Annotated in this window: 37 protein-coding genes and 3 pseudogenes; 20 read left to right on the top strand and 20 right to left on the bottom strand. The window is 69.8% G+C overall.

Annotation, left to right across the window (positions count from 1 at the left end):
- Positions 1–4 precede the first annotated feature (4 nt).
- The gene (locus ABZV31_RS01105; protein ID WP_355886399.1) at positions 5–787 is read right to left on the bottom strand and encodes a hypothetical protein; all 783 of its coding nucleotides are present in this window, start codon (positions 785–787) and stop codon (positions 5–7) included.
- 201 nt (positions 788–988) lie between these two features.
- Here ABZV31_RS01105 and ABZV31_RS01100 point away from each other — a divergent pair, with 201 nt between their 5' ends.
- The 8 genes from ABZV31_RS01100 (at position 989) to ABZV31_RS01065 (ending at position 11,324) form a co-directional block, all read left to right on the top strand.
- Positions 989–2,146: a mandelate racemase/muconate lactonizing enzyme family protein gene (locus ABZV31_RS01100; protein WP_355886396.1), complete on the top strand. Its 1,158-nt coding sequence runs from the start codon at positions 989–991 to the stop codon at positions 2,144–2,146.
- A complete protein-coding gene (locus ABZV31_RS01095; protein ID WP_355886393.1) occupies positions 2,143–3,147 on the top strand; it encodes an alcohol dehydrogenase catalytic domain-containing protein in 1,005 nt (334 codons plus the stop codon). Before ABZV31_RS01100 ends, ABZV31_RS01095 begins: the two co-directional genes overlap by 4 nt.
- Before the next feature lie 113 nt (positions 3,148–3,260).
- The gene (locus tag ABZV31_RS01090) at positions 3,261–4,229 is read left to right on the top strand and encodes a hypothetical protein (protein WP_355886391.1); all 969 of its coding nucleotides are present in this window, start codon (positions 3,261–3,263) and stop codon (positions 4,227–4,229) included.
- A 140-nt stretch (positions 4,230–4,369) separates the two neighbouring features.
- Positions 4,370–5,479 (top strand): multiple monosaccharide ABC transporter substrate-binding protein, encoded by a 1,110-nt coding sequence (chvE, locus tag ABZV31_RS01085; RefSeq protein ID WP_355886388.1) that lies wholly within the window; start codon positions 4,370–4,372, stop codon positions 5,477–5,479.
- Between the two features lie 31 nt (positions 5,480–5,510).
- Positions 5,511–7,070, top strand: coding sequence for a multiple monosaccharide ABC transporter ATP-binding protein (gene mmsA / locus ABZV31_RS01080; protein ID WP_355886385.1), 1,560 nt, complete (start codon positions 5,511–5,513; stop codon positions 7,068–7,070).
- A complete protein-coding gene (gene mmsB / locus ABZV31_RS01075) occupies positions 7,067–8,311 on the top strand; it encodes a multiple monosaccharide ABC transporter permease (RefSeq protein ID WP_355886382.1) in 1,245 nt (414 codons plus the stop codon). Before mmsA ends, mmsB begins: the two co-directional genes overlap by 4 nt.
- Before the next feature lie 55 nt (positions 8,312–8,366).
- Complete coding sequence (locus ABZV31_RS01070; RefSeq protein WP_355886379.1) at positions 8,367–9,515, top strand: aldose epimerase family protein; 1,149 nt, start codon at positions 8,367–8,369, stop codon at positions 9,513–9,515.
- 102 nt (positions 9,516–9,617) lie between these two features.
- Positions 9,618–11,324, top strand: coding sequence for an aminotransferase class I/II-fold pyridoxal phosphate-dependent enzyme (locus ABZV31_RS01065; protein WP_355886377.1), 1,707 nt, complete (start codon positions 9,618–9,620; stop codon positions 11,322–11,324).
- 307 nt (positions 11,325–11,631) lie between these two features.
- On the opposite strand, the pseudogene ABZV31_RS01060 reads toward ABZV31_RS01065, so the two are convergent.
- From ABZV31_RS01060 to ABZV31_RS01050, 3 genes and pseudogenes are all read right to left on the bottom strand, one after another.
- A pseudogene (locus ABZV31_RS01060) lies at positions 11,632–12,241 on the bottom strand (SurA N-terminal domain-containing protein); the annotation flags it as partial.
- Between the two features lie 191 nt (positions 12,242–12,432).
- Positions 12,433–13,059: a hypothetical protein gene (locus ABZV31_RS01055; RefSeq protein WP_355886374.1), complete on the bottom strand. Its 627-nt coding sequence runs from the start codon at positions 13,057–13,059 to the stop codon at positions 12,433–12,435.
- A gap of 55 nt (positions 13,060–13,114) precedes the next feature.
- Positions 13,115–13,942, bottom strand: a complete 828-nt coding sequence (locus tag ABZV31_RS01050) for a glycoside hydrolase domain-containing protein (RefSeq protein ID WP_355886371.1) — start codon at positions 13,940–13,942, stop codon at positions 13,115–13,117.
- Between the two features lie 432 nt (positions 13,943–14,374).
- Between ABZV31_RS01050 and ABZV31_RS01045 the strand changes: the two genes are divergently transcribed.
- Positions 14,375–15,094 (top strand): hypothetical protein, encoded by a 720-nt coding sequence (locus ABZV31_RS01045; protein WP_355886369.1) that lies wholly within the window; start codon positions 14,375–14,377, stop codon positions 15,092–15,094.
- Between the two features lie 79 nt (positions 15,095–15,173).
- Positions 15,174–15,548, top strand: coding sequence for a hypothetical protein (locus ABZV31_RS01040; RefSeq protein ID WP_355886367.1), 375 nt, complete (start codon positions 15,174–15,176; stop codon positions 15,546–15,548).
- A gap of 11 nt (positions 15,549–15,559) precedes the next feature.
- On the opposite strand, the pseudogene ABZV31_RS01035 reads toward ABZV31_RS01040, so the two are convergent.
- Positions 15,560–15,984: pseudogene (locus ABZV31_RS01035) on the bottom strand (ATP-binding protein).
- Positions 15,985–16,217: 233 nt separating this feature from the next.
- Between ABZV31_RS01035 and ABZV31_RS01030 the strand changes: the two are divergent.
- Together ABZV31_RS01030 and ABZV31_RS01025 are read left to right on the top strand one after the other, a co-directional pair.
- Positions 16,218–17,069, top strand: coding sequence for a helix-turn-helix transcriptional regulator (locus tag ABZV31_RS01030; RefSeq protein ID WP_355886364.1), 852 nt, complete (start codon positions 16,218–16,220; stop codon positions 17,067–17,069).
- A 4-nt stretch (positions 17,070–17,073) separates the two neighbouring features.
- A complete protein-coding gene (locus ABZV31_RS01025; protein WP_355886362.1) occupies positions 17,074–17,256 on the top strand; it encodes a DUF397 domain-containing protein in 183 nt (60 codons plus the stop codon).
- 61 nt (positions 17,257–17,317) lie between these two features.
- Here the strand turns inward: ABZV31_RS01025 and ABZV31_RS01020 are convergent, their stop codons facing one another.
- The 13 genes from ABZV31_RS01020 to ABZV31_RS00960 form a co-directional block, all read right to left on the bottom strand.
- A complete protein-coding gene (locus tag ABZV31_RS01020) occupies positions 17,318–17,860 on the bottom strand; it encodes a hypothetical protein (RefSeq protein WP_355886360.1) in 543 nt (180 codons plus the stop codon).
- Between the two features lie 182 nt (positions 17,861–18,042).
- Positions 18,043–18,591 carry a suppressor of fused domain protein gene (locus ABZV31_RS01015; RefSeq protein ID WP_355886358.1) on the bottom strand — a complete coding sequence of 183 codons (549 nt, stop codon included), beginning with the start codon at positions 18,589–18,591 and terminating at the stop codon, positions 18,043–18,045.
- A 1-nt stretch (position 18,592) separates the two neighbouring features.
- Positions 18,593–19,021: a hypothetical protein gene (locus ABZV31_RS01010; RefSeq protein WP_355886355.1), complete on the bottom strand. Its 429-nt coding sequence runs from the start codon at positions 19,019–19,021 to the stop codon at positions 18,593–18,595.
- Positions 19,022–19,141: 120 nt separating this feature from the next.
- A complete protein-coding gene (locus tag ABZV31_RS01005; protein ID WP_355886352.1) occupies positions 19,142–19,504 on the bottom strand; it encodes a hypothetical protein in 363 nt (120 codons plus the stop codon).
- A gap of 88 nt (positions 19,505–19,592) precedes the next feature.
- Entirely contained in the window at positions 19,593–19,808 is a 216-nt protein-coding gene (locus ABZV31_RS01000) for a type II toxin-antitoxin system HicB family antitoxin (RefSeq protein ID WP_355886349.1), read from the bottom strand.
- A 306-nt stretch (positions 19,809–20,114) separates the two neighbouring features.
- Positions 20,115–20,609, bottom strand: coding sequence for a DUF4265 domain-containing protein (locus tag ABZV31_RS00995; RefSeq protein WP_355886346.1), 495 nt, complete (start codon positions 20,607–20,609; stop codon positions 20,115–20,117).
- A gap of 69 nt (positions 20,610–20,678) precedes the next feature.
- Positions 20,679–27,062, bottom strand: a complete 6,384-nt coding sequence (locus ABZV31_RS00990) for a LamG-like jellyroll fold domain-containing protein (protein ID WP_355886343.1) — start codon at positions 27,060–27,062, stop codon at positions 20,679–20,681.
- The gene (locus ABZV31_RS00985) at positions 27,056–31,609 is read right to left on the bottom strand and encodes a LamG-like jellyroll fold domain-containing protein (protein ID WP_355886340.1); all 4,554 of its coding nucleotides are present in this window, start codon (positions 31,607–31,609) and stop codon (positions 27,056–27,058) included. The genes ABZV31_RS00990 and ABZV31_RS00985 overlap by 7 nt, the downstream gene beginning before the upstream one ends.
- A 361-nt stretch (positions 31,610–31,970) precedes the next feature.
- Positions 31,971–32,621, bottom strand: a complete 651-nt coding sequence (locus ABZV31_RS00980) for an HNH endonuclease family protein (protein ID WP_355886338.1) — start codon at positions 32,619–32,621, stop codon at positions 31,971–31,973.
- 165 nt (positions 32,622–32,786) lie between these two features.
- Positions 32,787–33,314 (bottom strand): hypothetical protein, encoded by a 528-nt coding sequence (locus tag ABZV31_RS00975; protein ID WP_355886335.1) that lies wholly within the window; start codon positions 33,312–33,314, stop codon positions 32,787–32,789.
- Positions 33,278–34,273 (bottom strand): FAD-dependent oxidoreductase, encoded by a 996-nt coding sequence (locus ABZV31_RS00970; protein ID WP_355886333.1) that lies wholly within the window; start codon positions 34,271–34,273, stop codon positions 33,278–33,280. The genes ABZV31_RS00975 and ABZV31_RS00970 overlap by 37 nt, the downstream gene beginning before the upstream one ends.
- Positions 34,274–34,759: 486 nt before the next feature.
- Complete coding sequence (locus ABZV31_RS00965) at positions 34,760–35,581, bottom strand: hypothetical protein (RefSeq protein WP_355886330.1); 822 nt, start codon at positions 35,579–35,581, stop codon at positions 34,760–34,762.
- Between the two features lie 46 nt (positions 35,582–35,627).
- Positions 35,628–36,032, bottom strand: a complete 405-nt coding sequence (locus ABZV31_RS00960; RefSeq protein ID WP_355886328.1) for a hypothetical protein — start codon at positions 36,030–36,032, stop codon at positions 35,628–35,630.
- Positions 36,033–36,371: 339 nt separating this feature from the next.
- Here ABZV31_RS00960 and ABZV31_RS00955 point away from each other — a divergent pair.
- A pseudogene (locus ABZV31_RS00955) lies at positions 36,372–36,470 on the top strand (transcriptional regulator); the annotation flags it as partial.
- Positions 36,471–36,485: 15 nt separating this feature from the next.
- On the opposite strand, the gene ABZV31_RS00950 reads toward ABZV31_RS00955, so the two are convergent.
- On the bottom strand, positions 36,486–37,136 hold the full coding sequence (locus ABZV31_RS00950; RefSeq protein WP_355886325.1) for a DUF4360 domain-containing protein: 651 nt from the start codon (positions 37,134–37,136) through the stop codon (positions 36,486–36,488).
- Between the two features lie 224 nt (positions 37,137–37,360).
- Positions 37,361–37,819: an Rrf2 family transcriptional regulator gene (locus ABZV31_RS00945; protein WP_355886322.1), complete on the bottom strand. Its 459-nt coding sequence runs from the start codon at positions 37,817–37,819 to the stop codon at positions 37,361–37,363.
- Between the two features lie 75 nt (positions 37,820–37,894).
- Between ABZV31_RS00945 and ABZV31_RS00940 the strand changes: the two genes are divergently transcribed.
- From ABZV31_RS00940 to ABZV31_RS00910, 7 genes are all read left to right on the top strand, one after another.
- Positions 37,895–40,861: a beta-galactosidase gene (locus tag ABZV31_RS00940; protein ID WP_355886320.1), complete on the top strand. Its 2,967-nt coding sequence runs from the start codon at positions 37,895–37,897 to the stop codon at positions 40,859–40,861.
- A 288-nt stretch (positions 40,862–41,149) separates the two neighbouring features.
- A complete protein-coding gene (locus tag ABZV31_RS00935; RefSeq protein ID WP_355886317.1) occupies positions 41,150–41,812 on the top strand; it encodes a toxin-antitoxin system, toxin component family protein in 663 nt (220 codons plus the stop codon).
- Positions 41,813–41,874: 62 nt separating this feature from the next.
- A complete protein-coding gene (locus tag ABZV31_RS00930; protein WP_355887533.1) occupies positions 41,875–43,086 on the top strand; it encodes a DUF6545 domain-containing protein in 1,212 nt (403 codons plus the stop codon).
- Positions 43,087–43,259: 173 nt separating this feature from the next.
- Complete coding sequence (locus ABZV31_RS00925; RefSeq protein ID WP_355887530.1) at positions 43,260–43,769, top strand: toxin; 510 nt, start codon at positions 43,260–43,262, stop codon at positions 43,767–43,769.
- Entirely contained in the window at positions 43,766–44,935 is a 1,170-nt protein-coding gene (locus ABZV31_RS00920) for an MAB_1171c family putative transporter (RefSeq protein WP_355886315.1), read from the top strand. The genes ABZV31_RS00925 and ABZV31_RS00920 overlap by 4 nt, the downstream gene beginning before the upstream one ends.
- A gap of 64 nt (positions 44,936–44,999) precedes the next feature.
- A complete protein-coding gene (locus tag ABZV31_RS00915; RefSeq protein WP_355886313.1) occupies positions 45,000–46,175 on the top strand; it encodes an MAB_1171c family putative transporter in 1,176 nt (391 codons plus the stop codon).
- Between the two features lie 26 nt (positions 46,176–46,201).
- Complete coding sequence (locus ABZV31_RS00910) at positions 46,202–47,599, top strand: FAD-dependent monooxygenase (RefSeq protein WP_355886310.1); 1,398 nt, start codon at positions 46,202–46,204, stop codon at positions 47,597–47,599.
- Positions 47,600–47,837: the final 238 nt, after the last annotated feature.

The following is a 47,837-nucleotide window of genomic DNA, read 5'->3' as shown; positions in this document are numbered from 1 at the left end:
CGGCTCACGTGCACCACCAGAGGAACCGCTTGCACGTCTTCGTCGGTGTCGGGTCCGGGGCCGGGTTGGACGGCGTCGGCCGAGTCGTCGGGGTGGTCGTCGGCGGGGGTGCGGCCGTGGTCGCCGGGGCCGATGTACCCGTACCCGTATCCGTTCCCGTCGTCGCCGACTGCTGAGGCTTGGCCGTCTCCTTGTCCGGCTTGGTCTTCTTGTCCTTCCCGGACTTCGATGCCGACGGGGAGGCCGACGCGTCCGGCGCAGCCGTACCCGCGCCGGTGCCCGTTCCGGCCGTGTCGTCCAGCGGCTGGGCCGTCCGACCCGTGTCCGACGACGTTCCGCCGCCGTCCGCCGTGTCGTCCCCGGCCGCCGCCGGTTTCGGGCTCGAGAACCCGGGCGCGTCGACACCGAGCTCGGCGAGACTCAGTCCGCCCGCAGCCAGTACGAATCCGGCGGCGATCAGGAGGGTCCGGCGCCGCCTCCTGCGGTGCGCCGCGGCCTTGCGGTCGCGACGGCTCGCGGCCGCGCCCGCCGTGCGCTCGCCGGCCCTTCCGCGCCCGCGATTTCGCGACCGGCGTTGGGCCGCCCGGCCCTGCGGCTCACCCCGGCCGTCCTGACCGTCGTCTTCGAAGTCCTCGTCCTCGTCCTCGTACGGCTCTTCGATGACGTCCGACTGCGGACGTATGTCCGCTTCCTCCGCGTAGGCGTGAAGCGTCTCCGCTGGTGCGCCGCACCCCGGGCAGGCCAGGGCGCCGTTCAGGTGCCGACGGCACGGGTGGCAGTAGTCCATGACGCGGGAAGACTAAGTTCCCCGTAGGTAACGTTCCTAGGCGCCTCTGTGAAGGTTCTGTGGGAGACCGAAAGAGCCATCGAAAGGTTTGCCGAAACCGTTACCCGTTCGACCCATTGACACCCCCCGCGGCCCCTCCTTACTGTCACGCCAGCATTTCGAACGTGTGACGAAATCTCGAACAGCTGAGGGGCAACTGCCGTGCGCATCACCGGAATCAGCACACACGTGGTCGGGACGCCGTGGCGCAACCTGACGTACGTACAGGTGCACACCGACGAGGGCATCACGGGAGTCGGCGAGACCCGGATGCTGGGCCACACCGACGCGTTGATCGGCTATCTGCGGGAGGCCGAGGCCAACCACATTCTCGGGTCCGACCCGTTCGCTGTCGAGGATCTCGTCCGCCGCATGAAGTACGGCGACTACGGCCGCGCCGGTGAGATCGTCATGTCCGGCATCGCGGTCGTCGAGATGGCGTGCTGGGACATCAAGGGCAAGGCCCTCGGCGTCCCGGTGTGGCAGCTGCTGGGCGGCAGGGTCACCGACAGGGTCAAGGCGTACGCCAACGGCTGGTACACGACGGAGCGGACTCCGGAGGCCTACCACAAGGCCGCCCAGGCTGTCATCACCCGCGGCTACCGGGCCCTGAAGATCGACCCCTTCGGCACCGGGCACTTCGAGCTCGACCACGAGCAGACCCTCTACTCCGTCTCCCTCATCGAGGCCGTCCGGGACGCCATCGGCCCGGAGACCGAGCTGATGCTGGAGATGCACGGCCGCTTCTCCCCCGCCACCGCCGTCCGGCTGGCCAAGGAGATGGCACCCTTCAAGCCGGCGTGGCTGGAGGAACCGGTCCCGCCCGAGAACCCCAAGGCGCTGAAGAAGGTCGCCGAGAAGGTGGACCTGCCGGTCGCGACCGGTGAGCGCATCCACGACCGCATCGAGTTCCGCGAGCTGTTCGAGAACCAGGCCGCCGACATCCTCCAGCCCGACGTCGGCCACATCGGCGGCATCTGGGAGACCCGGAAGCTGGCGGCCACCGCCGAGACCCACTACATGCTGGTCGCCCCCCACAACGTGGGCGGTTCGGTGCTCACCGCCGCGAGTCTCCAAGTCGGCTTCACCTCCCCGAACTTCAAGATCCTGGAGCACTTCAACGACTTCGCGGACGCGGAGATCAAGAAGGTCGTCAAGGGCGCCCCGGAGGTCGTCGACGGCTACTTCCACCTGTCCGACGCGCCGGGCCTGGGCGTCGAGCTGGACACCGACGCTGCTGCCGAATTCCCGCAGCAGCAGGCCCGGTTCGACCTGTGGGCCGACGGCTGGGAGCAGCGCAGGCCGAAGGGCACGAAGTGAGCACCGCCGTCGTCGTCGAGGCGCCGGGCACGCACCGGCTCGTGGGCCACACGCCACGCGACCCCGGTCCCGGCGAGGCGCTCGTCGCCGTGCACGCCGTCGGCATCTGCGGCAGCGACCGCGAGGTGTACCAGGGCAACCGGCCCGAGGGGTACGTCCGTTACCCGCTCACCCCCGGCCACGAGTGGTCCGGCACGGTGCGGGCGGTCGGCGCCGGGGTGCCGGAGAGCGTGGTCGGCCGCAAGGTCGTCGGCGAGGGCTTCCGCAACTGCCAGGTCTGCGACCGCTGCCACGCCGGCGAGACGACCCTGTGCACCGCCGGCTACGAGGAGACCGGCTTCACCCAGCCCGGCGCGATGGCCGCCACGCTGACGCTTCCGGCCCGGCTGCTGCACGTCCTGCCGGACGACGCCGATCTCACCGCCGCCGCCCTCCTGGAGCCCGCCGCCTGCATCGCGGCCGCCGCGCTGAAGGCGAACGCCCGGCCGGGCGAGCGGGTGGCCGTGGTCGGCACGGGAACCCTCGGCATGTTCGCCGTGCAGTTCCTGAAGGCGGTCTCCCCGGCCGAACTGCTGGTCGTCGGCACCCGGGGCGACCGCGCAGCGCTGTCCCGGCAGTTCGGCGCCACCGACTTCCGCACCAAGGACCAGGAGCTCCCCGACGACGTCGACGTCGTGATCGAGACCGCCGGGTCCGCGGACGCCGCGCGCACCGCCGCCTCGCTGCTCCGGCGCGGCGGGCGCCTGGTGCTGACGGGCATCCCGGCGCCGGGCGCCGACGGGCTCGACCCGACCGACCTCGTGGTGCGGCAGCTGGAGGTGCACACAGTCTTCGGGGCACCGCCGGACGCCTGGGCGCACACGGTGCGGGTGTTCGCGGCCGGGCTGCTCGATCCGCTGCCGCTCGTCACCCACGAACTGCCGCTCGCCGAGTTCTCGCAGGCCATCGAGCTGGTCGGAGCCGGCGACCCGAAAGTCGGCAAGGTCCTGCTCCGGCCCTAGTCGTGCACCGGTCACGGCGTGACCTGACGGCGCCGTGTCCGGCGTACCACCCAGCTCGACGCACACCCTGAGCCGCGAACCTTGTCCGAAATACCGAACACGAAGGACAGCTTGTGACCGACGCTTCCGCCACGGCAGCCCGCAGGCCCGGTGAGCAGGCGCTCGCCGCGCTGGGCCTGAGCACCCCCGCCCTCGACCCCGCCGACGCCTCGCCCCGCAGCTTCCCGGGCGGCGGCCGCTGGCGCACCGAGATCCCCTCGTGCGAGGGTCCCGAGGCCCTGGCCGTGGTCCTCAAGGAGTCCTCGCGGCTCGACGTGCCGATCCACCGGATCAGCCAGGGCAGCGGCGTGTGGATGCTGACCGACGCCGAGATCACCGAGATGGTCGAGGCCACCAACGAACGCGACATCGAACTCTGCCTGTTCACCGGCCCGCGCGGCACCTGGGACATCGGCGGCTCGGTGCGCTCCGACTCGCGCGGCGCCGGCCTCAGGGCCCGCGGCCACGACGCGGTCGCCGGGTGCGTCGAAGACGCCGTACGGGCCACCGAGCTGGGCGTCAAGTGCCTGCTGGTCGCCGACGAGGGCGTGCTGTGGACGCTGCACCGGGCGCGCGAGCAGGGCATCATCCCGGCCGACACCACCCTCAAGGTGTCCGCGCTGATCGGCCCGGTGAACCCGGCGTCGTACGCCGTCTTCGAGCGCCTGGGTGCCGACTCCATCAACGTGCCCAGCGACCTGACGCTCGATCACCTCACCGAGATCCGCCGGGTGTCCGGCGCCCCCATGGACATGTACATCGAGGCCCCCGACGATCTCGGCGGCTATGTGCGGATGTACGAGGTCGCCGAGCTGATCCGGCGCGGCGCACCGCTCTATCTGAAGTTCGGCCTGTCCAAGGCTCCCGGCATCTACCCGTACGGACACCACCTGCGGGAGCTGACCCTGGCCACCGCCCGGGAACGGGTGCGGCGCGGCAGGCTCGCCCTGGACCTGCTGGCACGCCACGGAGCGGACGGCGACATGGCGCCGCTCGGTTCGCGGCTGCCCGGCCCGCTGAACCGGTTCGACGTCCCGGCATAACGTTCCGGAAATTCACCTTCACAGAACAAGACACAGCCGCCCACAATCCCACATAACCCTTCTCGGTCTACCACCGCACCACTCCCGGGAGCGTCTCGACCACCAGACCGAGCCCGGCACACACATCAAGGATGATGACCATGCGCAACCGCAGAGCCGCCCTCGCCGCGATAGCCGGAGCCGCCTCCCTCGCCCTCACCCTGACCGCCTGCGGGCAGAACAGCGAGGGCGGCAGCAAGGAGAAGGCGGGCAGCACCAAGGGCGCCACCATCGGCATCGCGATGCCGACCAAGTCCTCCGAGCGCTGGATCTCCGACGGCAACAACGTCGTCAAGAACCTCAAGGCCAAGGGCTACAGGACCAAGCTCGTCTACGGCGAGGACGACCCGGACACCCAGGTCTCCCAGATCGAGAACCTGATCACCCAGGGCGTCAAGGGCCTGATCATCGCGGCCATCGACAACAAGTCCCTGAACAACGTGCTCCAGGAGGCCGCCGACGCCAACATCCCGGTCATCGCCTACGACCGGCTGATCCTCGGCACCAAGAACGTCGACTACTACGCCTCCTTCGACAACGAGAAGGTCGGCCAACTCCAGGCCAACTACATCGTCGACAAGCTCGGCCTGAAGAACGGCAAGGGCCCGTTCAACATCGAGCTGTTCGCCGGCTCCAACGACGACAACAACACCAAGTACTTCTTCAACGGCGCGATGAGCGTCCTGAAGCCGTACATGGACAGCAAGAAGCTGGTCGTCAAGTCCGGTCAGACGCAGCTCAACCAGGTCACCACCCTGCGCTGGGACGGCGCCACCGCGCAGCGGCGCATGGACGACATCCTCACCTCCTCCTACAAGAGCGCCCGGGTCGACGCGGTCCTGTCGCCCTACGACGGCATCTCCATCGGCATCCTGTCGGCACTGAAGTCCGACGGCTACGGCAGCAAGAGCAAGCCGCTGCCGGTCCTCACCGGTCAGGACGCCGAGCTGGCCTCGGTGAAGTCGATCACCGCGGGTGAGCAGACGCAGACGGTCTACAAGGACACCCGCAAGCTCGCCGAGGTCGCCTCGTCCATGGTCGACGACGCCCTCAAGGGCAAGAAGCCGCAGGTCAACGACACCAAGACGTACGACAACGGCACGAAGGTCGTCCCCGCCTACCTGCTGCAGCCGGTGAGCGTCGACAAGAACAACTACCAGCAGGTGCTGGTGGACGGCGGCTACTACACCGAGGCCGAGCTCCAGAAGTAACCGCACCCACCACCGACTGGAAGGCACGACCATGGCGGGACCCGTCCTGGAAATGCGCTCGATCGTCAAGACCTTTCCCGGTGTCAAGGCGCTGTCGGACGTCACACTGACCGTGCGTCAGGGCGAGGTCCACGCCATCTGCGGGGAGAACGGCGCCGGAAAGTCCACCTTGATGAAGGTGCTCTCCGGCGTCCATCCGCACGGCACCTACGAAGGCGAGATCCTCTTCGAGGGAGAGGTCTGCCGCTTCAAGGACATCCGGGCGAGCGAGCAGCACGGCATCGTCATCATCCACCAGGAGCTGGCACTGGTGCCGTTCCTCTCCATCGCGGAGAACATCTTCCTCGGCAACGAACACGCCACGCGCGGCTTCATCAACTGGAACGACACCCTCAGGCACGCCACCGAGCTGCTGCGCCGCGTCGGCCTCGACGAGCACCCCGAGACCCGCGTCGCCGACATCGGCGTGGGCAAGCAGCAGCTCGTGGAGATCGCGAAGGCGTTGTCGAAGTCGGTGAAGCTGCTCATCCTCGACGAGCCGACGGCGGCCCTGAACGACGAGGACAGCGGCAAACTCCTCGATCTCATCCTGGAGTTGAAGAGGCAGGGCATCACCTCGATCATCATCTCCCACAAGCTGAACGAGATCCGCAAGGTCGCCGACTCGGTGACGATCCTGCGCGACGGCCGCACCATCGAGACCCTCGACGTCAAGGCGCCGGAGACGACCGAGGAGCGGATCATCGCCGGCATGGTGGGCCGCGACCTCGACCACCGCTTCCCCGAGCGCACCCCGCACCAGCCGGAAGAGGGCGCGGCCCCGGCGCTGGAGATCCGCAACTGGACCGTGTTCCACCCGATCGACCAGCAGCGCAAGGTGGTTGACGACGTGTCGATCGAGGTGCGGCGCGGGGAGATCGTCGGCATCGCGGGCCTCATGGGCGCAGGGCGCACCGAGCTGGCGATGAACGTCTTCGGGCGCACCTACGGCCGGTACGCGGGCGGCACGGTCCTCAAGCACGGTAAGGAGATCCGTACGAAGACCGTCGCAGAGGCGGTCGCCCACGGCATCGCGTACGTCACCGAGGACCGCAAGCAGTACGGCCTGAACCTCATCGACACCATCAACCGGAACATCTCGCTGACCGCCCTGAACAAGGTCGCCAAGCGGGGTGTGGTGGACGAGCACGAGGAGCGGCAGGTCGCCGAGGGCTTCCGCACGTCCATGAACATCAAGGCGCCGACCGTCTTCGAGCCGGTGGGCAAGCTGTCCGGCGGCAACCAGCAGAAGGTCGTCCTCAGCAAGTGGATCTTCGCGGGTCCGGACGTGCTGATCCTGGACGAGCCGACCCGCGGCATCGACGTGGGCGCCAAGTACGAGATCTACACGGTCATCGACCAGCTGGCCGCGCAGGGCAAGGCGGTCGTCTTCATCTCCTCCGAGCTGCCCGAGCTGCTCGGCATGTGCGACCGCATCTACACCATGGCCGCGGGGCGGCTGACCGGTGAGGTGCCGCGGGCCGAGGCCACGCAGGAAGTGCTGATGCGCCGGATGACGAAGGACACACAGGACAAAGAGGTAACGCGATGAGCACGGATGTGACCGCCAAGACCCCGGCCCCCGCGCCTCCGGGCAGAAGCGGATCGGCCGCGGGCGAGGGCCTGCTCCAGCTGATGCTGAACGGCATGCGCCGCAACATGCGGCAGTACGGCATGCTGATCGCGCTCGGCCTGATCGTCGTCCTCTTCGAAATCTGGACCGGCGGGGACCTGCTGCTGCCGCGCAACGTCTCCAACCTGGTGCTGCAGAACAGCTACATCCTGATCCTCGCGATCGGCATGATGCTGGTGATCATCGCGGGCCACATCGACCTGTCGGTCGGCTCACTCACCGCGTTCGTGGGCGCGGTGGCGGCCGCTCTGACGGTCAGCCACCATGTGGCGTGGCCGGTCGCCGTGGTGCTGTGCCTGCTGGTGGGCGCGGCGGCGGGCGCGTTGCAAGGGTTCATGATCGCCTATCTCGGCATACCGTCGTTCATCGTCACCCTCGCCGGGATGCTGCTCTTCCGCGGACTGACGGAGATCCTGCTCAAGGGGCAGACCCTCGGCCCGTTCCCGGACGGGCTGCAGAAGATCGGCAACGGCTTCCTGCCGGAGGTCGGCCCGACCACCAACTACCACAACCTCACGCTGCTCCTCGGCCTCGTCCTCATCGCCTCCGTGGTGTGGCAGGAGGTGCGGGACCGGCGCCGCCAGCAGGAGTTCGCGCTCGACGTGCTGCCCGCGCGGTTGTTCGCGCTGAAGCTGGTCGCCCTGATCGCCGCCGTCCTGGTCGTCACACTGCTGCTCGCCAGCTACAAGGGCGCGCCGATCGTGCTCATCATCCTCGGCGTCCTGGTGGTCGGCTACGGCTACGTCATGCGCAACGCCGTGTTCGGCCGGCACATCTACGCCATCGGCGGCAACCTTCCGGCGGCGAAGCTGTCCGGCGTCAAGGACAAGAGGATCACCTTCCAGGTATTCCTGAACATGGGCGTGCTCGCCGCCCTGGCGGGTCTGGTGGTCGCCGCCCGCCTCAACGCGGCCTCGCCGAAGGCGGGCGTGAACTACGAACTCGAGGCGATCGCCTCGTCGTTCATCGGTGGCGCGTCCATGAGCGGTGGTGTCGGCACCGTCCTCGGCGCGATCATCGGTGGTCTCGTCCTCGGTGTGCTGAACAACGGCATGAACCTCCTCAGTGTCGGAACCGACTGGCAGCAGGTCATCAAGGGCCTGGCCCTGCTCGCGGCGGTCGGCTTCGACGTGTGGAACAAGCGCAAGTCCGGTTCGTAAGTCAGCTCGGGCCCCGCCTGTCACAGGCGGGGCCCCTTCCTTTCGGGGAGCCGCAATGGAACTGAGCAGACGCACGGTCATAGCAGGCGCGGCGGCGGGAATCGCCGCCACCACCACGGTCGGCACGGCGCAGGCCACCGCGGGAGGCAGGAAGCCGGTGAAGGAGCTCTTCGGCAGGCTCGCCGACGGCACGAAGGTCCACCGCTGGTCGCTGGAGAACGGCGGCACGCGGCTGAAGGTCCTCTCCTACGGCGGCATCGTCCAGACGCTGGAGTTCCCCGACCGGCACGGCCGCCGCAAGAACGTCGTCCTGGGCTTCGACACCATCGACGACTACGTCGCGAAGAGCCCGTACTTCGGCGCCCTGATCGGCCGCTACGGCAACCGCATCGGCAAAGGCCGCTTCACCCTGGACGGCAAGACGTACCAGCTCTCCGTGAACGACGGCGAGAACAGCCTGCACGGCGGCGCCAAGGGCTTCGACAAGCGGATCTGGGACGTCGAGCCGTTCACCGAGGACTCCGACGTCGGCCTGCACCTGCACTACACCAGCGTCGACGGCGAGATGGGTTACCCCGGCACGCTCAAGGCGAAGGTGACGTACACCCTCACCCGGCACGGCGACTGGCGCATCGACTACGAGGCCACCACCGACAAGGCCACCGTCCTCAACCTCACCAGCCACGTCTACTGGAACCTGGCCGGCGAGGGCAGCGGCACCATCGAGGACCACGAGCTCACGATCGCCGCCTCCCGCTACACGCCCACCGACTCGGGCCTGATCCCCACGGGCGAGTCGGCGAAGGTCGCCGGCACCCCCTTCGACTTCCGCCACGGCAAGGCCATCGGCCAGGACATCCGGGCCGGTCACCCGCAGCAGGTCCAGGCCAAGGGCTACGACCACAACTGGGTCCTGGACAAGGGCATCACCGCCAGGCCCGAGCACATCGCCACCCTGCGCGACCCGCGCTCCGGCCGCACCCTGAAGATCGCCACCGACCAGCCGGGCCTGCAGTTCTACTCCGGCAACTTCCTCGACGGCACCCTCGTCGGCACCGGCAGCCACACCTACCGCCAGGGCGACGCCCTCTGCCTGGAGACACAGCACTTCCCGGACTCGCCGAACCACGCGCACTTCCCGTCGACCGTGCTCCGACCCGGGCAGACGTACCGGACGTCGACGGTCCACTCGTTCGACGCGTGACGTCACACATCCTTCACGTGAGTTGAACGGCGCCACCCCTGCCTCCGTATGTAAGGGCGGCCCGCGCTCCCCCGCGCGGGCCACCCACAGACGGAGGTTCTCTTGGCTGACAACGTCACCTCGCTGTTCCGCAGCACGTCGGCACACAGCCCCTCGATGGCGGCGCTGACACGTGAGGGCGACGGGACAGGCCCGGTGGACTTCTGCATTCCGTGCAACCCCTACTTCCCGACTCCCGCCATGTTCGACGACATGGCGGCCCGGTTGCGCGAGATCATCACGTACTACCCGAGCAGCGCGGACACGATCACCGCCGAGCTGTGCAGCCTCCTGCAGCTGCCGCCGCAGTGCGTGGCCATGGGCAACGGATCGACCGAGCTGATCACCTGGATCGACCACCTCCTGGTCCGCGAGTCCCTCGCCGTCCCCGTCCCCACCTTCGGCCGCTGGACCGACCAGCCCATGGAGACCGGCAAGCGGGTCGACATGTTCCCGCTCCAGGAGTCCAGCGGCTTCGCCCTCGACCTCGCGCAGTACGCCGAGTTCATCCGCAGGCGCGGCACGCGGGTCGCCGTCATCTGCAACCCCAACAACCCCGACGGCGGCTTCCTGCACCGGCACAACGTCGTGCAGTTCATGGACGCGATGGCCGACCTGGACCTGGTCGTCATCGACGAGTCGTTCCTCGAATTCGCGGACGCCGAGGCCGAACCCAGCGTCGTCCAGGAGGCGATGCTGCGCCCCAACGTCGTCGTCCTGCGCAGCCTCGGCAAGAACTTCGGCCTGCACGGCATCCGCTTCGGCTACCTGGTCGCCAACCCGGCGCTCGCGGGCAGGGTCCGCTCGATGCTGCCGAAGTGGAACCTCAACTCCTTCGCCGAGCACGTGGTGTTCATGCTCAAGGAGCACGGCGCCGAGTACCAGCAGAGCCTGCAGCAGGTGCGCCGGGACCGCTTGGAGATGGCCAGCCAGCTCTCTGCGCTGCCCGGCCTGACGGTCTACCCGTCGCAGGGCAACTTCCTCTTCGTGCGCCTCCCCGTGGGTGCCGAAGGCACCGTGATCCGGGACCGGATGCTCACCGAGCACCGGATCCTGGTCCGCGAGTGCGGCAACAAGATCGGTTCGTCCAGCCGCTTCCTGAGGCTCGTGGTGCGCCCCCAGGTGGACGTGCGTCGCCTGGTGTCCGGCCTGGAGTCGGTGCTCTACGGGTCCAGGAGGGGAGCCGCCGTACCCGAGCTGGGTAACGGGACCAACTACAGCTCGGGTACGGCGGCGGTGGACCGGCTGGTGAGCCAGACCAACGGGGCCGGTATGCGGGGGCTCGCCGCTCAGGCCGCCGGTGCCGGCTCCACCCCGGGGCTCCCCCCCGCCCCGGCCGCCGGCACCGGCATGCCGCTCCCCGCCGCCGCGTCCGCTGTGCCCAACGCGCAGCCGGTCGGCGGCGGGATGCCGATGCCGGCGGCAGCACAGGCCGCTCAGCCGCTCGCCCCCGTCCCCGCTCCTGCTCCCGCTCCGGCACCGGCGCAGCCCCTGGCCCCCGCGGCACCGCAGCAGTTTCCCGCCCCGGCTCCGATGCAGGCCCCGATGCAGGCCCCGATGCAGGCCCCGAAACCGGTGCCCGCCGCGGCCGCGACAACGGGGCCCACCCCGCCGGGCGTCCCGGCGCGCGGCGGCCTCACCGCGGCCCAGGTCCGCGGCATGACCGCCCCGGCCCCCGGCACCCCCGGCCTGACCCCGGCCCCGGCGACGGGCTGGCCCAGCCCGCAGGACTGGCCGAACGCGGCGGGGATGGGGCAGCAGGCGGGATGAGGGCATTGGGCTTCCCTCAGTGGGCGACGGGCCAACCGGTGCTCCAGTCCAGCAGGTTGATGCCGAGCTTGGGCGTGCCGTTGTCGTTGCCGTCGTAGTGCTCGCCGAAGGAGAGAAAGCCGATGGGCACCGCGCCGTCGGCGGTGTCCTTGGCGTTGACGATTTCGGCGAGCAGGTCGTCGGACAGCAACGCGACCTGGGCGCCGACCTGGGGCAGGCGCCGGTGGCTGGGGACGAAGACGTACTTGCTGCCGTTGGAGCGGAGCACACCGAGGATTCGGATGTCGACCTTGTACTTCAGGTAGCGTTCGCGCAGCCACGGGGTCTTCGCGTCGACGCCGCCCTTCTGGACGTCCCAGGCGCCGTAGCGCGGGTTGAGGTCGATGTGGAGTTCGCCGGAGACGGTGGACAGGGCCTTCCAGAAGGCCGGCTGGCTGGTGTCGGTGTGCTGCCGCGCCGCCAGCTTCCGGGCCTCGACCTGGAGGCGGAGGTTCTCATCGAGGCGCTGCGGCGCCACCCCGTACTGCTGGAGCCACGCGGTCTGAAGCCCCTTGGAGCCGCCCGCCTGCTGCTCCAGCCCGGTGCGCAGGTCCTGTACCTCGCGGGGTGTGACGGTGCCGCCCGCGTCCCGGGCGGCACGGTCCAGCACCCGGTCGAGCACCATCAGGTGCAGGGTGTCCCGGGCGAGCGTGCCGGTGCGGTCGACGGCCTGCTCGTACTGCGTCTCGTCGGCCACCGCGGCCCGCTGTGCCCGGCGCACCTCGTCCACCCGGCTCTGCAACTGCGCGACGGTGATCCTGCCCGCCCACGACGGCGGCCGCGCCGGGATGCGCCTCGTTTCCGCAGGCGGCGAGGAGAGGGGTCGCGGCGATCGCGGCGGACAGGACGAGCGCGGTACGACGACGGCGGCGGTGCAGGTGAACCTCCCGTTGGAGATTGCAACAACAGGTGCGGCGCGCGGCGCCTCCACCAGGGGTGGTGGTCGGGCGACGGGCGGGCGCACAAAGTCTTGCGATCACCGATCGCAGGCAGCGGCCGGGCTCCGGCCAACCCATTCGACCAACGATTCCCCGGGGCGTTTCAGGTACTGCCGCGCGTCCCCTGCGGCTCAGCCGCGTGCGCGCACCGCCCGCACGACGGCGTCGGCCACGTCGGCGCGCAGCCCGTCGCCGGTACGGACCGTGGTGACGTTCCCTCCCGCGCGTCCGCTGCCGACCAGCACGAAGCCGATCTTGCCGTAGTGCGGGGCCGTCTCGCTCGCCGCCGCGACCTCGGGCCGGCCGACGGCGAGGACGACGTCGCACGAGCGCTGCAGCATCCCGTTGAGGAACGGCCGCGCGTTGCCGACGCTCTGCTCGCCGGTCACCTGGCCGTAGCTGACCCGGGCGTGGGTCGTGCGGGAGGCGTCCTGCATGCCCTGCCAGACCTCGGCGGCGGTGGTGCCGGCGGTGATGCCGTCCTTGCCGGTGAGCAGGCAGGCGTCGGTCTCGGTGTAGTGCCGGGCGCGGGTGTCCGGGATCGGCGGGCGGTCGTCGTGCCCGGAGAGCAGGACCATGGTCACGACGAGCGCGCCAACGACGGCCACCGCGCCCGCCGCCAGCGCGATGGTGCGCCCGCGCAGCGAGCGCAGCCACCGGCCGGCGGCGCGCCCGGCCACGGCGAGCGGGCCGCCCACCGACGTCTGCGCCTCCTTGGCGGGACGCGCCTGTGTCACCTGTCTGACCTGCTTGCTCACGCCTACCGCCCGATCTGCCTGTCGCTGCCGTTCCCGCCGGTCCCGTCCGGTCCGCTCAGCCGGTGATGGCGACGGGTGCGTCCCACGCGTCACGGTCGACGGTGAGGGTGACGCCGCCGTGCGCCTCCTTGCTGTTCACCATGTACTGGTGGGCGCGGCTGTGGTTGGTGAACTGGCTGGATCCCCAGGGCCAGTCCGTGGTGGTGGTGTTCGTCTTGTCCCAGAGGGCGTACCAGAGGTTGCCCGGCAGGTCGGTCTTGTTGCTCGCGGTGGCGATGGCCTTGGCGCTGGAGCTGGTGAAGCCGTAGAAGCCGGCGCGGTAGGTCTTTGCGCGCAGCTGCTTGTCGAAGGCGCGGACGTAGGTGAGCACGGCGTCGTTGCACGACTTGTTGGTGATGTCGTACGGCTCCATGTCCAGGTAGATCGCGCTGCCGGCCTTCATGCCGAGCGCGGACGCCTTGGCCACGGCGTCATTGGCGTCGCTGGTGCCGAGGGAGGAGGCGGTGGAGGCGGTGAGCTTCTCCGGGTTGGCGCTGGTCTGGCACGGTGGCTGGGCGCCGACGTAGATCGGGATGAGCTTCCAGCCGATGGAGCTGACCGACTTCACCCAGGAGGCGGTCAGGTTGGGCTGGGAGCAGCCGCGGTTCTTGCCGCCGACGTAGACGGCGGCGGCGCCGTAGAAGCCGGTGTGCCAGGCCTTCATGGTGGACAGCGAGGGGGCGGTGCAGGTGTCGAAGGCGCGTCCGGTGAACGTCTTCTGGGCCGGCCAGGTGGTGGCGGCCATCGAGCTCTGCGCCGCGATCCCGGCGCCCGCGACGACAGCGGCACCGGCCACCGCCCACGTGACGTACCTGCGCTTCTTGGACTGCCGGTGCTCGGCCATCCCCACCCCTGTCTGTGTTGTGCACGCGCGCGTACGGGCGCGCGTGTGCGTGCGTGGTGCACGCGTGCCGGATGCGGCGTACGGCGACGATCGGGCGACGTGCGTCCGCTGGAAATCGTTGCTGAGCCCCCTGATGCGGCGCGCGTGGTCCGTCTGCCGACACTCCCCAGGCGCCCGAAGCGGATCGCAAAATAACCGATGGGGTTCCTGTGAACGGAAAACGGAACCCCTTGATCGGCACATGATTCTCTCAAGCAACGGTAAAGACATCCGTGTGACGGGTGATCGGGGATGGTCGCCCCACGGCAACTCCCCGTCGCCGCGCTCTTCTTGACCGATCGGTGATCCATTCCTGACCTGTGCGTGATCTGTGCGTCCGCTGAGCGTCGTATGGTCCGCTGGCCGCCTTCCTGGCCCGTTCGAAGGACTTCCATGCACATTCCGCCCCGCGCCGTCCGCGTTCTCGCCGTGGCCGCGCTCCCCCTCGCCCTGGCGGCCTGCGGCTCGACCAAGAGCACTTCCGCCACGGCCACGGCGTCCCCGTCCCACACGAAGGACCCGAACGCCGGCCTGCTCACCGGCGCCCAGCTGAAGCAGGCACTCGCCCCGGCGTCGTTCTTCGCCACCGGCTTCGCGGTGGACCCGAGCGCGGCCAGGGACACCGGCGACACCTTCACGCCCCCGTCGACGGCCCCCGCGGCCAAGCCTGACTGCACGAAACTGAACGGCACCGCCTGGATCGGGATCACCGGGGTCACCGGGGTGTCCTTCGCGCAGAACGACTACGTCAACAAGAACACCTCCGAGGACATCGGCCAGGAGATCGACGCGTACCGGGGCACCACGGCGGCGAGCGTCATGAAGGACGTGGCGAAGGCGGCCACCTCCTGCACGGGCTTCACCGACTCCCAGACCCACTCCAAGGTGAAGGTCGCCGGACAGGCCACGCCCGGCCTGGGCGACGAGGCCTACACGATCACCCTGACGGACCCCTCCTGGGAGAACGGCACCACGCTCGTCGCCGCCCGTGTCGGCACGAACGTCGTCAGCGTCATCTCCACGGACGGCCACGACAACGGCGCGGCCACGGCGAAGAAGCTGACGGAGCGGATCGTCGCGTCCCTGAAGAAGACGCCGGCGAAGACTTCCTGACGGGTCTGCGCACACCGCCCGGTGGCTTGATCTTGCCCCTGCGGTGCCATGGCGGCCGCGCCGTCGTGGGGGGGTGGAGATGGAAAAGCGCCTGGAAGCCGGCTGGTTCCAGCGGATCGCCTGGTCGGTCCTGGCCTGCGCCACGCTGGGCCTGCTGATCTGGATCCCGTTCCTGTACGTGGCGATCCGCCGCGGCCGGGGCTCGGACTGGGGCGCGTTCGCGGCCTTCGCCTTCTACGGGTGCGTGACGCTGCCCTGGGCGATCATCACGTCCGACGGCGACGGCGACCCGATCCTGGGCGCCGTCGCCGCGCTGTGCTGGCTGACGGCGGCGGCCATGCTGCTGTTCGCCGTCTTCGACGACCGGCGGCCGGCGCAGGGGGCGCAGCCGCCGTACGCGGCACCGGCGGCGCCCGCGCAGGGTCAGCCGTACGGATACCCGTACGCGCGGTAGCGGAAGGCGGGTCAGACGGCGGCCAGCTCGCACCAGACGACCTTGCCCCGGTTGCCCTCCCTGGCCAGCGGCTGCCATCCCCACAGGGCGGCGCACGCCCGGACGAGCCCGAGCCCCCGCCCCTCCTCCAGGTCAACGACTTACTCCAACGGCACTGGCGGCTCCGGCGGCGCGGGGTCCGCGTCCCACGCCCCGATCCGCAGCACCCGGCCGCCCAGCGCACCCGGAGCGCGGCCGGGCCTTTGGTGTGCCGTACGGCGTTGGACACCAGCTCGGCGGCAAGCAGTTCGGCCACGTCCACGAGGCGGATCAGCCCATGCAGGGTGAGGATGAGCCGGAGGGTGCGACGACTGACGGTGACGGTGCGCGGGTCGTTGGGGATGTAGAGGCAGTACTCCCAGGGGTCGGTGGGAGCGGCCTGGGCGGTTTCGGGCATGGGTGAACTCCGTTCGGGTGGAGGGGTGATTGCCGTTCGCGGCGGTGTGCGGGCGGTGGCCTGCCGCAGCCGTCATGGCAGGACGGAGCGGTGCGCTTCCGGCACCCCGGATTTCGCAGCGTGTGCGTCGCGTCACTGACGGTAGGGGTTACAGTTTCGGTTGAGCAAGCCGGTCGCGTAATCTGACCCCGAACGAGTCGCACTCACAGGCGCGTTGCGCCGAAGGGCAGTCAATGACGACGAGGCGCGAACCAACGGCACGTCAGATGCGCCTGGCGGTGGAACTGCGCAGGCTCCGCAGCGCGGCAGGACTTGCCGCCCGGGAGACGGCAGCGCTGCTCGGAGTGAGCCACGTCCAGATCAGCCATATCGAGTCCGGGCTTACAGGCGTGAGCGAGGAACGGCTCCGGCAGCTGGCGGCCAACTACGCCTGTTCCGACGAAAAGTTGATTCACGCGCTGGTGGCCATGGCGACTGATCGCACGCGCGGCTGGTGGGAGGAGTACCGCGGGCGTCTGCCTACGGCGTATCTCGATCTCTCGGAGCTGGAGCATCACGCCAGTTACCGGTGGGACGTGGACTTCCTGCACATCCCAGGCCTTCTCCAGACCGATGACTATGCTCGCGCGCTCTTCTCCTATGTGAACCCGGAGTTCCCCGAGGCGGAGGTGGAGCTTCGCGTGGAACACCGGATGAAGCGGAGGGCCATCATCGAGCGACCCCGACCGGTCCCGTACGAGGCCGTCATCCATGAGGCAGCACTGCGCATCAGGGTTGGTGACCGCGCCGCAGCACGCGCTCAGCTCGCCAGTGTCCTGGAACTCTCCGAAGCCGACCACATCGCAGTACGCGTCATCCCGTTCGACCTGGACGGATTTGCTGGAGCGGGAAGCGCCATGGTGTACGCGGGCGGACCCATCCCCAAGCTGGACACAGTGGTGCGCGACGGCCCCCACGGCACGGTGTTCATCGATGCCGAAGCCCAACTGGGCCGCTTCCGAACACTCTTCCGTAGGCTGGAAGCAGCGTCGCTTGAACCCGAGCGTTCTCGCGACTTCATCCACAGACTGGCGAAGGAACTGTGACGCGATGACCAACCACGGAACCTGGCAGAAGTCGTCCTACTCCGGCGGCGGCGAGGGCAACGCCTGCGTAGAGATCGCCCACCGCCCCACCCACATAGCCGTCCGCGACTCCAAAGCCCCAGCCAGGGCCACCCTCACCTTCCCGGTCGAGGCCTTCACCACGTTCCTCGAAGCCCTGAAGCGGTAGACCTCCCTGTTCAGCCCAGGCCTGCCTGGACCACAACTCCGTCCACCCGGACCGAAGTGCCCTACTGTCCCACCACCTGGTCATACACCCCGTCGTACAGGTCCGGGGACATGGCCAGCCTGCCCTGGTCGTCGACGAAGAAAGCGCCCCTGTCGTAGCACACGTTGAAGGTGGTCACCATCTGCTCGATCGAAGAAAATTCGGTCTCTGTCGGTTCCCCGACGAGAACTCCTGCCACCACGGCTTCCTCACCGGGAGCCCACACGGCGGCGTACAGGTCACCGCCACCGCTTCCCAACAAGGGCACCCAGTGATCGCCCAGAACGTCATCCCCCGTATATGCGTCCCTCATACGCAGACCCTCTTCAAGGGAGAGAGGGCTGTACCCCGGAATCACATTGACCTGGTCCTGAATCTGGCCTGGCACGACTGCCACGCCGTTGCACCAGCGGAACCACTGAGCAACCGAATCCGGGACGGCCGCCCCGAGCACCGACGCAACATGGTCCGCGTCCACTCCCGGAAGCATCCACGCCACCACAGGCCTGCCCATGGCTTCCAGGCGATCACGCAAGCCCTCGAACTCCGCATCCAGCGCTCTCAACCCGCTCCCTGTCTGACTCGCACGTAGTTGCTGGAACGGTGACTGCTCCCCGGCACACCGCTCGTTCGACGGACACGCCCCCGACGAGGACCACTGCTACGCGTTGATGGCTGTTTTCCCGGCTCAGTCGCTCTGCTGTCCAAAGCGGACACACCCAGGGACTCGCGGACCTCGGCTCTGAACTACCTGCGGCCGACGACGGACACCCGACGCGGGTCCACCAGGTTCACGCCGCTCTTCCCCAGTCTGTCCTCCAGCGCTGCGAGCCCTCGGCGCTTCGCATAGTCGGATTCTTCGGCATAGATCGGAACGAGCCATACGAATTCCACATCGTCGGCAGAATTCCCTGTCCGCCAGAACTCATGAGCAAGCGAGTACGGCGGCGAAGCCAGGAACCGGTCGGCCTCGAATCCCTCGATCCATGGACGCCCCAGGTTCATGATGGAACCGAAGTTCACACTGTGTCCGGGCAGCGAGTGGAAGTGCGCGACCATCGCGAGACTTTCGATATGCCTCACCGATTGTACCGGCGAAAGGATCACGAACTCCCGCCGGTCCTCACCACCTACCTGGTGGGCACCAACGGAGACATAAATCCAGCTCTCCTTGGGGCGTGCCGGAGCGATACGCCGTACGTGAAATCCCTGAAGGCTCTCTCGAACTGGACCGGCCGTCCACTCGAAATCTTCTTGTTCACGGTCCGGCCACATGCCGCGAAGATGTGCCGTCACTTTACACTCGCGAGTTCTCCATGATCCCGTCGAGATAGTCAGCCAGTTCCCGAGCCAGATAGACCAATGTCTCAGTCTGGGTCTCGTTCATCTCGCCGAGAGCCTCACCCAGCATGAGCCATCCGTTGACAGCTTCCAGTTGGAAACTCTCGGCGAGTCCCAGTTCGATCTCCGAGTCGAACAACGGAGCGCTGGTGAGTTGGCCAATGGCCTGCTGGAACACCTCATCGGCCTCACCATCCAGTCGCTCCCCACTCCTGCGGATCAAGGAATCGAGTGCAGCAGGGTCGATTCCCCAGTCATCGGGCATCTCCATGCCGAGCAAGGGCGCCTGCAGCCTTCGCAGGGCGAGGTACGCGGCCTGATGGCGCTGCCGCCGGCCCATGGCACGAATCCGGGCCGACAGGGCTTCGTCGTCATGCCAGTCCAAGTGGCTGTGGTTCACCGAGCTGCTCCAAGAAAAGCCGGAGGCCGCCCCCAGGGGTCCGAGACGCCTGGAAGCGGCCTTACAGGACTCGGGTCAACCCCGAGAGATCGGAGCGAGAGAACCTCACTGTTCGACCCAGGTGTGCCTGGACCACATCTGGTCGCGGTCCGCGGCCTCCAGGAGAAGATGGATCCCTGCCTCCCGAGGGAGGATGCACCCCTTCGGCCAGTGGATCTCCTCCCCGGCGACCATGATCTCCACCTGTTCGGGATCGTCGACGAGTCGCAGGTTGTAGAACGTCCGGTCGCGAAGTGCCGTGACCGTGGAGAACTCCGGTTCCACAGTCACGATCACACAGTCGTCCTCACCATCGTCCAGGGTCAGGCCGAGGGACGCATCCGACGGAATCGACCGGTACACATCCGGGAGCTGTGACAGAGGCACCTCTGAGTGACGGTACGAAAGGTCCCACACTTCGACGGTCACCACAGGTGCTGCTTCAGGTGCTCGTCGAGGCCGCCGACGGTCCAGCCGGCCTGGCGAAGGATGGAGCGGAGTGTGGGAACAGCGGGGCTCATGCGACGCGCCGCACTTCGACAGGGGCGGTGATCACATCGGTGACCTCCGGTGCGAAAGCGTCCTCGAAGTAGAGCTCCAGCGCCTCGCGCAGGTTCTCCAGGGATTCCTCAATGGTCTCGCCCTGGGAGGTGACCTCGACCTGGAGACAGCGGGCCACGTACCACTCGCCCTCGTGAGTGATCGCGGCGGTCAGGTGCAGTGCGCCAGCCATGTCGCCAGTCTGGCATGCACCGCCCGTGGCCCTGGACCTGGACGTGCCCCGCACGGATCGTGCGCACGAGGTCCGCTTCCCGGCTCCCTGGCCGCGCCGCTTCGGAGCGGCGACGGTGTCGCCGGAACGGGACGCGGGGGTGTTCGCCGGCCTGCACGCGGTGCGGTCGGTGGAGGCGACCGGCACGACCCGGTGGGAAATGCGGCACAGCCGCTGGAGCGGCGACTGCCCCCAGACGCACAGATCCTTCGACGACTACGCCCCCGACCAGGACCGCTCCAACGCGTTGACGGCTGTTTTCCCAGCTCAGTCGCTCTGCCGTCCACGGAACGGCTCGGAATCCCCCCACTCCCAGAACGCGGTGCCTGCGTCGATTTCGTGCTGAACGGCCCGGAACAGCGGACTGGGATCCGACGATTCAGGGACGTCGACCGCGACGTGGCGGTCGCCACTCCACTCACTGAGAAAGCCACCGGACTGGACGGCACGTTTCAACGCGTGGCGAGAGTCGTCACTCGGGCGGGGTTCTACGAAGAAAACCCGGAAAACGCGTCGCCCCGATCGCCCGGCCACCCTCTCCACAAACCGTGAGTCACGGAGTTCCACGACGTCCCCGAGGGCCATCCCATACACACGGAACGGGATGCAGGCGACTTCATAACCTCCGTCGGTACGGGTCGAGAGCCAGATTTGTTCGCACATGCCATCGAAACCGAACGGCTCCAGATCCACCATGGCGATGTAGTTCTCCGCTTCCCGGCCTACTGGATCTTCGTGGGTGATATATGTGATCTCACTCATCCCGGCATTCTCCTCGTTCTCTACGTTCCCAAACACGCGGCCCGCCGCAGCCTGCGGCGGGCCGTTTCGCTATGGAATTGTTCTCGGCGTGGGGACCGTCGCCTTCATGTTGGGTGGCCACCACGGAGGCGGCCACTGACCCGAGTAACTGGGCGGCGGGTTCAACGGTGCCACACGGTCCCTCTTGGAGCTGTTGCAGAAGGTACATGCCGGGGTGGTGTTGGCGTCCGTCAGGTCCCCACCGTTGATCCTCGGCTCGACGTGGTCGATCGCCTGCGCCGGGTTGGTCCGGCAGTACGAGCACAGCGGCGTGGGAAGTGCCGGATCCGCCTGCTTGCCGACGTTGTAGTCCTTCAGCAGTGACTTGGGAATGCCCTTGTAGGCGCCTTGGCCGCCGCTCGACCCCGCAGGGATGTTGTAGATCGGCTCACCACCGGGCCCACACACCTGAGGTATGGGCTTGTTGATGTTGTGGACGAGGACCGGCGTGTTCCCGGCTTCCACGTAGTACGTGTGAAGAGTGCCGATCGTCAGGTCGTACGTCGTGGTGTTCGCGTGGTACAGGCGGACACCGGTGACCTCGGTGGTGCCGGTCGGCGTCTGGAGGACGTCGCCGGGCTTGAGGTCCTTGGCCTCGACGAAGGCCGACCGGGTCTCGTCATAGAACGGGTGGTGGAAGGTCGTCGTCAGGTGCGCGTTCTGCGCGTCGGCCGTGCTGACCGCAGCCACCGGTGCTGTCGTCGGCCTGTGTGCGTCACCGGGGCCGTGGCCGCCCGAGAGGGCGCCCAGTACCGCCGCCGAGGCCGCCAGGCCGAACGCCGCCTTGCGGGCCGCCTTCTTCGCCAGGGACTTCGCGCCCGCCTTCACGGACTTCTCGGCCGTGGAGTCGGGGGACCGTCCGGTCTTCCGGATCGTCACGTCCACGAAGTCGTGGTCCGTGTGCGTCACGATCACCGCGGTGACCTTGTGCGCCTCCGTGTCCTTCGTGCCTGGCACCGAGTTGGCGATGGTGTCGCCGACCTTGACCTGGTCGATGGCCTTGGTCGTGCCGTCGGCCATCAGCACCCGGGTGGACCCTGTGAAGCTGTGCGGAATCGGGCAGCTCGGCGCGGACTCTTCGGCCGCCCCACCCACATCGTCGGAGTGCGACTGGGTCCGTGTCTCCGCCCCGTCCGACTCGGCCCGTGAGGCAGCTGCCTCCGTGGCGTCCCTGGCGCCGGCCTCCTCGACATCGGTCGCGCCCTTGCCGAACAGCCCGCCGACGACCTTCATCGCCTTCGGCGCCACCTTCGCCAGGAGCTTGCCGCCCAGGCTGCCCAGGGCGCCGCCCGCGGCGCCCGCGACCGCGCCCTCGACCGCCGAGCCCGCGAACGCGCCCACGCTGCAGTCGCCGCCGCCGTTCTCCGCGCACTTGAAGCCCTGCTCGACCAAGGCGCCCGCCGCACCCGCGGCTGCCGCGCAGCCGATGGAGCCGACGCCGCCCGTGATCGCCTCACAGCCCGCGAACACCGCCGTGGAGACCACGAAGGAGGTGATCGCCGCCGCGTGGTGCTTGACGTACTTCGCCGCCGACTTCGCCGCCTTGACCGTGGCGTGGTACGCGGTCCTGGCCGCGTGGGCGACCGCGTGCGCGGCCTTCTTCACCGCGTGCGCGACCTTGTGCGCCGCCTTCTTCACCGCGTGCACCACGCGGTGCACCGCGTGCGAGATCTTGTGGTAGGCGGAGTGGACCGCGTGGACGATCCGGTGATACGCGCGTCTGACGTGTCTGGCGGCGTAGTGGTACACGCGCCGGACCACTCGCACGGTGGCGTGGTAGTAGTCCCGCACGTGGTGCGCGATCTTGTGCGCCACGTGCTTGACCGCGTGGACGATCTTGCGGGCCGCGTGCTTGACCGCGTGGTACACCTTGTGCACCACGTGCTTGACCGCGTGGCTGACCTTGTGCACCGCCTTCTTCGCGCCGCACACCACGTCGTACCAGGAGCAGTTGCCCGACTCGTCGGTGCCCGCCAGCGGGTTGTCGTCGACGTAGGCGAACGGGTTCGCCGCCACCGAGTTCGGCACCGGGTCCAGCGAGATGCTGTCCTTGTTCAGGAAGACACCCGTGTTCGGGTCGTACCAGCGCGAGGCCGTGCCCACGTTGCCCGTGCCGGGCTCCGTCCACCCGGACTGGAAGCCCAGGTGGCCCGTGATGGTGTTGGTCGGCGAGACCACCTTGCCCAGCGGGTCGTAGGACACCGAGCCCGCCAGCGTCGTGGCGCCGGAGGTGAAGGTGCCGACCACGTCGCTGTGCTGGTCGGTCAGGGCCAGCACCCCGCTGCCGCCGGCCGGCTTGATGCCGACGACACCGCCCGCCGGGTCGTAGGTGTAGGTGTTGTCGCCGTCCGAGGCGATCGTGTTGTCCGCACCCGAGTAGGCGAAGGTACGGGTCGAGTTCGCCTCCGTGTCCCGGTCGGAGACGTTCCGGCCGAGCGCGTCCAGCGTGTACGACTGCTGCCCGGCGACGATCTGGCCGCCGAAGGCGTCCGTCTTGTACGACACCGTGCCCGAGGCCGACGACTCCTGCGTCATCGTGCCGCGCGCCGAGTAGTCGTAGGTGTGCGTGCCGTCCGACGTCAGCTCGTCACGCTCGTCGTACGTGTAGACGTCCGAGCCGTTGCGAATGCGGTTGCCCGAGGCGTCGTAGGCGTACGTCGTCGTCTTCGTGCCGTCGTTCCACGACGTGAGGCGGTTGGCCCAGTCGTAGCCGTAGGTGTTGGTCGTCGCGCCCGACACACCTGTCGTCTTCTTGTACGTCAGGTTGCCGTTCTTGTCGTAGTCGTACGTGAAGCTCGCCAGCGTCGACGCGCCCTGCACCAGCACGTCGCTGGTCAGCTCGTGGGCGCTGTTGTAGCCGAAGGTGCGGGTCTGGCCCGTCGAGCCGTACTTGACCGTCTTCAGCTGGTTCAGCTGGTCGTAGGTGTACGTCAGCTGGTTGCCCGTGGCCGCGTCGTTCAGGGACGACAGGCGGCCGGCCGTGTCGTAGCCGTACGTCGTCGTGCCCGCGGCGTCCGTGCGGGACGTCATCTGGCCGTCGTCGTTGTATGCGAAGCTGGAGGAGCCCGCCGAGCCCGACGCCGTCAGCACGTCGCTGCGGTCGTCGTAGGTGAACTGCTCGTGCGTGGCGTCCTGGTGGTCCACCGCCCCGGCGATGCCCGCCTCGTCGGTGTCCGCCGACAGCACCCGGCCGTCCGCGTCGTAGCTGAAGCTCCGCTTGGCCGTCGCCGCGTCGGCGCCCGCGCCGGACATCGTCTTCAGCTGCCCGTTGACGTCGTACGTCATCGCCGTCGTGACCCCGCCGGGCAGCGTCACGTTCGTCAGCTGGCCGTCGGCGTCGTAGGCGAAGGTCGTCGTCGAGTCGGCCGCCGAGGTGTACTTCGCGGTGGTCGGCTCGATCACCTTCTCCTGCTGGCCCCACGGCGTGTACGTGTAGCGCCAGGAGTTGCCGCGGCCGTCGGTGAAGCGGGTCCGGTTGCCGGCCGCGTCGTAGCCGAAGGTCGTGGTGATCGACGTGGAGGCGTCGACCGGCTGGATCTCCTGCGTGATGGTGCCCGCCGCGTCGTAGGTGAAGCGGCTGGTGTGGCCGTTGGCGTCCGTGGTCGACGTCATGTTGCCGACGCCGTCGTACGTCTGCGAGGTCTCCCACAGCTCGGTGCCGCTCGCGTCGTAGGACCGCGTGGCCGTCGGGTCACCGTCGGCGTTGTAGTCGGTCGTGGTGTAGGTGCCGTCCGCCAGGGTCGTCTTCGAGACGTTGCCATCGAAGTCGTACTCGTAGCGCGTGGTGTTGCCGGCACCGTCGGTGACCGAGGTGATGTCACCGGCCCGGTTGTAGCCGTACGTCGTCTTCACACCGCCCGGAGAGGTGGTGGAGGCGACGTGGGCGCCGTACGGGTTGCCCGCCGTGACCGCGTAGGACGTGGTGGACGTCAGGGTCCGCGTCGACGGGTAGCGCTCCAGCGTCGTCTGCGTGACCTGCCGGCCCATGAAGTCGTACGTGGCCTGGGTCTGCGCGCCCGTCGGGTCCGTCATCGACAGCTGCTCGCCGTTGGGGTCGTACGTGGCGTGCGTCTTCGTGCCGTCCGGGGCGTTCGTCTGGACGAGGTTGCCCAGCTGGTCGTACAGGTACGACGTGGTCCTGCCGCCGGGTGTGGTGACAGAGGTCTGGTTGCCCTCGCTGTCATAGGTGTAGACGGTCGTGCCCGCGTTGGGTGACGAGGCGCCCGCCGGGGTGTAGGGCGGCAGGGTCTCGGAGACCTTGTTGCCGTCAGCGTCGTACGCCGTCGTCGTGACCAGGCCGCCTGGGTCCTGCTCCTCGACGGCCTCACCGAAGGTGTTGAAACCGCTGGTGGTGACCGGGCGCACGGTGGTGGCGGTGGTGCCGTCCGGTTCGGCCTGGACGGCGGGCGCGGTGGTGACCGCGAGGTTGCCCGCCTCGTCGTAGGAGTAGTCGGTGGTGTGCTGCTCGGCGTCCGTCATGGACGTCGGCAGGCCCCGCTTGTCGTACGTCCACTTGGTGGTCTGCTCGTCCGAAGAGCCGACCGTACCGCCGTCGCGGCCCTTGCCGTACAGCGAGGAGATCTCGGTCGACGACAGGGCCCGCTGGTAGACCTGCACGTTGGAGACCGCGCCCGGCAGGAAGTCCGTCGGGCTGCCGGCGTACTTGGCCTGGCCGATGGTGAGCGGGCCGGTGGCGCCCCACGGCGTGGTGTTGGTGCCCGAGCCGGACAGGGTGCCGTTTACGTAGATCTTCACGGCGCCCGTGGCGGCGTCGTACACGCCGACGAGGTGGGTCCAGTCGCCGCTGGTGGGTTCGGCGGTGGAGTACGCCGCCGGGAAGGTGGCGCCGGAGGCGTCCTTGCTGGTCTGCTCCATGCTCCACAGCGGCGCGCTGGTGTGCGCGTAGTTGTACTGGAGCATGAACGCGCTGTTGGTGCTGCCGTTCTGCGCGACGATCGTCTCGTTGTGGGTCGGCAGCGAGCTCATCTTCACCCACGCCGAGACCGTGTACGAGGCGCTGGTGTCGAGCACCGGCCCGTTGGTGGCGATCTGCTGGCCGGAGGTGCCCGCGAAGTTCGCGGCGCCGTCGCTCCACGTGACACCGGAGGCGGTGGCCGTGTTGCCGGTGCCGGAGGCGTCGGTGACGTTGGTGCCGGAGGTCTGGTTCAGCTTCCACCAGGCGGCCGGGTGACCGGAGGCGTCCCCGTACAGCGTCTCGCTGAGCAGGTTGCCCATGTCGTCGTAGGTGTTGGTGGTGGTGCGGTCGTAGCCCGAGGCGTCGTGGTCGTTCTCGGTGGCGACCTGGTCGTCCGGGGTGTACGACACCGTGGTCACCCGGTCCACGCCGGTCGGGTCCAGCTCGGTGGAGGTGGTCCGGGAGGCGGCGTCGACGGTGTACTTGGTGACGGTCTCGCCGTTGTCCGTGATGGACTGCAGCAGGTTGCCGGCCGCGTCGTAGGTGTCCGACTCCAGCACGTACGTGCTCTGGCCGTCGGCGCTGGTCCGCTTCACCGTCGCGGTCAGACCATCGTCGGTGTACGTGTACGACGTGGTGTTGCCCATCGCGTCGGTGATCGACGCCAGGCGACCGGCCGGGTCGTAGGCCCGGGAGGACTCGACGAGGAGGGTCGGAGACTGCGGGTTCGTGGGGTCGCCGGTGTACATCACGCCCTGCGTGAGCAGGTTGCCGTTGTCGTCGTAGGTGTACCGGGTCTCGGTGCCGTCGCTCGTGACCTCCTTGGTCTTGTTGCCGGAGGAGTCGTACGTGTACGTCGTGGTGTTGCCGTTGGGGGCGCCCTCGGCCGCGTTGGCGTCGGACTCGGTCAGCACGTGGTCGTAGACGTCGTAGGTCCACGTCTGCGTGCGCGCCTGGTCGCCGCCGCTCGCGTCGGACACGGTCTGCGAGGTGGTGTCGCCGTCCTCGTCGTAGACCGTGGTGGTGACCGCGGCGTGCGTGGCACCGGTGACGCGGTCGGTCAGCTGCGGGTCGTGCTCCTCGATCACCTGGCCGGCGGCGTCGTACTTGTACGTCGTCACCAGGCCGTTCGGGTAGGTGTCGGAGACGACCTTCTGGCTGGTGACCTGGCCCAGGCCGTCGTAGGTGTACTGGGTGACCAGGCCGATGGCGTCGGTGGTGGAGGCCACGTCGCCGTTCTTGAAGTACGACACCCTGTTGACCGCGCCGCCGGGGCTGACGGTCTTCACCGGCAGGCCCTTGGGCACCACTCCGCCGTCGGCGGACGGGTAGGCGCTGGTGCCGTCGCTGTACTCGGTCGTCGTGGTGCGGCCGTTCGGGAAGCCGGGCACCGCCGGACCGGTGATCGCGGTCTGGTTGCCCGCCGAGTCGTAGGTGTACGACGTCAGGTAGGTGTCGTCGGTCGCGGACGAGGAGCGGCCGTCGCGCTCGGTCAGCAATGGTCGTTGCGCGGGTCGGCGGTGGTCAGCTGGGCCGTGGTGTCGTCCGGGTAGTACGTGTAGTACTCGGTGTTGCACTTGTTCGCGGCCTGGTCCTGGCAGGACGTGGAGGAGACCACGTTGCCGCGGACGTCGTGGCCGGTGATGGTCATCGCCCCGTTGGGGTCGGTGACCGTGTGCTCGAAACCGGCGGTGTCGTAGCCGAAGCTGGTCTTGTTGCCCAGGCCGTCGATCTCGGTCAGCGCGCGGTAGCCGTGATCGACGTCGTAGGTGTAGGTCAGCGTGGAGTTGGTCGGCGAGGTGACCTTGACGGTCTTCACCGGCAGCAGACCGGTGGAGTTCTTCGCCGCCTGGAACTGCTCGGTGACGTCGGCGTCGGCCAGCTGCGAGCGGAAGAGCGCGACCTCCGAGATGGAGCCCTTGAAGTAGGTGGCGTAGCCGGTGTTGTCGCTGGTGTTGTGGTGCGCCTCGTCCGGCCAGTTGCCACCGAGGTAGCCGGCGCCGACGTAGGTGTACGGCTGGTTGACCATGTTGCCCGCGCCGCTCTGGGTGCCCACGAGAGCGCCGTCGAGGTAGAGCGACTGGCTGCTCGCCGAGGTGGAGAGCACCACGTGGTGCCACTTGCCGTCGGTGACGGCTGCGGACGAGCCGAGCGGTTTGGTGGAGCCGCCGGAGAAGTAGTACTCGCCGTACAGCTTGCCGCTGCTGCCGATGTAGAGGACGGGCGTGTAGGAGCCCGGGGTGGTGCCGTTGCCCAGCGGGTCCTTGGAGGCGCCGAGCAGCACGCCGCCCGCCGTCGTGGTCTTGAACCACATGCTGGCCGACTCCGCGCCGGAGCCGGGCACGGAACCGTTCGGCAGGGTCACCGAGGACGCCGTGCCGTCGAAGGAGGCGGCCTTGGCGTCGCTGAACACGCCGGACGAGCCGAGGGTCACGGAGTTGTAGGTGCCGTCACCGCCGCGTACCTGGTCCGCGGCCGTGGTGGCGCCCACGGCCTCGCCGAGGCGGAAGTACTCGGAGGGCGCGCCGCCGAGCACGGCGCCGCGGTAGGTGTCGCTGGATCCGGTGACGGTGGGGGCGCCGAGCTTCCACACGCCGCCGTTCTCGTCGGTGAGCTGGGTCAGCGTGGTGGTGTCCGGGTCGTACGACATCGCCGCGAAGGTCTTGCCGGACGGCCGGGTGATGCTGTTGAGCAGGCTGGTGCCGTGAGTGCCGTACGTGTACAGGGCGTTGACGTCGGCGGCGACCAGCGGGCGGCCGTACCAGGCGACGTCGGCGATCGAGCCGTTGAAGTAGGTGGCGTAGCCGTCCGGTTCGGAGGTCGAGTAGTGCGGCTCGTCGGGCCAGCTGCCGCCGAGGAAGCCGGTGCCCAGGTAGTTGAACGACTGGTTCTTGCCGAAGGCGGTCGCGCTCTTGATCGAGACGGTGCCGCTGCGCGAACCGACCTTGGCGTTGTCCAGGTACAGCGTCTGGGAGTTGCCCGCGGCGGACAGCACCACGTGGTGCCACCTGCCGTCGGCGACGGACGCGGAGGACACGATCGGGTTGATGCCGCCGCTGTACCAGAACTCGGCGTTCAGCTTGCCGTCGGTGCCGACGTAGATGGACGGGGTGTAGAACCCTGCCGCCTGCCCGGAGCTGATCGGCTGCGAGGCGTACGAGTAGAGGACACCGGGTCCCTGCGAGGTCTTGAACCACAGGGATATCGCGCCGGAGTCGGTGTCGTTGCCAAGGTTCTTCGGCAGCGAGACGTCGGAGTTCGTGCCGTTGAAGGTGGCGGCTGTGGACGACGACCCGGTGAGCGGCCCGGCGGTCTGGCCGAGCGTGACGTTCTCGTAGGTGGCGTCGGTCGTGCCCTCGTTGTCGAGAACGGCGTCCTTGGCGGTGGTGCCGGAGGTCTCCGACAGGGACCAGAAGGTGTGCGGGTCGAGGTCGAGGGCCGCGTTCCGGTAGCCGGAGGCGCTGGTGTAGCCGTAGGCGGTGCACTTGGTGGTGGACAGCGGCGAGCACACCTGGGTCAGCTGGTCGCCGGTGTAGCCGTACGTCCATGTCTGCGCGGTGGAGCTGTCACCCGGCGTGACCGGATCGGTGACCACGGTCGCCACGTGCGCGGCCTGGGCGCCCGAGGGGGTCTGCCAGGTCAGCGACAGGGAGCGGCCGGAGACCGCGGAGGTCATCTTGGTGATGTGGCCGCTGGTCCAGGTGAAGTTCACCGACCGGCCGTTGGCGTCCGTCACCGAGGTCAGGCCATAGCCGCCGGAGCCCAGGGACTGGGTGAAGGTGTAGACCGTGTCGTCCTTGTCGGTCAGCGTGTAGCCGCCGGTGACCGACTTGAAGGTGGCGAACCGCCCGCTGCCTGGCGTGAAGGTGCCGTCGCTGTTCTTGCCGTAGCCGACCTGCGAGCCGTCCGGGTAGGTCACGACGACGCTGGAGACGGCGCCGGAGGCGGTGTACTGCTCGGTCGCCCGGGAGTCGAAGATGCTCGACCAGCCCGCGCCGAACGCGCCGGTCCAGCGCGGGTCACGGGAGTTGTAGTCGCGTTCGACGTCCAGGGACGGGCCGACGGTGGAGATCGAGGCGTCGGTGTCGGAGGTCGTGTAGTTGCCGATGGCCGCGTCGAAGCCGTGGTCGCTGCTGTTCTGGGACAGCCCGGAGGTGATCACGGGCTGGGGGACCTGCACGGACAGCGAGTACAGCTCGGCCGGGGAGTACAGCATGGTGGTCGCGTCGTACGCCTGGACGGCCCAGGTGTAGGACTTGCCCCAGGCGAGCTTGCCGGCGGGCACGGTCCAGTCGCCGGTGGAGAGCAGTCCGGAGTCTGCGATCTTGGTGGTGCCGGAGGCGTCGAAGACCTGGAAGAGGTACTGGTTGTTGCTGCCGCTGGTGGAGTTGGCGCCGCCCGCCCATGCGGTCAGCTCCGGCTGGGTGGTGCCCACGACGGCGTTGTCCTGCGGGAACTGCTCGTACAGCTGCGGCGCGGTGTTGCCGGTGTAGGTGACCTCCAGCCACGGGCCCTTGCCCGGGTCGTTGAAGGAGCCGAACTGCTTCCAGTGCAGGGCGTCGGAGGTGGAGGCGTACACCGCCAGGCCGTGGTCGGCGGTGGTGCCGTTGAACCAGCCCTGGATCGCGGAGGTGGACAGCGAGACGGTCACCCAGTCGCCGACGGTGCGGTCGGCGGCGGTGTTGGCGCACGCGTTGGGCACGCTCGGGGTGGCGTTGCCGATGCTGGAGCCCTTCGAGGGGCCCGGGTAGGAGGTGACGGACTCGGGGGTCCAGGAGCTGGTCACCAGGGCGACGTCGAAACGTTCCGCCGTGCAGGTGGAGGCCCAGGTGTCGAACAGGTGCAGGGTCGCGGAGGTGACGGTGGCGTTGCTGCCGTCCCAGGCGGTGTCCCAGTGGTTGACGAAGCTGTTCGCCGAGTGGGTGCCGGAGTCGTAGGAGCCGACCTTGATGGTCTGCTCGTAGGAGTGGTCGACGTTGTTGCCGGAACCGGACTCGGCATAGGTGGTGGTCCAGCCGTCCGCGACGGTCGGGTCGACGGTGACCGGGAAGACGCGGTGGGCGTCGTGCAGCCAGCGGCTGTCCAGCGTCACCTGCAGCGCGTAGCCGTCCTTGGAGTGGACCAGCTCGGAGGTGACGTCATGGGTGGTGGCCGGGTCACCGGAGCGGGGGTCCACCTTCGAGTCGTACGCGTACGCCGGGGGGATCCGCTCGACGGTCCTGCCCGAGCCGTCCCGCAGGTCGATCCAGCCGTTCCTGTGCTGGACGGGGGTGAGGCCCTTGAGGGAGAGCGGGAAGGTCCAGGAGTTGCCGGCGACCGCGGAGTGCAGGACGACGGACTCCTTCACGCCGGTGGCGGTGGGGGCAACCTTCAGGTCGGTGGCGTCGAAGACGCCCGCGTAGGTGACGGTGGAGCCGTCCGCGGTGCCCTTGACGGGGGCTGCGCCCTTGAGCGAGTAGGCGATGCGGTGGCCGGAGTCGGTCGCGAGGGACGCCAGGGCGGAGTCGGTGGCCTTGGTGCCGAAGTCGACGGCGAGGGAGTTGGCCTTCTCGTGCCAGCGGCCGTCCGGGCCGGCTCGCACGTCCACATCGATCGGCACCCACCGGCCCTTCTTCACCTGGTAGTTGACGGGTGTGGGCGAGATCCGCCGGGTGGTGGAGCCGTCCGCGTTGTCATAGACCGTCTCGTTGCGGGTGGACTTGACGGGGTTGCGCTTGCTCGTCTTGGCGTTGAAGGCGCCGCCGCCGCTCCGGCCGTGCTTGACGGCCGGCTTGTGCGGGTGGTACCCGGGCAGCTCGCCGCGGCCCTTGCCGGGGGCGTGGCCCGCGCCGCGGTGTGCGGCGGTGGCGTCGGCGGAGACATGGTGCCGGTGCCCGGCCGCCGTGCCCGACTTCTGGTGCGGCAGCTTCCCCCAGTGCGGGTCGGTGAACCAGGACGCGATCGAGGCCAGGCTCATGCTCGACAGCTCGACACGGCCCAGTTCCAGCCCCTCGGCGAGGGCCTGATCCGTCGTCAGCATCAGCGCCAGGGCGGTGAGCACCACCACGGCGACGGAGCGTCGCGCACGAGGGACACGGCGAAGGGGTGGCCCGGTGCGCGCGGGGCGCGGGCGGCGGCTGAGCGGCCAGGGTGGCACGGCTTCGACTCCAACGGTCAAGAACGGCGCAGAAACGCGCTGATCCTTCCCGCTGTGAACAACCTGTGGACACATTCAGAAGACGATCTTGTGCAACCCTTGACCGCCTCTTGTGGAACCTGACCGATTTGCTGCCGGCCACCCCATTGCGACTTGTGCACATCTTTGCCGAACCGTCATACCGTCAGGACCAGTTGTTCATCTGACGGTGACTCATGTGAACACCGGTGCACGGTTCCATGAAGGCCTGCCCCGCGGGTGTTTCACCCCGTCAACCACCGTACTGCTTCAGCATCATGCGCTGGTCCGCCGCCGTCACCGGCACTTCATACTTCCGTGACACCTGGGCGAACCGCACACTGTACGCGCACCGGACGCCCTTGCTCGGCGGCAGCCAGGTCGCCGGACCCGAGTCGCCCTTGGCGGAGTTGGCGGCGCCGTCCACCGGGAGCAGGTTGAGCGGATCGTTGGCTATCCGCTCGCGCTTGTCCTTCGTCCAGTGCGCGGCGCCCATCTGCCAGTCGTAGGACAGAGGCATCACATGGTCGATCTGGACTGTGGTCGCGTGCGACTCGGTCCACTGGATCGTGCGCCCCGTGTAGGGGTCGTGCAGGGTCATGGCGACGATCACACACGTGGAGCCCTTCCGGAAGCGCACATCCTGACCGTCGCGTTTCAGCAGGTCGTTGCGGGTGTCACAGCCATTGCGCGCCCATGGGACGCCGTCCGCCGTGTCCATCCAGGCGTAGCCGAACTCGTCGCGGTCGTAGCCGGTCTTCGGGCCGCGCCCCTTCGTCGCCAGGGACCGGATGAGCGCGCGGGCCGCGGCCTTGTCGGCCTCGCTCGTCAGGGGCGCCAGGCCCGGTTTCGTGCCGTCCGGGTTCTTCAGCGGGCTGACGGAGTGTCCGTCCGAGGCGGGCACGGGCGCCGCGCTGCCCGTCCAGTCGGGGCCCGGAAGGGAATCACGGTGGTGCTGCTGCGGCCGTTCACGCCTGGCTCCCGGCGGCTGCCACGGCTGCGGACGCCGGGGCGAGGAGTTCTTCGGTGGTGCCGTTCACCAGGCGGCGGGCGATGTCGATGCCCATCTTCACGGCGTGGTCCATGTTGCCGATCTCGTACCGCCAGGTCCCGAACCGGCCCCGTGGATAGATCCCGCGGCCTCCATCCAGGGCACGACCGCGGCCAGGGCCGCGTCGCGGTCCAGGGTGGGCACCGGGTAGGCGTACTCGATCAGCTCCAGGTGGGCGCTGGCCGACGGTGCGTGCTCGGGTACCAGGCCGTGGCGCCGCAGGGCCTGGTCGCAGGCGCAGATCAGCCGGCTGACGTCCAGGCGGGTGCCGGGGAGCATGGAGGTCTCGGTCATCCACGCGCTGAACGCGTTGGTGTCGGCGCCGGGGACGTTGGCGGGCGCGTACTTACTGAAGTTCGTCGCCCGGTAGAACGGCACCTCCGGCTGCGGGAAGTACAGCCAGGACCGCTCGTCGGTGGTGGGGACCCGGTAGCCGAGGCCGACCATTGCCACCGTGGTGTGCCGCAGCCGCCTCGCCGCCGCCCGCACGGTGTCGGGGGCGCCGGCCGTCATGGCGGCGAGCCGGTCGAGCGGGCCGGTGGCCACCAGGTGTGGTAGCCGATCCGCTGGCCGTCGGCGAGGGCCACGGTGCGGGTTGCAGGGTCGACAGCGACGACGCGGGCCCCGGTCCGCAGGTCACCGTCGAGGCGTGCGGCCAGCCGGCGCCAGATCTCCCCGGTGCCGCCGCGGGCGGGGAAGGCGAAGGTGGCGTTGGGGCCCCAGCGCCGTGCGGGCGAGGCGGCGGTGCCCGAGAAGGCCGCCATGATCTCACCGGCATCGACCGGGGCGACGCGCTCGGCTACCCAGGAGGAGGCCATCTGCTCGGGCGTCATCGCCCAGAACTTGGAGTTGTACGGGCCGAAGAACCAGTCCACCAGGCCCGATCCGTACATTCCGTGCAGCCAGGTGGCGAAGTCCGCCTCCGCGGGCAGGTCCTGTTCGCGCCGCTGGCAGGCGAGAAGAAGGTCGTGCACGCACGCCTCGGCATCCTCGGCCGGGAGGTGGTGAAGGTGCTGCTGGAAGGGGTAGGGCACCCACCGGTCCCGGAAGCGGACGAAAGAGGACCGGTCGTGGTGCAGCAGCTCGCCGGGCGCGAACAGCTCGGCCAGCAGCCGGTCGAACTCGCCGAAGTGGGAGAAGACGACATGCCCGCCCAGATCCCACGTGAACCCGGCCGCATCGACCACGGACGCGGCCAGGCCCCCGGCCACCGGGGCCGCCTCCAGCAGTGTGAAGTCGCGGTGACCGAGCCTCTTCAGCTCGTCCGCGCAGGCCAGTCCGCAGGGCCCGGCCCCGAGGATGACGACCCGGTCGGACCTTAACGGGTGCGGAATGTGGGGCGTGAAGCCCTCCTTCGATCGGCAGACGACAGGAGTCGTGGCCCGCCACCAGGCGGGCCGGGAAGAGCAGGGGCGGCCCCGCCGCACGGTGCACGGGGCAAGCGGCGGGGCCCCGCTGCCGCGAGCCGGGACCGGCTCGCGGGAATGCGGCAGCACGGGCACCATCAGCCGCTGCCGCTGGTCGGAACAGGCAAGCCTGCCCGCCCGGGTGCGGACATCCCGGACAGGCCGGTGGCGGCGGTCCCGCCTGCCCGTACGGCGAGCCGTACAGCAAGGTGCCGAGCGGCACGGTGCTCGTCGGGTCGGACAAGGCACGCACCGCGGTCTCCAGCCGGGCGGGGTCCGCCCCCAGATGCGTCACGGCAGCCACATCGATCGCCTCGTTGATCCCGGCGCTGATCACCGGGGCGGCCTCGGTGTGCGTGCGCGGGTCGGGCAGCAGATACACCGCGTCGTGGGTGTCCCGGGTGTGCTGGGACGGGGTCCGCTGGTGGGCGATGACCACCGTCTTGCGCAGGCGCCGCAGGTTCAAGTTAAGCCCAGCACCGAGTTCTTCGCGCCAGTTCCGCCAGGCGTTGTCCCGCATCCCGCCAGCACGTCCGGCCGGCGGTGTCCGCCCTCGGGCAGCGCGGCTCTGCGTCCCCCGTCGGCTCACGACGCCACCTCGTCCATCACTCGCTCCGACAGCCTGGCGATCTGGGCCAGCAGCTCGGTGACCCCGTCGTGGTTGTCCTCCAGCAGCAGCGAGCGCACCTGGAGGTCGGAGACCGGGGCGAGATAGATCGACCGCGTGGTCTCCTCGCTCGCGTGATCAAGGAGGTTCTTCACCAGCCGCCACGAATCGCCGTACAGCAGCCGGAACTCCTTGCGCTCCTGCGGCGTCAGCCCGAACCGGTTATCCAGCGCGTGCTGCAGCGCGGCCAGGATGAACAGGGCGAACGTGTGCCTGGCCATATGGGGGGTGAAGTACGGCGGCTTGGACACCTTGCCCTCCAGCAGCACCCGGCACCGCTCGGAGGCCGCCCGGTAGACCGCCTCCCACGAGTGCGGCAGGAACGGCCGGCCATCCTCGGACAGCCACAGCCACAGCGGCTCCAGGCCACCCTCACCCTCGACGTACAACTGCTGCCGGTCCTCCACATCCAGCGAAGTGATGTTCCGCTCGAACACCTCACCCGTCTCGTCCACCAGGTGCAGCTCCCGCTGCTCGAAGCCGGACCGACCGGTCACAATCCACAAGCCCCGCATCGCCTCGTAGCGGCCCTTGGCCTGAGCCCGACGGATCGCCGCCCGTCGGGAGGTACGCATGTACGTCTCCACCGCCCGCAGGGCGTCCGCGGAGTAGAAGACGGTCCTCTCCCGCTTGCTCTTGGTCACCTCCCGGCCCAGCTTGCCGTCGCAGAAGTACCGTGCGCCGCCCGCCAGATCAGGGATCTCAATGGTCAGCAGCGAGCCGCCTTCCGTGCGCTGCATCCCCGAGGAGAACAGCACGTCGGAGTAGGCCGCGTTCCGGTCATCGTTACAGCCCCGGAACGACGCATCCCGGCGACCATCCGGCGTGTAGCCGCGAAGACCGACGTCCCGCCACATCCGGTAGGCGCGCGGGCGTAAGCCACTTGACGTTGGTGGCACGCACGTCCTTCGCGCGGGCGGCCGGAACGCTCACCATCTGCCCGTGGCGTCCCATGACCTCACGCTCCACCACCGGGCTCGCCGCCAAGTAGCCCTTGCCCACGGCCCACTTGTACAGCCGCCGCATCGCGACCAGCTCCCGGTTCCACTTGGAACCGCCGATCCGATCCGGGTTGCGCGGCGACCACCGGCGCCAATCCTCGAAGTCCAGCAGATTTTCGGACGTCGCCTCATCCCAGTTCTTCCCGCGCTGCCACAGGAAGTTGAAGAAACACACAACAGTCGCTCGCATAGTTCTCCCGCGTCGAACGCGCCAGGTTCGCGTACGCCGAACGCGTCGTGTACAAGGTCAACCGGGGATCAACCCGACAATCAGGGGCGACGAAGAACGGATCTCCCGGGTCGATCCGAAGGGCGGCCTCACGGTCACCGAGATCGACCCACCTCTGAAGGATGGGGTGGTCACTGACTGTCACCGGCGACTCGTCCGTCACCCAGCGCACATGCCATGCCGCGCTCAACGTGCTTCCTTCCACTCGCAACACGAACAGGGGCAACACGTTGATTCAATAGAGAACACGTCACAGTACCGGTGACCGCCCGTGACTATAGGCACGGGCGGTCACCGACGGTGGTCGATGGCGTGGTGGGAACGGGTGGCGGCGAGCCGGAGTCCTCGGACAGCCTGCGGACGTTCGGGGCGGTGGTCCAGGGCCGGGACCGTGCGGGCCACCTCGCGCCCACGTCAGGACTTCGGGCACTCCTTCCACGCCAGGTGGTACACCGTGCTGATGTCCCCGTCCGTCGAGTCCATGGTCATGAAGCTGACCTTGCCGGGAGCGCTCGTACCCGCGTTGACCCGGAGCTCGGTGTTGATGTTGAAGTTGCGCAGGACTCCGCAGGGGGCCCAGACCAGTTGGGCCCAGTCGGTGCTGTCGGTTGCCTGCCAGTCGTCGTTGTACGGGCCGCCGAACGGGTGGGTCTTGGCCGCGGTGTTCGGGGAGCCCTGGAAGTAGTACGAGGCTCTCTGCGTGCCGCTCGCGCCGGGCTGGAGCGAGGCGAAGCCGCGGTAGTCGGCGCTGGCGACGGCGTAGGTGAAGCCCTGCGGGACGTGGACGATCAGGTTGAGCTGACAGTTCTTGCGGAACGCCGTGGGGTCGGAGTTGCCGCCGGCCTGGGCGAGGTACTCGCTGTAGGTCACGGTGAAGGCCGTGTTGTCCGGGGAGACGGCCACGGCGGCCGTGCCCTGCGGACAGCCGGAGCCGTTCACCGTGGCGACATCGATGACGATCTTGTCCGGGGGTGGGTCGGCGACCACCGGGGACGAGTTCGGCGCGGGTAGCGCGGTGGTCAGGAGTGCGGCGATCGCGCCGCTCAGGAGCAGCCCACCAGCCATGGTTCTCCTATCCGTTCAGTGGGGGGTTGAAATGGGGCATGCGCATGCCAAAGACACACGCACTCCCGGCCTGTGGAGAAGTCATGAGAGAGCTGTGAAGGCCGGGAGCGGTCGCATCGTACGCAGCGGCTCACGCGGGGGAACAGGTCGTTCTCCGGCCATTCACACGGCCCGGCCGCCCCCCTGTCCACGGCTCCTCCCACACCGCCGCGCCGCCCCCCTGTCTACGGGTTTTCCCACGCCCCCGGCTCCGCCGCCAGTCGCCGTACCGGCTCCGGCAGCGCGTCCGCCGCGATGTCGGCGAGCGTGACGCCCTCCAGGACCTTCCGCACGCTGGCACGCAGGGCGATCCACAGGGGCAGCAGCGGTTCCGCCGACCCCGTGTACATCAGCCCCGTCGGCCGCTCGCCCCGCACCGACACGATCGGGCCGTCGACCGCGCGGATCACGTCCGCCACCGTGATCGCCGACGCGTCCCGGGCCAGGCCGTATCCGCCGCCCCCGCCGCGCCGGCTGGTCACCACGCCCGCGCGCCGCAGGTCGCCGAGGATCCCCTCCAGGAACTTGTGCGGAATGGCCTGGGCGGCTGCGATCGCCTCCGCCTTCACCGGGCCGTCCTCCTGCCGTACGGCCAGCTCCAGCACCGCCCGTACCGCGTAATCCGCCCGTGCCGAGATCCTCATACGACCATTGTGGGCCTCACCCCCGTGGAGAATGGCCGGACCCGCGCCCCGTAAGATCGCCCGGGAGGCACACCTTTGGCGCTCAGCAGACGTTCATTCAGCGCCCTCGCCGGCACCGCCGCGCTGGGCTTGGCCCTGGGCGGCAGCGGCGGACCGGGGGCGCCGTCGGCCTATGCCGCGCGCTCCGTCCCCACGGGCCCGCCGCCCGGCCCGCCGAGCGCAGACGGGCAGCGGCACACCGTCGGCTTCGACCACTACTCCCTGCTGGTCGACGGCAGGCGGCTGGTCCTGTGGTCCGGTGAGATGCACCCGTTCCGGCTGCCCAGCCCGTCCCTGTGGCGGGACGTGCTGCAGAAGATGCGGGCGCACGGCTACAACGCCGTCAGCATCTACGTGTCGTGGAACTACCACTCACCCGCCCCCGGTCACTACGACTTCACCGGCGTGCGGGACCTGGACCTCTTCCTGCGCATGGCCGCCGAGACCGGGCTGTACGTCATCCTGCGCCCCGGCCCCTACATCAACGCCGAGATCGACGGCGGCGGTTTCCCCGGCTGGCTCACGGCCACGAAGGGCACCGCCCGGACCGCCGACCCGACGTATCTGTCGTACGTCGACGAGTGGCTCACCGCCGTCAACGCCATCGCCTCCCGGCACCTGTTCACCCAGGGGGCGGGCACGATCCTGCTCTACCAGATCGAGAACGAGTACGACTCCCACGTCAACGAGCCGACCGGCCGCGCCTACATGGCACACCTGTACAGGAAGGTGCGCGCCGACGGGATCGACGTCCCCCTCTTCCACAACGACAAGGGCCGCAACGGCCACTGGATCCCCGGCTCCTTCGACACCGGCGGGGAGAAGGGACGCTGGCTGTACGGCTTCGACGGGTATCCCTCGCCGTCCCAGACCCCGCCGGACTGGGGGCACTTCGGGACCGGGGGGCCGACGGGCGGGGCGACCGCCAGTCCCAGGACGCCCGGTTTCATGCCCGAGTTCGGGGGTGGCTGGTTCGATCCGTGGGGCGGGTCCTGGTTCCAGGGGAAGGGATACGCCGAGTCGCGGCGGACCCGGGACGCGGCGTACGAGCGGCGCTTCTACCTCACCAACCTCGCCAACGGCATCACCGTCCACAACGTCTACATGACCTTCGGCGGCACGTCGTGGGGCTGGCTGCCCGCGCCGGTCGTCTACACGTCGTACGACTACGGGGCCGCCTTCGACGAGGGACGGCAGCCCACCGAGAAGCTGGTCCCGATGCACCAGATCGGGCACATGCTGCAGCGCATCCCCGACTTCGCCAAGCTCGACCGGGCCAAGGACGTGAAGGCGGCCGGGCTCACCGTGTACCACCTGACCAACCCGGACACGAACGCCCACGTCTACGTCCTGCGCAACGACAGCGACAAGGACGTCTCCTCGACGCTGCCCGCCGCCGGCGACGACCTGCCGGTCACCGTGCCGGCCCGGGACGCCCGGCTGATGGTCGCCGGGCTCCGTCTGGGGCAGCGGAAAGTGCGGTACTCCACCGCGCAGCCGATGCTGTGGCTCGCCGCCGGACGGCAGGACGTCGCCGTCTTCACGGGACGGAGCGGCGAGATGGCGCACGTCGTCCTCGAGTGCTCCGAGGAGCCGACGGTCACGCGGCTGGACGACGAGGCCGCGTACGTGTACGACCAGGGCCTGCTGCGTGTCACCGCCCCCTTCGGCGCCGGTCAGCTGCTCCGGGTGCTGGTCCAGGGCGACGGGATCGACCGGCCGCTGCTGCTCCTCTTCGCCGACGAGGCGGCCTCCGTGCGCCTGTGGCCGTACGAAACCCCGTCCGGCTCACTGCTGGTGTACGGCCCGGCGCTGCTGCGCACCGCCGCCCTGCGCGGCTCCACCGTCCACCTCACCGGCGACACCGTCGAGGCGGCCGGGCTGGAGGTGTGGGGGCCGCGCGGCATCGAGAGCGTCGTGTGGAACGGGCGCGCGGTGCGGACCTCGGTCGGCGGCTCCGCGAGCCTGCGCGCCGGCGCACTGCTGCCCGGCGTGCCCGAGGTGAGGCTGCCCGCGCTCGGCGGCTGGCGGATGCGCACCGAGAACCCGGAGGCCGGGCCGAGCTTCGACGACTCGCAGTGGAAGGTCGCCGACAGGACGTCGTCGTACAGCACGACGCCCGTGCCGGACGGGCAGCCGGTGCTGTTCGCCGACGACTACGGCTTCCACTACGGGGACGTCTGGTACCGGGGCACATTCACGGACGCCACCGGCGTCGAGGAGGTCTCGCTCGCCTACAGCAGCGGCACGCAGGGGCTGCTGATGGCCTGGCTGGACGGGGAGCCGCTCGGTACGCACCGCATGCCGGTGCCGGACAACAGCACGGTCCGGAAGGGCAGTTGGGCGGACACGGCCGTCTTCCCCGTGCGGGAGCGGCTGCGCACCCCCGGCCGGCACGTGCTGTCGGTCCTGGTCCGGCGCATGCAGCACGACCAGGACGGCAAGGCGCAGGACACGCACAAGGTGGCGCGCGGACTGACGGCGGTCACCTTCACCGGGGCCGCGCCGAAGGTGAGCTGGCGGATCCAGGGCGAGGCCGCACCCGACCCCGTGCGCGGGCCGCAGAACAACGGCGGGCTGTACGGAGAGCGGGAGGGCTGGCACCTGCCCGGGTTCCCCGACCGGGACTGGGAGGCCGTCACGTTCCCGCGTGCCGAGCGGCGGCAGGGTGTGACCTGGTACCGGACCACCTTCAAGCTGGCCGTCGACCCGGGCGTCGACGCCTCGATCGGGCTCACCCTGGAGGACGACCCGTACCGCGCCTACCGCGTCCAGATCTTCCTCAACGGCTGGAACATGGGCCAGTACATCAACGACGTGGGCCCGCAGCACACCTTCGTCCTGCCGAACGGCATCCTGCGCACCCGGGGCACCAACACCCTGGCCCTGGCCGTCCTGTCAGAGTTCACCACGCTGTCGGGCCCGGGCCGGGTACGGCTGACGCTGCTGGGCAGCGCGGCCGGAGGAGTGCCGGTGACACCGGTGGCCTCCCCCGGACGGTGACGGTCACGACCGGTGGCGCGGGCGTCGGGCGGCACGGGCATCGGACGGCACGGGCATCGGACGGCACGGGCATCGGACGGCACGGGCATCGGACGGCACGATCGTAGTCGGCCGGTACGTCCTCGTCGGCGTTCCGGCCGGTGCTGCGGGTCAACGGGTTGCACACGACTTTCGAAAGGCGGCGATCGTTCCTCGTTGAACGGCGGTCGTCGGATCGCATGACGCAGACACATCCGGCCGCGTACGCTCGGACAACCTGCCGTTACCGGCGGTCGGAAGGGGAAAGCGATGGACTTCGCGGGCGCGCGCAGGACGGCGGCCCGGCTCACCGCGGCGCTGCGGCGCTCGCGGACGGGTTCCGCCATGCGCGTCCTGACGAACGACCTCTGTGCCGCGCTGCGGTCCAGGCCCCGGCCCCCGGCCGGGGTGCGCGAACTGTGCCGGGCGCTGTGCGAGGAGATGAGCGCGCGCCGTGGCGGACGTCCCGTAAAACTGCGCTTCGAGCGGTTCCCCGACGAGTTCGAGGTCACCGGGCTGTGGGTCGAGTTCCAGGACTTCGACCTGGTCATCGTCGAGGAGCGGGCGGAGGCGGTACAGCAACTGGTCATCCTCGGCCACGAGTTGTGGCACCTGCATGCCGGGCACCGCCACCATCGCGCCGCGGGCGCCGCCGCGGTCCGGGCCCTGGCCGACGAGCCCGGCCGGCGCGACCTCACGCTTCCCTCCAGGCTCTCGGCCGCGCTCGAGCGGGGAGGGATCCCCGTCGCCGCCCGCAGCGGCTCCCGCGAGCGGGACGAGGCCGAGGCCGACGACTTCGGCCACCGCCTGGCCACCGCCTTCCGGCACTGTCTGTCCGCCCCGGACACCGGCGCGCCGCCCCTCGACCCCGTCCAGCGGTCCCTGGGGTACCGCGGACGGCCCGCCGGCGGACGCGAAGGAACCGCGCGGTGACGCCCTTACGCCAACCGGGCGGCGGCTTCCTCGACTTGGCGGCCCCGCCCGCCCGGCTCGCGCTGGACCCCGCCGCCCTGGCCGGCCAGTGCTCCATCTCCTTCTGGATCCCGACCGCGGTCCTGACCGCCGCCCTGGTGATCAAGCTGCCCACGATCATCCGGCTGTGGAAGGACCCGCTGCTGCGGGCGGTCGGCGGGCTGCTGCTGCTCGCCTGCGCGGTGTTCGTGTTCGTGGCGCCGTCGACGATCGCCTGGACCAACCGGGTCACGGGCGTACCGAACATCTCGGCGCCCTGGGTGTACTCGCTGCTCACCGCGTTCTGCGGGTCCTGTCTGCTGCTGATCATCGCCTGGCGCAACGGCCTGTCCGACCGCTCGGCCGCGACCCGCCGCGCCATGCGCCGGGTCGTCACGGTTTACGCGGGCGTGATCGTCGCCCTGTGGGTGCTGTTCGCCCTCGCGGACGTGCCCGTGGAGCGGCTGCGGGACCTGGACACGTACTACGCCAACACACCGTTCATGCGCGAGGAGATCCTGCTCTACCTGCTCGCGCACTCCGTGGCGGTTCTCATCACCTCCAGGGTGATCTGGAACTGGGTGCGCGCCGACGGGCTGGATGCCTGGCTGCGCTGGGGGCTGAAGTCCCTCGGCGCCGGCTACGGGCTGAACCTGATCTTCGACGCCTCCAAGCTCACCGCCGTCGCGGCCCGTTGGACCGGGCACGACCTGGACTGGCTGAGCACGAACCTCGCCCCGCCCGTCGCCTGCGTCTCGGCGATCCTGATCGCGGTCGGCTTCATCCTGCCGCACGCCGGCCAGTATCTGCACGACCGCTGGCGCGTCCGGCTCGCCCACCACGAACTGCGGCCCCTGTACCTGCTGATGCGGACCGTGCACGGCAGCGGGGTGCCCCTGTTGCTGCGGGCCAGCCCGGAGCTGCGGCTGACCCGGCGCGAGACGTTCATCCGCGACGTGCTGCTGCCGCTGGCCCGCCGCCTGGACGAGGATCTGCGCCGGCGGGCGTACGACGCCGCGCTCGGCCTCGGGTGCGCGCCGGACGTGGCGAAGGCGCTGGCGGCCGCGGTGGCCGTCCTGGACGCCGTCGACGCCCGGAACCGGTCGCCGGAGGGCGACGGCACCTCCGACCGCGACACCACGGTCCTGCTGAGGGAGATCGGCGCCGTGTCCCGGGCCCTGCGCCTGCCCGGCCTCATCGAAGCGGTGCACGTCCGCGCCGCCGCCCCGGCGGAGAGCGTGCCCGTCCATGAGTGACCGCACCGGAAGCGACCGCACCGCAAACGACCGCACCGGAAGCGACCGCACCGCAAACGACCGCACCGCAAACGACCGCACCGGAAGGGCCTTTCCCCGCCGTCGGCCGCCCGGAGATGATAGGGGCAGGCTTGAACGATCCACGGGGGAGCATGGTGCGTAGGAAGAGGCAGATGCGCCGGCTCGCCGACGCTCTCATCGGCCCCATACGGGTGCCGATCCCCGCGGACCCCGAGGTACTGTTCGCCGCCCTCGTCGACTCCGTCAGCGCCTGGCGGGGACGCGAGGTCGTCGTCCGCAGGGAGGTCTTCCCGCCGCACACCGCGAGCGGACTGTGGCTGGAGGGCGAGACGCAGGACGTGGTCGTCGTCGACCAGCGGGCCGCCGTATGGCACCAGATCGTAATCTTCTGTCACGAGGTGTGGCACATGAACCGGCGGGACGCGGACGCGTCGCCCGCCCCGGCCGCGGCCGGCCTGCCCCGACCCGTCGCGGCGCGCACCGACTTCAGCCTGACCGACGAACAGGAGGCCGACCGGTTCGGCATGCTGATGGGCCGTCGGCTGCGCACCTGGCTGGAGGCCTCGGCGGACTCCGTGTACGCCGCGGACAGCAACGGCACCCAGGACCTCGCCGGACGCATCGGTGCCGCGCTCAACTACCGTGGGACACGGAGAAGATGAGCGGCCTGATCAACTACGTCAGCTGTGGGGTGCTGTGGCTGGGCCTGGCGGTGAAGGCCCCGGACCTGATACGCCACCGGCACGATCCCTACCTGCGGGCCATCTGCGCGGTGCTGGGTCTGGCCGGCGTCTGCTTCCTCCTCGGGGCCCCGCCCACGGTGGGAGCCGTCAACCGCGTCAGCGGCGTCCCGAACCTCGCCGCACTGCTGACCTACGCCTCGATCACCGCCTACAGCGCCGCCTCCCAGGTCCTCATCGTTTACTGGCGGGGCGGACCGCACGTGCATCGCGTCGCCCACCGCTGGATGGCGGCGTACGCGTTCGTGCTCATCGGTATCGCCTCGACGTTCGCCCTGGGTGACGCGCCGGTGGAGCGCCGTACCGACCTGGACACCTACTACGCGACGACGCCGTTCATCGCGGAGATGATCGTGCTGTACCTGGCCGGGCACCTCGCCGCCGTCAGTGTCACCACGGTGTCGTCCCTGCGCTGGGCCCGCGAGGTGCGCGGCTGGCTCCGCGCCGGCCTGCTGGTCCTGGGCCTGGGCACGCTGTGCAACGCCGGCTACAGCGTGACCAAACTGGTCGCCGTGGTCGCCCGCTGGTGCGGGCAGGACTGGTCGGCGCTCGGCACGAACGTCTCGCCCGTGGCCGCCGGGCTGGGCGCCCTGCTGACGTCCGTCGGCATCCTGATGCCGCTGGCCGGGCCCCGGCTGACGGAGTGGCGCCGGTCCTGGCGGACGTATGAGCGCCTCGAACCGCTGGAGCGCGCACTGGACGACGTCCTCACCCGCCGCTCCCTCCGGCTGCCCCGGCCGCGCTGGTCCTCCCCCACCACGCGGCTGATGTGGCGTCAGACCAGCATCCACAACGCGTTGAGCTACCTGGACGCGTCCTTCGACCGAGCCCTGTACGAACAGACCCGTCACGCGGCGCTGGAGGCGACCGGCGACCCGGAGCGGGCCGAGGCCACCGCGTGGGCGGCGGTCATCGCCGCGGCCGTCCGGTCGGAGCCCGGCAGCTCGCCTCCCGAGGAGGCCGGCCGGCTGACGGCCCAGGTGCCCGGGCCCCCGGCCCTGGTCCGCATCGCCGACGCGCTGGCCACGTCGACGCCCGTCCCCACCGCCCCGGTCCGCAGCGGCACGACCCCGACGGGCACCGCATGAAGCGGACGCCGGCAGCGCGGCTGCCCCTGAGTGGCGCACACCGTCCCGAGCGGAGGTGCCGGGCGTGAATCTCGTCGTCTATCTGGCGGCCGGGGTCTTCGGGCTGTCCGCCGCCGTGCTGTTCCGCCGGCCGTGCACGGCCGTACGGAATCCGCTGACGGTGTCCACGTGCGTGTCGATCGCCCTCGGCTCGCTCGTGTTCGTCTGCTCGGCGCCGCTGACCCTGGCCACCGTCAACGACCTCACGGGCATCCCGAACTTCGGCGCCCCGCTGACCTACGGCATGCTCTCCGCCTACAGCTGCTCGCTGCTCGTCCTGCTGATCCACTGGAGGGGCGGTCCCCCGGAGCAGGTCCGGCGTATGGTGCTGCGCAGCGTCGCCGCCTACGGTCCGCTGATCGTCGCCGTCGTCGTGCTGTTCGCGCTCGCCGACGCCCGCACCGAGCGGCTCACCGACCTCGACACGTACTACGCGAACACGCCGTACCTGCGCGAGATGATCCTGCTCTACCTGATCGGGCACAGCGCCGCGACGCTGATGATGTGCGCCCTGTGCGTCAAGTGGAGCCGGGAGGTCACGGGGCTGCTCCGGACCGGCCTGCGGCTGATCCTCGCCGGCCTGCTGCTGGACGTGGTGGGTTTCCAGCTGACCAAGTACACGGCCGTCGTGGCGCGCTGGTCGGGCCACGACCTCGACCTCCTGTCCACGACCGTCGCCCCACCGATGGCCTCGCTCGGCGCCCTGCTGTGTTCCGCGGGATTCGTGCTGCCGAGGCTGCTGCCGGCGGCCGTCGCGCACGGGCACAGTCTGCGCGACTACCGGAGGCTGCGCCCGCTGTGGGCCCGGGTGCGGTTCGCGTCCACCGCGCCGAAGCCGCCCAGCTCCTGGTGGCAGCTCCCCCAGGCGCGACTGCACTGGCGCGAGGTGTCCATCCACGACGCCCTGCTGGCGCTGGCCCCGTACTTCGACGACCGGGTCCGCGAGCGGGCGCTCGACGCCGCCCTGCGCGCGGGCCGCACCGCACACGAGGCCCGGATCGCGGCGGAGGCGGTCATGCTCGCCGACGCCGCGCGCCGCGCCGCCGCCGGCGAGGAGCCCCTTCGGACGCCGAGCGGACACCGCCTCCACGCCACGGAGGTGTCCGGGACGAGCGGGCTGGTTCAGCTGGCGCAGGCGCTGGCCCGATCGCCCGCCGTCACCACCCTGAGCGAAGGAACGGTGAGGACCTCCCATGGCTGAGCTCATGGCCGACTCCGAGGAGCCCCATGTCGCGTAGAGCTGTCGTCATCGGTGCCGGCCTGGCCGGCATGCTGGCCGCGGCGGCGCTGTCCAGCGCCGTGGACGAAGTGGTCGTACTCGACCGCGACGACCTGCCCGGCGGACCCGAGCACCGCAAGGGGCTGCCGCAGGGTCGCCATGCGCACCTCCTCATGGCCGGGGGCCTGGCCGCCATGGAGGATCTCGTGCCGGGCGCCGGCCTGCGCGCGCGGCTGCTCGCCGCGGGCGCCCACGAGATACCCCTCGGCTCGGGCATGGTGGCGCTCACGCCCGAGGGCTGGTTCCGGCGCTGGCGCCATGACGGGCCCCGCATGATCAGCTGCACCCGCGCGCTGCTGGACTGGGCGGTACGGGACGCCGTCCTGGCCCACACCAAGACCGAGATCCGCAAGGCCCGGGCCCTCGGTCTGGTGGGCACGGGGCGGCGCGTGCACGGCGTCCGTGCCGAGACCGCCGCCGGGGAGACGGAGCTGGACGCGGACTTCGTGGTCGACGCCGGCGGACGCGGGTCGCGCGTCGTGAAGTGGCTGGGGCTGCTCGGCGTGACCGGCATACGCGAAAGGACCGTCGACTCCGGCCTCGTCAACGCCACGCGCATCTACCGCATGCCTGCGGGCGCCGAGCAGTTCCCGCTGACGGTCGTGCAGGCCAATCCCTACGTGTCCCGACCCGGCCGCAGTGGCATGGTTCTGCCCATCGAGGGCGACCGCTGGATGGTCAGCCTCGCCGGTACCCGCGGGGGCGAGCCGCCGGCGGACCCCGAGGGCTTTCTGCGGTACACCCTGGACCTGCCGCACCCCATCGTCGCCCAGCTCGTCTCGGGCGCCGAACCCCTCACCGACGTGTACGTCAGCCGCAGCACCAGCAACGCCCGGCGCTACCTGGAGAAGGCCCCGCACTGGCCGGAGGGGTTCGTCGTCCTCGGCGACGCGCTGGCCACCTACAACCCGGCCTACGGGCAGGGCATGTCGGTGGCCGCGCTCGGCGCCCGGCTCCTCGGCCGGGAGCTGCGGCGCACCGGCCTGGCCACGCCCGGCCTCGCCCGCCGGGTGCAGCGCGGGGCCGCCCGGTCGGTCGACGCGGCCTGGGCGGCAGCCGTCGGCCAGGACGTCTGGTACCCCGGGACGCGCGGCGGGCGGCCGGGCCTCGCGGACCGCCTCGTCACCGGCTACAGCCGCCGCCTGACGAAGACGGCCACCGGCTCCTACCAGGCGGCGGCCGCCCTGTGGGACGTGACCAGCCTGCGCACGGGCCCGGCCCGCCTGCTCCACCCCGGAACCGCACTGGCCGTCCTCAGCGGCTCCCCGCTGCCACCGCTGTCCGGCCCCCCGCTCACCCGGGCCGAGCGGAAGATCCTGCACGACCTGGACCGGACATCGGGGTGAGACCGGCCCGGGGACGGACGGACGACCGCGGACGGACGACCGGACGGGCGGACCGGATTGACGAGCGGACCGGCTCGACGAGCAGACGGACCACCGGACGGGCGGACCGGCTTGACGGCGAACCGGATTGACGAGCGGACCCGCTCGACGAGCAGACGGACCACCGGACGGGCGGACCGGCTTGACGGCGAACCGGATTGACGAGCGGACCCGCTCGACGAGCAGACGGACCACCGGC

This window comes from Streptomyces sp. NPDC005202, assembly GCF_040608235.1.
In the GTDB taxonomy this organism is placed as follows: Bacteria; Actinomycetota; Actinomycetes; order Streptomycetales; family Streptomycetaceae; genus Streptomyces.
The sequence above is the reverse complement of the archived record's forward strand: the minus strand, read 5'-3'. Positions and strand labels throughout refer to the sequence as shown.

Excerpts from the sequence above, each read along its gene's own strand:
- ABZV31_RS01105 (WP_355886399.1), bottom strand. The coding sequence starts at position 787 with ATGGACTACTGCCACCCGTGCCGTCGGCACCTGAACGGCGCCCTGGCC.
- chvE (WP_355886388.1), top strand. The coding sequence starts at position 4,370 with ATGCGCAACCGCAGAGCCGCCCTCGCCGCGATAGCCGGAGCCGCCTCC.
- mmsA (WP_355886385.1), top strand. The coding sequence starts at position 5,511 with ATGGCGGGACCCGTCCTGGAAATGCGCTCGATCGTCAAGACCTTTCCC.
- mmsB (WP_355886382.1), top strand. The coding sequence starts at position 7,067 with ATGAGCACGGATGTGACCGCCAAGACCCCGGCCCCCGCGCCTCCGGGC.
- ABZV31_RS01070 (WP_355886379.1), top strand. The coding sequence starts at position 8,367 with ATGGAACTGAGCAGACGCACGGTCATAGCAGGCGCGGCGGCGGGAATC.
- ABZV31_RS01050 (WP_355886371.1), bottom strand. The coding sequence starts at position 13,942 with ATGGCCGAGCACCGGCAGTCCAAGAAGCGCAGGTACGTCACGTGGGCG.
- ABZV31_RS01045 (WP_355886369.1), top strand. The coding sequence starts at position 14,375 with ATGCACATTCCGCCCCGCGCCGTCCGCGTTCTCGCCGTGGCCGCGCTC.
- ABZV31_RS01040 (WP_355886367.1), top strand. The coding sequence starts at position 15,174 with ATGGAAAAGCGCCTGGAAGCCGGCTGGTTCCAGCGGATCGCCTGGTCG.
- ABZV31_RS01030 (WP_355886364.1), top strand. The coding sequence starts at position 16,218 with ATGACGACGAGGCGCGAACCAACGGCACGTCAGATGCGCCTGGCGGTG.
- ABZV31_RS01025 (WP_355886362.1), top strand. The coding sequence starts at position 17,074 with ATGACCAACCACGGAACCTGGCAGAAGTCGTCCTACTCCGGCGGCGGC.
- ABZV31_RS01000 (WP_355886349.1), bottom strand. The coding sequence starts at position 19,808 with ATGGCTGGCGCACTGCACCTGACCGCCGCGATCACTCACGAGGGCGAG.
- ABZV31_RS00995 (WP_355886346.1), bottom strand. The coding sequence starts at position 20,609 with ATGAGTGAGATCACATATATCACCCACGAAGATCCAGTAGGCCGGGAA.
- ABZV31_RS00970 (WP_355886333.1), bottom strand. The coding sequence starts at position 34,273 with ATGGTGCCCGTGCTGCCGCATTCCCGCGAGCCGGTCCCGGCTCGCGGC.
- ABZV31_RS00965 (WP_355886330.1), bottom strand. The coding sequence starts at position 35,581 with ATGCAGCGCACGGAAGGCGGCTCGCTGCTGACCATTGAGATCCCTGAT.
- ABZV31_RS00960 (WP_355886328.1), bottom strand. The coding sequence starts at position 36,032 with ATGCGAGCGACTGTTGTGTGTTTCTTCAACTTCCTGTGGCAGCGCGGG.
- ABZV31_RS00950 (WP_355886325.1), bottom strand. The coding sequence starts at position 37,136 with ATGGCTGGTGGGCTGCTCCTGAGCGGCGCGATCGCCGCACTCCTGACC.
- ABZV31_RS00945 (WP_355886322.1), bottom strand. The coding sequence starts at position 37,819 with ATGAGGATCTCGGCACGGGCGGATTACGCGGTACGGGCGGTGCTGGAG.
- ABZV31_RS00935 (WP_355886317.1), top strand. The coding sequence starts at position 41,150 with ATGGACTTCGCGGGCGCGCGCAGGACGGCGGCCCGGCTCACCGCGGCG.
- ABZV31_RS00925 (WP_355887530.1), top strand. The coding sequence starts at position 43,260 with ATGCGCCGGCTCGCCGACGCTCTCATCGGCCCCATACGGGTGCCGATC.
- ABZV31_RS00920 (WP_355886315.1), top strand. The coding sequence starts at position 43,766 with ATGAGCGGCCTGATCAACTACGTCAGCTGTGGGGTGCTGTGGCTGGGC.
- ABZV31_RS00910 (WP_355886310.1), top strand. The coding sequence starts at position 46,202 with ATGTCGCGTAGAGCTGTCGTCATCGGTGCCGGCCTGGCCGGCATGCTG.